General features: G+C 58.0%; 58 protein-coding genes and 1 tRNA gene (1 of these 59 only partly in view). 40 read left to right on the forward strand and 19 right to left on the reverse strand.

What is annotated here, in order from left to right; translation table 11 throughout:
- Window position 1: 1 nt before the first annotated feature.
- The 6 genes from mltB to ACTG3T_RS11005 all read left to right on the forward strand — a co-directional run bounded on the left by mltB (window position 2) and on the right by ACTG3T_RS11005 (window position 5,692).
- Window positions 2-886: a lytic murein transglycosylase B gene (gene mltB / locus ACTG3T_RS10980; protein ID WP_439102316.1), complete on the forward strand. Its 885-nt coding sequence runs from the start codon at window positions 2-4 to the stop codon at window positions 884-886.
- A complete protein-coding gene (locus ACTG3T_RS10985; RefSeq protein ID WP_439102317.1) occupies window positions 883-1,719 on the forward strand; it encodes a septal ring lytic transglycosylase RlpA family protein in 837 nt (278 codons plus the stop codon). Before mltB ends, ACTG3T_RS10985 begins: the two co-directional genes overlap by 4 nt.
- A 106-nt stretch (window positions 1,720-1,825) precedes the next feature.
- Window positions 1,826-3,031 carry a D-alanyl-D-alanine carboxypeptidase family protein gene (locus tag ACTG3T_RS10990; protein ID WP_439102318.1) on the forward strand — a complete coding sequence of 402 codons (1,206 nt, stop codon included), beginning with the start codon at window positions 1,826-1,828 and terminating at the stop codon, window positions 3,029-3,031.
- The gene (locus ACTG3T_RS10995) at window positions 3,024-3,320 is read left to right on the forward strand and encodes a YbeD family protein (RefSeq protein ID WP_439102319.1); all 297 of its coding nucleotides are present in this window, start codon (window positions 3,024-3,026) and stop codon (window positions 3,318-3,320) included. The genes ACTG3T_RS10990 and ACTG3T_RS10995 overlap by 8 nt, the downstream gene beginning before the upstream one ends.
- Entirely contained in the window at window positions 3,317-3,961 is a 645-nt protein-coding gene (lipB, locus tag ACTG3T_RS11000) for a lipoyl(octanoyl) transferase LipB (protein ID WP_439102320.1), read from the forward strand. Before ACTG3T_RS10995 ends, lipB begins: the two co-directional genes overlap by 4 nt.
- A 147-nt stretch (window positions 3,962-4,108) precedes the next feature.
- A complete protein-coding gene (locus ACTG3T_RS11005) occupies window positions 4,109-5,692 on the forward strand; it encodes a peptide chain release factor 3 (RefSeq protein ID WP_008293931.1) in 1,584 nt (527 codons plus the stop codon).
- A gap of 28 nt (window positions 5,693-5,720) precedes the next feature.
- On the opposite strand, the gene ACTG3T_RS11010 is transcribed toward ACTG3T_RS11005, so the two are convergent.
- Both ACTG3T_RS11010 and ACTG3T_RS11015 read right to left on the reverse strand, forming a co-directional pair.
- Window positions 5,721-6,203 carry a glutathione peroxidase gene (locus ACTG3T_RS11010; RefSeq protein WP_439102321.1) on the reverse strand — a complete coding sequence of 161 codons (483 nt, stop codon included), beginning with the start codon at window positions 6,201-6,203 and terminating at the stop codon, window positions 5,721-5,723.
- Window positions 6,204-6,305: 102 nt separating this feature from the next.
- Complete coding sequence (locus ACTG3T_RS11015; protein WP_439102322.1) at window positions 6,306-7,517, reverse strand: fatty acid desaturase; 1,212 nt, start codon at window positions 7,515-7,517, stop codon at window positions 6,306-6,308.
- Between the two features lie 78 nt (window positions 7,518-7,595).
- Here ACTG3T_RS11015 and ACTG3T_RS11020 point away from each other — a divergent pair, with 78 nt between their 5' ends.
- Window positions 7,596-8,948, forward strand: coding sequence for an MATE family efflux transporter (locus tag ACTG3T_RS11020; protein WP_439102323.1), 1,353 nt, complete (start codon window positions 7,596-7,598; stop codon window positions 8,946-8,948).
- Here ACTG3T_RS11020 and ACTG3T_RS11025 read toward each other — a convergent pair.
- The 5 genes from ACTG3T_RS11025 to ACTG3T_RS11045 form a co-directional block, all read right to left on the reverse strand.
- Window positions 8,881-9,753 (reverse strand): endonuclease/exonuclease/phosphatase family protein, encoded by an 873-nt coding sequence (locus ACTG3T_RS11025; RefSeq protein ID WP_439102324.1) that lies wholly within the window; start codon window positions 9,751-9,753, stop codon window positions 8,881-8,883. The genes ACTG3T_RS11020 and ACTG3T_RS11025 overlap by 68 nt on opposite strands.
- 19 nt (window positions 9,754-9,772) lie before the next feature.
- Window positions 9,773-11,119, reverse strand: coding sequence for a glutamine synthetase family protein (locus tag ACTG3T_RS11030; protein WP_439102325.1), 1,347 nt, complete (start codon window positions 11,117-11,119; stop codon window positions 9,773-9,775).
- Between the two features lie 94 nt (window positions 11,120-11,213).
- On the reverse strand, window positions 11,214-12,059 hold the full coding sequence (locus tag ACTG3T_RS11035) for a helix-turn-helix transcriptional regulator (RefSeq protein WP_439102326.1): 846 nt from the start codon (window positions 12,057-12,059) through the stop codon (window positions 11,214-11,216).
- Window positions 12,060-12,148: 89 nt separating this feature from the next.
- Window positions 12,149-12,754: a transglycosylase SLT domain-containing protein gene (locus tag ACTG3T_RS11040; RefSeq protein ID WP_439102327.1), complete on the reverse strand. Its 606-nt coding sequence runs from the start codon at window positions 12,752-12,754 to the stop codon at window positions 12,149-12,151.
- A 7-nt stretch (window positions 12,755-12,761) separates the two neighbouring features.
- Complete coding sequence (locus ACTG3T_RS11045) at window positions 12,762-14,477, reverse strand: proline--tRNA ligase (RefSeq protein ID WP_439102328.1); 1,716 nt, start codon at window positions 14,475-14,477, stop codon at window positions 12,762-12,764.
- 523 nt (window positions 14,478-15,000) lie between these two features.
- Here ACTG3T_RS11045 and ACTG3T_RS11050 point away from each other — a divergent pair.
- The 19 genes from ACTG3T_RS11050 (at window position 15,001) to ACTG3T_RS11140 (ending at window position 29,487) form a co-directional block, all read left to right on the forward strand.
- Window positions 15,001-15,423: an HU family DNA-binding protein gene (locus ACTG3T_RS11050; protein WP_439102329.1), complete on the forward strand. Its 423-nt coding sequence runs from the start codon at window positions 15,001-15,003 to the stop codon at window positions 15,421-15,423.
- Between the two features lie 297 nt (window positions 15,424-15,720).
- The gene (locus ACTG3T_RS11055; protein ID WP_439102330.1) at window positions 15,721-16,038 is read left to right on the forward strand and encodes an FmdB family zinc ribbon protein; all 318 of its coding nucleotides are present in this window, start codon (window positions 15,721-15,723) and stop codon (window positions 16,036-16,038) included.
- A gap of 89 nt (window positions 16,039-16,127) precedes the next feature.
- Window positions 16,128-17,909 carry an aspartate--tRNA ligase gene (gene aspS, locus ACTG3T_RS11060; RefSeq protein ID WP_439102331.1) on the forward strand — a complete coding sequence of 594 codons (1,782 nt, stop codon included), beginning with the start codon at window positions 16,128-16,130 and terminating at the stop codon, window positions 17,907-17,909.
- 68 nt (window positions 17,910-17,977) lie between these two features.
- Window positions 17,978-18,724, forward strand: coding sequence for a YebC/PmpR family DNA-binding transcriptional regulator (locus ACTG3T_RS11065; protein ID WP_439102332.1), 747 nt, complete (start codon window positions 17,978-17,980; stop codon window positions 18,722-18,724).
- Window positions 18,725-18,837: 113 nt separating this feature from the next.
- Entirely contained in the window at window positions 18,838-19,356 is a 519-nt protein-coding gene (ruvC, locus tag ACTG3T_RS11070; RefSeq protein ID WP_439102333.1) for a crossover junction endodeoxyribonuclease RuvC, read from the forward strand.
- 54 nt (window positions 19,357-19,410) lie between these two features.
- Window positions 19,411-20,019 (forward strand): Holliday junction branch migration protein RuvA, encoded by a 609-nt coding sequence (gene ruvA, locus ACTG3T_RS11075; RefSeq protein WP_439102334.1) that lies wholly within the window; start codon window positions 19,411-19,413, stop codon window positions 20,017-20,019.
- A gap of 29 nt (window positions 20,020-20,048) precedes the next feature.
- The gene (gene ruvB, locus ACTG3T_RS11080; RefSeq protein ID WP_439102335.1) at window positions 20,049-21,119 is read left to right on the forward strand and encodes a Holliday junction branch migration DNA helicase RuvB; all 1,071 of its coding nucleotides are present in this window, start codon (window positions 20,049-20,051) and stop codon (window positions 21,117-21,119) included.
- A 7-nt stretch (window positions 21,120-21,126) separates the two neighbouring features.
- Window positions 21,127-21,570, forward strand: coding sequence for a tol-pal system-associated acyl-CoA thioesterase (gene ybgC, locus ACTG3T_RS11085; RefSeq protein WP_439102336.1), 444 nt, complete (start codon window positions 21,127-21,129; stop codon window positions 21,568-21,570).
- A gap of 1 nt (window position 21,571) precedes the next feature.
- Window positions 21,572-22,282, forward strand: a complete 711-nt coding sequence (gene tolQ, locus ACTG3T_RS11090) for a protein TolQ (protein WP_439102337.1) — start codon at window positions 21,572-21,574, stop codon at window positions 22,280-22,282.
- The gene (tolR, locus tag ACTG3T_RS11095; protein WP_439102338.1) at window positions 22,282-22,701 is read left to right on the forward strand and encodes a protein TolR; all 420 of its coding nucleotides are present in this window, start codon (window positions 22,282-22,284) and stop codon (window positions 22,699-22,701) included. Before tolQ ends, tolR begins: the two co-directional genes overlap by 1 nt.
- Window positions 22,698-23,468 carry a TonB family protein gene (locus ACTG3T_RS11100; RefSeq protein ID WP_439102339.1) on the forward strand — a complete coding sequence of 257 codons (771 nt, stop codon included), beginning with the start codon at window positions 22,698-22,700 and terminating at the stop codon, window positions 23,466-23,468. The genes tolR and ACTG3T_RS11100 overlap by 4 nt, the downstream gene beginning before the upstream one ends.
- On the forward strand, window positions 23,468-24,754 hold the full coding sequence (tolB, locus tag ACTG3T_RS11105; RefSeq protein ID WP_439102340.1) for a Tol-Pal system beta propeller repeat protein TolB: 1,287 nt from the start codon (window positions 23,468-23,470) through the stop codon (window positions 24,752-24,754). Before ACTG3T_RS11100 ends, tolB begins: the two co-directional genes overlap by 1 nt.
- Before the next feature lie 55 nt (window positions 24,755-24,809).
- Entirely contained in the window at window positions 24,810-25,355 is a 546-nt protein-coding gene (gene pal, locus ACTG3T_RS11110) for a peptidoglycan-associated lipoprotein Pal (RefSeq protein ID WP_439102341.1), read from the forward strand.
- Between the two features lie 23 nt (window positions 25,356-25,378).
- On the forward strand, window positions 25,379-26,281 hold the full coding sequence (ybgF, locus tag ACTG3T_RS11115) for a tol-pal system protein YbgF (protein ID WP_439102342.1): 903 nt from the start codon (window positions 25,379-25,381) through the stop codon (window positions 26,279-26,281).
- A gap of 10 nt (window positions 26,282-26,291) precedes the next feature.
- A complete protein-coding gene (gene queE, locus ACTG3T_RS11120; protein WP_439102343.1) occupies window positions 26,292-26,972 on the forward strand; it encodes a 7-carboxy-7-deazaguanine synthase QueE in 681 nt (226 codons plus the stop codon).
- A 17-nt stretch (window positions 26,973-26,989) separates the two neighbouring features.
- Entirely contained in the window at window positions 26,990-27,670 is a 681-nt protein-coding gene (gene queC / locus ACTG3T_RS11125; RefSeq protein ID WP_439102344.1) for a 7-cyano-7-deazaguanine synthase QueC, read from the forward strand.
- Window positions 27,660-28,823, forward strand: a complete 1,164-nt coding sequence (locus ACTG3T_RS11130) for a dipeptidase (RefSeq protein ID WP_439102345.1) — start codon at window positions 27,660-27,662, stop codon at window positions 28,821-28,823. Before queC ends, ACTG3T_RS11130 begins: the two co-directional genes overlap by 11 nt.
- A gap of 57 nt (window positions 28,824-28,880) precedes the next feature.
- Entirely contained in the window at window positions 28,881-29,327 is a 447-nt protein-coding gene (locus ACTG3T_RS11135; RefSeq protein WP_439102346.1) for a Rid family hydrolase, read from the forward strand.
- Window positions 29,328-29,411: 84 nt separating this feature from the next.
- Window positions 29,412-29,487 (forward strand) — tRNA-Lys (locus ACTG3T_RS11140).
- Window positions 29,488-29,511: 24 nt separating this feature from the next.
- Here the strand turns inward: ACTG3T_RS11140 and ACTG3T_RS11145 are convergent.
- From ACTG3T_RS11145 to ACTG3T_RS11170, 6 genes are all read right to left on the reverse strand, one after another.
- The gene (locus ACTG3T_RS11145; protein ID WP_439102347.1) at window positions 29,512-30,069 is read right to left on the reverse strand and encodes a tyrosine-type recombinase/integrase; all 558 of its coding nucleotides are present in this window, start codon (window positions 30,067-30,069) and stop codon (window positions 29,512-29,514) included.
- Window positions 30,070-30,078: 9 nt separating this feature from the next.
- Window positions 30,079-30,606, reverse strand: coding sequence for a hypothetical protein (locus ACTG3T_RS11150; RefSeq protein WP_439102348.1), 528 nt, complete (start codon window positions 30,604-30,606; stop codon window positions 30,079-30,081).
- 208 nt (window positions 30,607-30,814) lie between these two features.
- Window positions 30,815-31,681 carry a phage integrase N-terminal domain-containing protein gene (locus tag ACTG3T_RS11155; RefSeq protein ID WP_439102349.1) on the reverse strand — a complete coding sequence of 289 codons (867 nt, stop codon included), beginning with the start codon at window positions 31,679-31,681 and terminating at the stop codon, window positions 30,815-30,817.
- Between the two features lie 714 nt (window positions 31,682-32,395).
- Window positions 32,396-33,181: a nucleotidyl transferase AbiEii/AbiGii toxin family protein gene (locus tag ACTG3T_RS11160; RefSeq protein ID WP_439102350.1), complete on the reverse strand. Its 786-nt coding sequence runs from the start codon at window positions 33,179-33,181 to the stop codon at window positions 32,396-32,398.
- Window positions 33,178-33,981, reverse strand: a complete 804-nt coding sequence (locus ACTG3T_RS11165; protein ID WP_439102351.1) for a type IV toxin-antitoxin system AbiEi family antitoxin — start codon at window positions 33,979-33,981, stop codon at window positions 33,178-33,180. Before ACTG3T_RS11165 ends, ACTG3T_RS11160 begins: the two co-directional genes overlap by 4 nt.
- Before the next feature lie 644 nt (window positions 33,982-34,625).
- Complete coding sequence (locus ACTG3T_RS11170; RefSeq protein WP_439102352.1) at window positions 34,626-35,684, reverse strand: LacI family DNA-binding transcriptional regulator; 1,059 nt, start codon at window positions 35,682-35,684, stop codon at window positions 34,626-34,628.
- Between the two features lie 193 nt (window positions 35,685-35,877).
- On the opposite strand from ACTG3T_RS11170, the gene ACTG3T_RS11175 reads away from it, so the two are divergent.
- The 7 genes from ACTG3T_RS11175 (at window position 35,878) to hepT (ending at window position 43,929) form a co-directional block, all read left to right on the forward strand.
- Window positions 35,878-38,439 (forward strand): TonB-dependent receptor domain-containing protein, encoded by a 2,562-nt coding sequence (locus ACTG3T_RS11175; RefSeq protein ID WP_439102353.1) that lies wholly within the window; start codon window positions 35,878-35,880, stop codon window positions 38,437-38,439.
- A gap of 84 nt (window positions 38,440-38,523) precedes the next feature.
- Window positions 38,524-40,014, forward strand: coding sequence for a sucrose phosphorylase (gene gtfA, locus ACTG3T_RS11180; RefSeq protein WP_439102354.1), 1,491 nt, complete (start codon window positions 38,524-38,526; stop codon window positions 40,012-40,014).
- Window positions 40,011-41,396 (forward strand): MFS transporter, encoded by a 1,386-nt coding sequence (locus ACTG3T_RS11185; RefSeq protein ID WP_439102355.1) that lies wholly within the window; start codon window positions 40,011-40,013, stop codon window positions 41,394-41,396. Before gtfA ends, ACTG3T_RS11185 begins: the two co-directional genes overlap by 4 nt.
- Window positions 41,393-42,349 carry a PfkB family carbohydrate kinase gene (locus ACTG3T_RS11190; RefSeq protein ID WP_439102356.1) on the forward strand — a complete coding sequence of 319 codons (957 nt, stop codon included), beginning with the start codon at window positions 41,393-41,395 and terminating at the stop codon, window positions 42,347-42,349. Before ACTG3T_RS11185 ends, ACTG3T_RS11190 begins: the two co-directional genes overlap by 4 nt.
- 179 nt (window positions 42,350-42,528) lie before the next feature.
- Entirely contained in the window at window positions 42,529-42,795 is a 267-nt protein-coding gene (locus ACTG3T_RS11195; RefSeq protein WP_439102357.1) for an IS1096 element passenger TnpR family protein, read from the forward strand.
- A 346-nt stretch (window positions 42,796-43,141) separates the two neighbouring features.
- Complete coding sequence (mntA, locus tag ACTG3T_RS11200) at window positions 43,142-43,528, forward strand: type VII toxin-antitoxin system MntA family adenylyltransferase antitoxin (protein ID WP_439102358.1); 387 nt, start codon at window positions 43,142-43,144, stop codon at window positions 43,526-43,528.
- Window positions 43,516-43,929 (forward strand): type VII toxin-antitoxin system HepT family RNase toxin, encoded by a 414-nt coding sequence (gene hepT, locus ACTG3T_RS11205; protein WP_439102359.1) that lies wholly within the window; start codon window positions 43,516-43,518, stop codon window positions 43,927-43,929. The genes mntA and hepT overlap by 13 nt, the downstream gene beginning before the upstream one ends.
- A 124-nt stretch (window positions 43,930-44,053) precedes the next feature.
- Here hepT and ACTG3T_RS11210 read toward each other — a convergent pair whose 3' ends face one another.
- The 3 genes from ACTG3T_RS11210 to ACTG3T_RS11220 all read right to left on the reverse strand — a co-directional run bounded on the left by ACTG3T_RS11210 (window position 44,054) and on the right by ACTG3T_RS11220 (window position 46,488).
- Complete coding sequence (locus ACTG3T_RS11210; RefSeq protein WP_439102360.1) at window positions 44,054-45,010, reverse strand: ornithine cyclodeaminase family protein; 957 nt, start codon at window positions 45,008-45,010, stop codon at window positions 44,054-44,056.
- Window positions 45,011-45,022: 12 nt separating this feature from the next.
- Window positions 45,023-45,457: a hypothetical protein gene (locus ACTG3T_RS11215; protein WP_439102361.1), complete on the reverse strand. Its 435-nt coding sequence runs from the start codon at window positions 45,455-45,457 to the stop codon at window positions 45,023-45,025.
- Window positions 45,458-45,546: 89 nt separating this feature from the next.
- Window positions 45,547-46,488 carry a 2-hydroxyacid dehydrogenase gene (locus ACTG3T_RS11220; protein ID WP_439102362.1) on the reverse strand — a complete coding sequence of 314 codons (942 nt, stop codon included), beginning with the start codon at window positions 46,486-46,488 and terminating at the stop codon, window positions 45,547-45,549.
- 212 nt (window positions 46,489-46,700) lie between these two features.
- Between ACTG3T_RS11220 and ACTG3T_RS11225 the strand changes: the two genes are divergently transcribed.
- Both ACTG3T_RS11225 and ACTG3T_RS11230 read left to right on the forward strand, forming a co-directional pair.
- Window positions 46,701-46,898 (forward strand): hypothetical protein, encoded by a 198-nt coding sequence (locus ACTG3T_RS11225; RefSeq protein WP_439102363.1) that lies wholly within the window; start codon window positions 46,701-46,703, stop codon window positions 46,896-46,898.
- Between the two features lie 175 nt (window positions 46,899-47,073).
- On the forward strand, window positions 47,074-48,129 hold the full coding sequence (locus ACTG3T_RS11230; RefSeq protein WP_439102364.1) for a helix-turn-helix domain-containing protein: 1,056 nt from the start codon (window positions 47,074-47,076) through the stop codon (window positions 48,127-48,129).
- 66 nt (window positions 48,130-48,195) lie between these two features.
- Here ACTG3T_RS11230 and ACTG3T_RS11235 read toward each other — a convergent pair whose 3' ends face one another.
- Together ACTG3T_RS11235 and ACTG3T_RS11240 are read right to left on the reverse strand one after the other, a co-directional pair.
- Entirely contained in the window at window positions 48,196-48,717 is a 522-nt protein-coding gene (locus tag ACTG3T_RS11235; RefSeq protein WP_439102365.1) for a TlpA family protein disulfide reductase, read from the reverse strand.
- 30 nt (window positions 48,718-48,747) lie between these two features.
- Window positions 48,748-49,533, reverse strand: coding sequence for a DUF4395 family protein (locus ACTG3T_RS11240; RefSeq protein ID WP_439102366.1), 786 nt, complete (start codon window positions 49,531-49,533; stop codon window positions 48,748-48,750).
- A gap of 254 nt (window positions 49,534-49,787) precedes the next feature.
- On the opposite strand from ACTG3T_RS11240, the gene ACTG3T_RS11245 reads away from it, so the two are divergent.
- The 5 genes from ACTG3T_RS11245 (at window position 49,788) to ACTG3T_RS11265 (ending at window position 54,734) form a co-directional block, all read left to right on the forward strand.
- Window positions 49,788-50,429, forward strand: a complete 642-nt coding sequence (locus ACTG3T_RS11245) for a c-type cytochrome (RefSeq protein WP_439102367.1) — start codon at window positions 49,788-49,790, stop codon at window positions 50,427-50,429.
- Window positions 50,426-51,814 (forward strand): cytochrome-c peroxidase, encoded by a 1,389-nt coding sequence (locus tag ACTG3T_RS11250; protein ID WP_439102368.1) that lies wholly within the window; start codon window positions 50,426-50,428, stop codon window positions 51,812-51,814. The genes ACTG3T_RS11245 and ACTG3T_RS11250 overlap by 4 nt, the downstream gene beginning before the upstream one ends.
- Window positions 51,811-53,364 carry a parallel beta-helix domain-containing protein gene (locus ACTG3T_RS11255; protein ID WP_439102369.1) on the forward strand — a complete coding sequence of 518 codons (1,554 nt, stop codon included), beginning with the start codon at window positions 51,811-51,813 and terminating at the stop codon, window positions 53,362-53,364. The genes ACTG3T_RS11250 and ACTG3T_RS11255 overlap by 4 nt, the downstream gene beginning before the upstream one ends.
- Window positions 53,365-53,492: 128 nt before the next feature.
- The gene (locus ACTG3T_RS11260) at window positions 53,493-54,005 is read left to right on the forward strand and encodes a VOC family protein (RefSeq protein WP_439102370.1); all 513 of its coding nucleotides are present in this window, start codon (window positions 53,493-53,495) and stop codon (window positions 54,003-54,005) included.
- A gap of 15 nt (window positions 54,006-54,020) precedes the next feature.
- Complete coding sequence (locus tag ACTG3T_RS11265) at window positions 54,021-54,734, forward strand: DNA-3-methyladenine glycosylase I (RefSeq protein ID WP_439102371.1); 714 nt, start codon at window positions 54,021-54,023, stop codon at window positions 54,732-54,734.
- Here the strand turns inward: ACTG3T_RS11265 and ACTG3T_RS11270 are convergent.
- Window positions 54,731-55,971: the 3' portion of an aspartate aminotransferase family protein gene (locus tag ACTG3T_RS11270; protein ID WP_439102372.1), read on the reverse strand. 124 nt of this gene lie beyond the right edge of the window; 1,241 of the gene's 1,365 nt are visible here — the last part of the coding sequence; its start codon lies beyond the right edge, outside the window — the gene reads right to left on this strand; its stop codon occupies window positions 54,731-54,733. The two genes, ACTG3T_RS11265 and ACTG3T_RS11270, sit on opposite strands and share 4 nt — an antisense overlap.

Below are 55,971 nucleotides of genomic sequence, written 5' to 3' on the forward strand. Positions count from 1 at the left end.
GATCGAGGAGATGGTGGCGGAGGAGGGCTTTTCCCGTGAGGAACTCCAGTCCCTTTTCGCGGCCGCCGAAAAACAACAGAGCATCCTTGATGCTATTTCGCGTCCCGCCGAAAAAACCAAACCCTGGTATGAATACCGCGCAATATTTCTCACGGAGCGCCGGGAACGCGAGGGCATCGCATTTTTCCAGGAGCATCGGGAGGCTCTTTCCCGGGCGCAGGCGGAGACGGGAGTACCCGCAGAGGTGATCGTCGCCATTATTGGCGTAGAAACCTACTACGGTCGCATCGCCGGCAGCTATGACGTTATCGACGCGCTAACGACCCTCGCCTTCGATTACCCCAAGCGTTCCACGTTTTTTACCAGTGAACTCAAGAACTTTTTGCTCCTGTCCCGGGAGCAGGGTATGGATCCTCTCAGTCTCAAGGGGTCCTACGCCGGTGCCATGGGCTACGGGCAGTTCATGCCAAGCAGCTATCGGGCCTATGCCATCGATTTTGACGGGGACGGGCAGGCGGACATCTGGAACAATCCCACCGATGCCATCGGCAGCGTGGCGAACTACCTGGCCAGACACGGCTGGCGTGCCGGTGAACCCGTGGTCAGTGCGGCAACCGCCGCGGACACTGTTCCCAAAGAGGCCTTTGACGGCGGCCTCAAGCCCAGGCAAACGGTGCAGGACTTTATTGCCCTGGGGCTGTCGCCCCAGCAGCAGCTCGACCCCGAGGCGAGCGCGACGGCGATGCGCTTTGAGCTCGCCGATGGCTATGAGTACTGGTTGGGCCTGCAAAACCTCTATGTCATTACCCGTTATAACCACTCTGCCATGTACGCCATGAGCGTGTTTTTGCTGAGCCAGCGCATTGCTGCGGGCGTACAGGCATGACGCGAAGGACCCGAAGTGCGCAAAAAACGCCACGAAGCTCTGGGGCGCTCAGCATCAAAGCGCTATTCTTTCTTATCTCATCCTCCTTGCTGCTGGGTTGCTCCGGCTCTGATCCCAAAGTGGCCTGGGAAGGCGATGGCGCCCCCGTGAGCAATCTTGAGCCCGGGGACGTTGCCGATGCGGTGCCTCGCCCGGACCCAATTCTCCGCGCGGGCAACACCTCGCCCTACAGCATTGATGGTGTGGAGTATCGCGTGTTGCCCAGTGCCGAGGGCTACCGCGAAAAAGGGATTGCCAGCTGGTACGGGACCAAGTTCCATGGCAATAAAACGGCCAACGGCGAGGTCTATGACCTGTACCTGCCCACCGCCGCTCACCGCAGTCTCCCTATTCCCAGCTATGCCACGGTGACCAATCTCTGGAATGGCCGGCAGGTGGTCGTGCGTATTAATGATCGCGGTCCCTTCCATCCTGACCGTCTCATTGATCTCAGTTACGCCGCCGCGGTGAAACTGGGCTTCGTCGACAAGGGCACGACCGAAGTGCTCGTGGAGACCATTGCCCTGGCCGGTGTCGATGACCGTCGCGACAGTGATACAGGGGCTTATCGTTATCTGCAGCTGGGCGCTTTTGCCAATCCCGCGACGGCGCAGGGGCTGCGGGACTCCGTGGCGGAAATGGTAAGCGTTCCCGTCAATGTCACCCCCGTGGATGCAGGAGGACAGCGTCTTCACCGGGTTCGCGTGGGGCCCGTGGCCGATGGCGAGGAGCTTCGCTATCTCCGCGACATGCTGATGACCCGGGGCAACTCTCCGGGCCTGGCGCTGCCATGAGCCATAACGCCCTGTGCCGTCTGCACAACCGGTTTCGCCACCGGGATTTTTCAGTCATGAGAGCTTGGGTTACCATGCCCCGCCTCCAAACCCTGATTTGAATTCTATGCCAAACACTTTACCTCGCCCCAGCGCCTCACCTTGCCCCCGCGCCATCACCGCGTGTCTGACCCTGCTGCTGGCTGCGTTTTCTGTGGCGGTATCTGCGCAGAATATTGTCCCGGCACCACCGGAGGTCGCAGCCCGCGCCTACCTCCTCGTGGATGCCAACAGCGGTGCGGTGCTCGTTGAGTCGAATGCTGATGAGCAGTTGCCCCCGGCCAGTCTCACCAAGCTCATGACCGCCTATGTGCTGGCGTCGGAGATTGAAGCGGGGCGCGTGAGTCGTGACGATCAGGTCACGGTGAGCCGCAACGCCTGGTCTCAAAATCCGGTCTTTAACGGTTCGTCCCTGATGTGGATCGAACCGCGGAAGCCCGTAACCATCGGCCAGCTGGAACAGGGCGTTGTGATCTCCTCGGGTAATGACGCCACCGTGGCCGTGGCGGAGCACATCGCAGGCAGCGAGGCGGCTTTTGCCGATTTGATGAACAAGCACGCGGCGGAGCTGGGCCTTCACGGCACCTATTTCGCCAATTCCCACGGCTTGCCCCATCCCCAGCATCTGACCACGGCCCGGGACCTGGCGACGCTGGCCAAGAACATCATTGCGCGCTTTCCCGAACACTACAAAGTCTATAGTCAGCGCGATTACACCTACAACGACATCAAGCAGTACAACCGCAACAAGCTTCTCGGCGAAGACCCCTCCGTTGATGGTTTGAAAACCGGCTATACCCGGGAGGCGGGTTATGGCCTCGTGGCGTCTGCAGAGCGCAACGGTATGCGGCTTATCTCTGTCGTGATGGGTACGGAGAGCACTCGGGCGCGGGCGCGGGAAACCCGCAGCCTGCTCAACTACGGCTTTCGCTTCTACGAGACCTCCCGTGTTCTCGAAGGCGGTGAGGAACTGGAGAAGCCGCGGGTCTGGAAGGGTGTGGCGGACTATGTGTCCGTGGGCATCGCTGACGACGTGGTGATGACCCTGCCCCGGGGCAAGCGCAATAACCTCGTGCGGGAACTGGTACTTATGGAGCCCATTTCCGCGCCCCTGGCCGTGGGCGATGCCCTGGGCGAATTAACGCTCACTCTGGACGGCGAAGTCCTTCAGCAGATTCCCCTCGTTGCTTTGGAGCCCGTGGAGGCCGCCGGATTCTTCGCGCGGATCTGGGACATGCTCCTCATGTGGTTGGCGCAGCTTTTCGGTGGCTGAGCTCATTACAGGATCGGGTGCTGACGGCGAAGAGCCCCCCAAGATAGAGTTTCCCTGTGACTACCCGGTGAAGGTCCTGGGTCGCAACGTGGAGGAGTTTCGTCCCCTGGTGCTCGAGATCTTTGAGCGCCATGCCCCGGGTTTCGACGAGACCACTATTACCGTGCGCGATAGTCGTAAAGGTAATTTTCTGTCTCTGACGGTTACCATCACTGCTACGGGTCCCGAACAGCTCGAGGCGCTTCATCAGGACCTTCGCGCCACGGGCCTCGTACAGATGGTGCTGTGAGCGCCGACAGCCCTTCGGAACTGCGCATTCGCCGTCTGGGAGAATGCGACTATCAGCAAACCCTCGATAAGATGCGCAGCTTTACGGATGCGCGCAGCAAAGAGACCCCCGACGAACTCTGGCTCCTGCAGCATCCCCGGGTATTTACCCAGGGGATCGCAGGAAAAGCGGAGCATCTCCTGGCTCCCGGCGATATTCCCGTGGTGCAGGTGGATCGCGGGGGGCAGGTGACCTATCACGGTCCCGGTCAGTGGGTCGTCTACCTCCTTGTGGATTTGCGCCGTCGACATCTTGGCGTCCGCGCCCTGGTGGATCTTATCGAACGGTCCATCGTGGAAACGCTGAATCGCTTCGGCATTGCATCGGCACCGGATCCCAAGGCTCCCGGCGTTTACGTAAAAGGGCAGAAAATAGCGTCGTTGGGCTTACGGGTGCGCCGCGGCTGCAGTTATCACGGTCTGTCTCTCAACGCCGATATGGATCTCCAGCCCTTCAAGCGCATCAACCCCTGCGGTTACGAGGGGCTTGAGGTCACTTCCCTGCGTTCGCTGCTGGGGGACGATTGCCCGCCCATGGAGACCATTGGCGAGGCCTTGCTTGACAGTCTCGAGGCCTCGCTCGAGCATCAAGGTCAGTTGTAGTTGCTGAGGTGCTGACATCACAGCCGCGATTAGTGAGCGCAGAGGCTATCCGTTAGAATGCGCCGCTCAGAGGCCGCCCTTGAGCAGGGGTGACCATGATCCGTGTAGCAACAGCCACTCAATTGAGTACCAATCAGGACGACCCGAATGCAGGATGGTGATTTTCTCCAACAAGTTGCGCAGCGCAGAACCTTTGCCATCATTTCTCACCCCGACGCCGGCAAAACCACCATCACCGAGAAACTGCTGCTTCTGGGTAGCGCCATCTCCGTTGCCGGCAGCGTCAAAGGTAAAAAAGGGCCTCACGCCACCTCCGACTGGATGAGCATGGAGCAGGAGCGGGGCATCTCCGTGACATCGTCGGTCATGCAGTTTCCCTATCATGACCGCATAGTGAATCTTCTGGACACCCCCGGTCACGAGGACTTCTCTGAGGACACCTATCGCACGCTCACGGCGGTGGATTCCGCCTTGATGGTTATTGACGGCGCCAAAGGTGTTGAGGACCGCACCATCAAGCTCATGAACGTCTGTCGCCTGAGAGATACGCCCATCATCAGCTTTGTGAACAAGCTCGACCGGCCGACCCGGGATCCTATCGAGCTCCTCGATGAGATTGAAGAGGTGCTGGGCATTGCCGCCGCGCCGGTGAACTGGCCCATGGGCATGGGGGAGCATTTTCTGGGGGTCTACAATCTGTACACCGATACCCTTCACTGCTTTGAGCGGGGCCACAACGCCGTGTTACCACCGGATAGGCGTATTCAGGGGCTTGATTCCGACGAGGCCCGGCAGTTACTCGGTGATGAATACGACGACTTTGTCGACGAGATCGAGTTGGTGAAGGGTGCCAGCCATGAATTTGAGCTGGAAAAGTTTCTCGCGGGCAAGCTTTCGCCGGTGTTTTTTGGCACGGCCCTGGGCAACTTCGGTGTACGGGAAATGCTCGATAACTTCGTGGAGTGGGCGCCCCCACCCCAGGGCAGGGGCAGCAACGAGCGTGAGGTGGCGGCGAGCGAGCGCAGTTTCAGCGGCTTTGTTTTCAAGATCCAGGCGAACATGGATCCACGGCATCGCGATCGCATCGCGTTTATGCGCGTCTGCTCGGGTCGCTACGAAAAAGGCATGAAGATGCGCCACGTGCGCATGGCAAAGGACATCAAGATAGCCGATGCGGTGACCTTCAAGGCCGGGGAGCGGGTACTGGTGGAGGAGGCTATCGCCGGCGACATTATCGGGCTACACAATCACGGCACGATTCAGATCGGCGACACCTTTACCGATGGTGAGGACCTGGGTTTTACCGGGATTCCCCATTTTGCGCCGGAGCTGTTTCGACGCATTCGACTGCGCGATCCCATGAAATCCAAGCAGCTGCAAAAGGGGCTGCAGCAGCTCTCCGAGGAGGGCTCCACCCAGGTGTTTGCGCCCATTAGTTCGACGGATCTCATCGTCGGGGCAGTGGGGCAGCTGCAGTTTGATGTGGTCGCCTACCGCCTGAAGGATGAGTACAAGGTCGAGGCCATGTACGAGCCCATCAACGTGTACACCGCGCGCTGGGTTTACTGCGATGACGAGCGCAAACTCGAGGAGTTTCGCAAGAAAGCGGCGGACCAGCTGTCCATAGATGGCGGCGGGTTTTTAAGTTATCTGGCGCCCACACGGGTCAATCTCGCCCTCATGGAAGAGCGCTGGCCGGATATTCAGTTCCGCGCAACGCGGGAGCACTGATCCCGGGCTTTAGTGCTGGCTATACTGGCTATAAAAGTGCCTTGATATCTGAGGCGATGGCCTCGGGCTTGGTGGTGGGCGCGTAGCGCTTTACCACCTGCCCCTCGCGATTAACCAGAAACTTGGTGAAGTTCCACTTGATGCGCTGACTGCCCAGGGCGCCGGGGGCGGCCTGTTTGAGGTGGGCAAAGAGGGGGTCGGCGTCACCGCCGTTCACATCGATCTTGCCAAACATGGGGAAACTCACGCCATAATTCAGCTGGCAGAACTCCTGGATTTCGTCATTACTGCCCGGGTCCTGGCTGCCGAACTGGTTGCAGGGAAAGCCGAGGATGCTAAAGCCCTCATCCTTGTACTGTTCATAAACTGATTCCAGTCCCGCGAACTGCGGTGTGAAGCCGCATTTCGATGCCGTATTAACAATCAACAGCACCTGGCCGCGATAGTCTTCCAGGGACTTTGCATTGCCCTGTTTGTCCTGGGGTGCAAAGCCGTATATACCATCGCTCATGGTGTGTCCTTTTGGTGATAACGCGTCCCCGGTATTCACCGGGGCTTTAACAACTTAGTCAGACACTATACGCAAGCGCCGCCGTCGTCGATCAAAGGGCGATCAGCTGGCAAGGAGCGGTGGCTGCCACTGGTTTATCAGTGCCTGGACGCGCTTTCTTTGCACCCGCAAAGAGAACTCCAGTTCCCGAAACTGACTGCGAAGCTTGGCCTGTTCCCAGCGATCCTGAAGCTGCTGGTAGCGCTCGGCCACAGCGCCTTCCAGCTGTTCGCGCTGACGCTCGTAGCGCGCCGACTGAAGCTGTTTCCACTGATTCACCGACTCCGTGAACAGCTGATACTCCCGTTCCAGAATCGCCGTGAGGGGGCTTTCTTCAAGCCCTGCCGCATAGTCCTGGGCGCGCTTGAACTGCATGTCCAGCAGAGCACGCTGGATACGGAAATCCGGCACGCGCTGAAGATCCTGCGCCAGTCCCACCCTGGCCAGCCCCGCGATCATCCACTTGGTGGGATCCCACTGATACCAGCGAATGCCGTTGCGGTAGTCGGTTTGAAAGATATGGTGGTAGTTGTGGTAGCCCTCACCGTAGGTGAGAAAGGCCAGAAATCCATTATCCCGGGCGCTGTTGTCTTCGGTATAGGGCCGCGTGCCCCAGAAATGCGCGAGGGAGTTGATGAAAAAAGTGACGTGATGATTGACCACCAGTCGCAGGAGTCCCACCAGCAATACCGTGCCCATAACGTCCCCGAGCGCCAGCCCCAGGAGAATGGGTACCCCCAGGTTCATAAACGTGGTGATAGCCACATAGTGTTTGTGTTGCCACATAACGATGGGATCGCGCATTAAATCCTGCGCATTGCTGAAATCCTCGCCATTGGTGGCATACTCTCGCAGCATCCAGCCCATGTGGCTGAACCACAGCCCACGGCCGGCAGAGTAGGGGTCCTCATCGTTATCGTCCACATGTCGATGGTGGCGACGGTGATCCGCGGCCCAGATCAGGATACTGTTTTGCAGCGCGCCACCGCCCCACAGAGCAAACCAGAGGCGAACGGTCCAATGGGCCTTGTACGCCTTGTGGGACCACAGCCGGTGGTAGCCGCCGGTAATGGAGAGGCCGTTGAGATATAAAAATACCACTGCCCAGATCCACTGGCCGGCGGTAAATCCCGCGTACATGCCCCAGAGCGGTACCAGGATTGCCGCCAGAATGGGGAACCCAATAAAAATTACCGCGTTCACCCGGATCAGCGGCGGCTTGGAAGGCGCCAGCGGTTTGGCGCCTGACGTTGCTTTAGGAGATTCTTCGTTCATTGTGTCGGATTCTGGTGTGCCAATCGTAATTTTAGCGGGATATGCGAGGGAAGTCTTGACCTTGAAAAGGCCATTTTCTTGAGCGGCCCTGTCTTCCTCAGCGGCTCCCCCATGCGCCATGTCCTGGTGATGACCGGAGCGTCCTCCGTCGGGCTAATCGCTATGTTCACCGTCGATGTCGTGGACATGTTTTTTATCACCCTGCTGGGGGAGCAGCGCCTTGTCGCCGCCGTCGGGTTCGCGGGCACGCTTCTCTTCTTCTTGCTTTCTCTCGGCATCGGTCTGCAAATAGCTCTGGGTGCACTGGTCGCCCGGGCGGAAGGCAATGGGGATCGCCCTCTGGCCGGACGTTATTGCAGTTCTGTGTTGTGGTTCAACGCGCTTACCGTGGGGCTGGTGGCGGGAGTTGCCTGGATCTGGCTGCCGGAGCTTCTGGCGCTTCTGGGAGCCTCCGGTGACACGCTGAACTATGCCCTGGCTTACAGTCGTATTCAGTTGCCCGCGGTGCCGCTTCTTGTGTTGGGTATGAGCCTGGCTGCAGGACTGCGCGCCGTGGGTGACGCGCGGCACAGTATGTTCGCTACCCTCGCCGGGGCTGGCGCCAATGCTGTGCTGGACCCTATTCTGATATTTTATTTTGGTCTGGGTATTGAGGGGGCCGCCTGGGCCTCCGTGGCTTCTCGCGTTGTGGTAGTGGGCTATGCGGGCTACGTGCTTTTTTTCAAACACCGCTTACCGAGCCGGGTATCACCGACGATGATTTTGGCAGATGCGCCGGCCATCATGGTGATAGCGGTGCCGGCGGTGCTCACTAATCTTGCAACGCCCGTGGGGAACAGCCTGCTGCTGCGCATGATGTCCCAGTTTGGCGACAGCGCCGTGGCGGCCACTGCGATCATGGGTCGGCTCGCCCCCTTGGCATTTGCGGTGGTGTTTGCGGTTTCCGGCGCCGTGGGCCCCATCGTGGGGCAGAACGCGGGAGCCGGCCGCTACGATCGGGTGCGCCAGACCTTACTGGACGCATCGAAGTTTGTGGTGATCTACGTCGCGGTTGCCTGGGTGCTGCTCTGGCTGGTCGCTGACCTGGTGATTGCTGCTTTTACCGCCAGTGAGCTGGCGGCAGACCTGCTGGAGTTCTACATCCACTTCCTGGTGGGAGCCTTTGCATTCAACGGCTTAATGTTCGTCGCTAATGCCAGTTTCAACAACCTGGGAAGAGCCTACCTCGCGACGCTATTCAATTACGCCAAGGTATTTCTGGGGGTGGTGCCTGCAGCGTATCTCGGCGCTTCACTCTATGGTGCCCGGGGACTGATGGCGGGTGAAGTACTCGGTGCCTCTCTGTTTGGCGTACTTGGCATGCTCAGCGCTCTGGCGCTGGTTGCGCGTCTGGAGCGCGACTATCCGCCCCTTCAGCCGGTAAATCCCTGACCAGCACCAGGCTGGCGGCAATGGCATGGTGATCCGAGCGCGTGGTCGGAAAAGCTCCCCTGGCCACCGCCTCCAGACCCCGTAAAAACAGGGTGTCCACCGCCGAGCCCACATGCCGGCTCCGCCAGTCCGGGGAAAAGTTGATTTCTCTGAGGCCCATTTCTCGGGACCAGCGGTAAAGCGCATCGGCTCGCCAGGGGTTCCAGTGATTGAAGTCTCCCGCCACGATCATCGGCCCCCGGTGGCTGCGGATCAGGGGACTCAGGGCTAGGAACTGCGCGCGGTAGTCGTCGATGGTAAGCGTAAAGTTAATGGCGTGCAGGTTGATCAGCAGTATTGAGGCCTCCTTAAAGGGCAGACGCAGGACGCTCACCGCTTTGGGTGTGCCAAGCCAGGGTTCATAAAACTGCAGCTCGCAGTCCACATCGGCGGGGAAGCGGCTGCGGATTTCTACGCCAGTAGCTTCTTCGCCCCGCTTGTAGCCGGGGCTGAAATAGCGATAGCGGGGTGAAGCATCGCCCGCTTTCAGGCCGCGCACCGATTCCTGAAGGAGCATCAGGTCGCTGTGACCCAGGTGACCCCGAAGCTCGTCCTCGGCGCCGGGCAGGTCAAACTTCATTATGTTCCAGCTGCGGATTCGCAGGGGTTCGGGCAGCGGGCTCGCAGCCACGCTGCTGGGGGTCTCAAGGGCCGCCGCGCAGGCGTCAACGGTCTGGTATTGCGAGGCGCCCTGGCTGACCGCACTAAAGAGCAGGACCCCAAGAAAAGCAATCGGGTAGCTAAGCGTCGAGGAGAGGCGGGTCATGACCCCAGTATAGCTCCAGCTACAGTTTTTCGACGTAGGCGTGATACTCGAGGCTGGTGATATGGCGCTGGAATTCCGCCAGTTCCTGAGCCTTGGTGAGGCCAAAATTGCGCTGCATTTCGGGGCCCAGAGCCGTGCTGATAAAGCTGGACTCTCCGAACAGGCGCAGGGCGTCCTGCATGTAAATAGGCAGTTCGTCAGGGTCCAGCTGGCTGTAGCCGTCACCGCTGATGGGCGCCTTGGGGGTGAGATTGCGCTCAATGCCGTCCAGCGCAGCAGCAAGGATCACCGCGAACACCAAGTAGGGATTGGCATCTGCGCCTGCCACGCGGTGTTCCAGGCGTCGGGCTTTGCTGCTGCCGGCGGGCACCCTCACGGCAACGGTGCGGTTCTCATAGCCCCAGTTGGGTGTGGTGGGCGCGTGACTGCCTTTCTGGAACCGCCGGTAGGCGTTGAAGCTGGGTGCAAAGATCGCAAAGGAGTCCGCCATGTGCTGCAGGCAGCCAGCGATGGCGTGGCGGAGTTTGGGAGTGCCGAATTCCGTGCCGTCGTCAAAGACGTTTTTTCCGTCGCGATCAATCACACTGCAGTGCACATGGAGGCCGTTGCCCGCTTCATCCGCAAAGGGTTTTGGCATAAAGCTCGCCACCAGGCCGTGCTGTTGGGCAATCTCCTTGATGGCGTGTTTCATCATAAGAATCTGACGGGCAGCAAGCACCGGGTTGTCCACATGCTGCATGTTGATTTCATACTGCGAGGGCGCGGACTCTTTCACCACGCCATCAAAAGGGAGGCTCTGCAGGTGGCAGGCGCGATGAATCTGCTCAAGCATGGCGTGGTTTTGTTGGAGCACGTCCAGGCCATAAAGATTGCCGCCAATAGGTTCGCCCCGATAGGGCTTCTCACCACTGTGACAGGGGTGTTTGCCGTCCCATTTAATGAGGCTGAATTCCAGCTCTGCCGCCACCACCGGGCGCCAGCCTCGTGCGTGGTAGCGGGCGACAACCCGCTTGAGCACCTGGCGGGGGTCGCCGAGGTAGGCTCCGCCGCCCGGGCGGAACATGGTGAGCATGAGCTGGCCGTGACGTTCCTTGGGGGACCAGGGTGTAGGGAGCAGGGAGCCCTCAACGGGCAGGCACACGCCATCCTCGTCACCGGTGGCAAACACCAGTTCTTCAACATCGCGACCCCAGATATCGAGAGCCAGGGCGGTCTTGGGGAACTTCAGTTCTCCTTTATAGACCTTGGCCAGCTTGTTTCTTGGCAGCCACTTACCCCTGAGAACGCCATTACTGTCCGGTATCAGCGCTTCAATCATCGAAATCCTGGGGTAGGCGCGCAGAAACCAGTCTACTTCCAGCGCCATAAAACTATTTTCCCGTGTTATAGGTCCCCAAAGCGCACTATTCCCACCTGTCGCGCATCCGGCAATGCCCCGCATTGGTCACGGTGGTCTCTGGTCAGGCGGGTCCCATGTAAATCTTGAGCGGATCGTCGCCTGCGGCCTCGCCCAGACAGGACATGGTGTTCAAAAACAGTGAGAACAGATCAGTCTGCGAGTTCACATCCAGCTTGCGGTAAATGCTCTTGCGATGGCGTCGCACCGTCTCCCGGGCGATGGACAGTCGATCGGCGGTGGTATCCGTACCGTAACCGCGCAGCATAAGTTCCAGCACACCTCTTTCTCGCGGGGACAGCATGGAGGTGCCAAAGGTTTTAAAAGCCAGGTCGATCTGGTGGTCTATGCCCGGTTGGATAAGGTTCTCCACCGCGAAGGCATCGAATTCACTGTGAATGCGCAACAGCTCGGAGATAGGGTCGGCGAGGGAGTAGAGCAGCTGAAACTCATCCTCCGTGAAAGCGCCCTGCTCGGGCAGACGCATCATCGACAGGTTAATGACGCTGCCACCCTGGAGCTGGGATAAAAAGATGGCTTCATCAACAGTGCCCGTGTCGGCGTAGTAATCGTTGTAGTAACTGGATGACTCCAGACGTCCCGCGGTAAGCCGGGACAGCAGATAAATACGATTCTTTGGTCGATTGATAGACGCCTGAAAGAAAGGGTCCTCGCGATAGGGGCCCTCAAGGTAAGCGTCGATTTGGGACGCAATAGCTGCGGCTGGTATCTCGTGGTAGAGCACACTTGGCGGCAGGTCGCGATGGTAAAGCCAGATTTGCGGATAGGCGATGGGGACCCGTTCACGCACCGAGTTGATAAGCGCCGGGAAAAATTCCTTGCGACCCAGGGCGCCCACGGCGCGGGCGAGGTCACGATTCCATTCACTCAGTAATGTCAGTGTGCTCATGTCAGCGGAGCCGCTCTGTGTGATGCACGAATAACGCCATGGTAAGAGACGAGACGAGTGTGTTGTGGGTACCTCGCCATGTCAAACATCTAGTCACTCCAGTCGAGCGCGCTGGTGCGCCAGTGTTCCCGCCAGGCGGTCTGTACCTTGTCACTGTAGGTGGTGCTGCCGCCGCTGCCATTGTAGGCCGCCAGGGCTTTGGGCAGCACACCGCCTTCCCGCTGCAGATAGAACTGCAGAATCCGGCAGCCATAATCCAGATTTGTGAGATTGTTGGTGAGATTGTCGCCGGGACGTCCAATCTCATCTTTCCAGAAGGGCATGACCTGCATAAGCCCCTGAGCGCCGACACGGGAGACGGCAAAGCGATCGAAGTGACTTTCCACCTCAATTACCGCCAGCACCAGCTCCGGTGCCAGGTCACTGCGGCTTGCTGCGGCATGGACCTGTCGCAGCAATTGGAGTCGTACGTCGGCGTCAGGTACATAGCGGGCGAGCCTGGCGCCCATGTCCACCAGCCACACTTCGGCGTCGAATCGGTCATCAAAGCTTTCGCTGGCTGCGATGTTGGCTTCGAGGAACTGCCGCAGCGCTTCCCGGTTTGCATCATCTGCCGTGGCCTCGCTCTGCGCTGAGGCTGCAGCCGCGACGCCCAGGAGCGTCGCTAGACAAAGGTAAAGCAGTGGCCGGGACAACGGGATTTCAGCTGCCCGATGTCAGTTGCGCGGCAATAAAGCCCATGGCGTCGGTCAGTGCTACGCGCTGGGACTCGACGTCGCGGCGCCCCTGATATTCGATCTCCCCTTCTGCCAGGGAGCGATCGCCGATGACGATGCGGTGGGGAATGCCCAGGAGCTCCATGTCGGCAAATTTGACGCCCGGGCGCTCGTTGCGATCATCCATCAGTACTTCGATGCCCTGTTCCTGACACTGCTTGTGTAGTGCTTCTGCGGCCTCGGCGACCGCGGCAGACTTATGCATATTGAGGGGAACGATGGCCAGCTGGAAAGGCGCCATGGCGCTGGGCCAGATGATGCCCCGGTCATCATGGTTCTGCTCGATGGCGGCGGCGACGATGCGACTCACACCAATGCCGTAGCAACCCATGCTGAGCGTTACACTACGACCGGTCTCATCCAGGACTTTGGCGTTCATGGCTTCGCTGTATTTGCTGCCCAGCTGGAAGATGTGGCCCACCTCGATACCGCGGCGTATCTGAAGATGACCTTTGCCGTCGGGGCTGGGGTCACCGGAGACCACGCTGCGTAGATCAGCGCTCTGGTAGTTACTGATATCCCTGTCCCAGTTTGCTCCCTCGTAATGTTCGCCGGTGCTGTTTGCGCCGCAGTAAAAGTCCGCGCACGCCGCTGCACTGAAGTCGGCAATAACCGGCATTGAGAGACCCACCGGGCCGATGGAGCCAAAACCGGCACCACAGGCCGCCTCGGCTTCTTCCTCCGTCGCCATGCGCAGTGGGGTGGCCACGAGCGGATGTTTCTCAGCCTTGACCGTGTTGAGTTCATGGTCGCCGCGGATCACCAGCGCCACAAGACCATTCTCGGCGCCCTCCACAAGGAGTGTCTTCACCGTATTTTCCGCCGCCACTTCAAGGGCGGTGCAGAGGTCAGTAATGGTTTTAACGCCGGGCGTTGCGACTTTATTGAGTGCCGTAGCGGGTGCTTTTCGCAGTTCCTGCTGGTCCACCGTCTCCGCTCTCTCAATATTCGCAGCGTAGTTACTGCCGTCGCTAAAGGCGATGGCATCTTCACCGGAGTCCGCGAGCACGTGGAACTCATGAGAGGTGTTCCCTCCGATACTGCCGCTGTCTGCCATGACGGGACGAAAATCCAGACCGAGACGTTCAAAGATGGTGGTGTACGCCCCGTGCATCACTTCATAGGTGGCTTCCAGCGAGGCCTCACTGGCATGAAAGGAGTAGGCATCCTTCATGACGAATTCCCGTGCCCGCATGACGCCAAAGCGCGGGCGAATCTCGTCGCGAACCTTATTCTGAATCTGATAGAGATTCAGGGGCAGCTGCTTATAGCTGTTGATCTCGTTGCGCACGATGTCGGTAATGACCTCTTCGTGAGTAGGCCCCAGACAGAAGTCCCGTTTGTGGCGATCCTGTATGCGCAGCAACTCCGGACCGTATTGTTCCCAGCGACCGGATTCTTCCCATAGCTCCGCGGGCTGGACCATGGACATGGCCAGTTCCAGGGCGCCCGCGGCATCCATTTCCTCGCGGACGACGCGCTCTACCTTGCGCAGCACCCTCAAGCCCATGGGCATCCAGGTGTAGAGTCCTGAGGACAGCTTGCGAATCAGTCCGGCGCGGAGCATAAGTCGGTGACTGATGATCTCTGCGTCCGCAGGGGTTTCTTTGTGCGTAGTGATCAGAAACTCGCTACTGCGCATGGGTATTTCCTTGTTCCCGTGATAGTGGTGAAGTGTAAGTCGCAAACGCTTGGCGGTACAGAAACGAATCGCAGGACTTTCGCGACAGGGAACATGGTTTTACCCGAAATACCTAAAAAAATAGGGTTTTTTTGCTATGCATTGCGATAAACGCTTGTATTACAGGGTCGAGTGATTTATACATGTCGTCGAGTTGTGATTTAACCTTTGTACGCAGTGCTTTGAGCTTCTTGTCAGGGACTGCCGCCGAAGAAAATCGTGGCTTGTATGCCCAGGTCATTAAATGGAGAAACGCGACGTTTTTTCTGACAAAGCTCCTACCCTGGTTCACGTGCTTGGTGCGCGTGCCTGGCCCACGGGCCCGGGGGTGTCGGTGATGGCAAGCAGTTGCAGTGCCTGTCAGCGATGTGTGCTAAGGCAGATGTGTGCTCAGGCAGATGTTTGTTCAGGTATCAGGACCCCGGCAGAAAACCGTCGTGCTATGAAACATAAAACCCTTAAACCGTAAGGAAGGTTCATAATCATGGCGACACGCAAAGCAGCAGCAAAGAAAGCACCGGCCAAGAAAAAAGCAGCAGCCAAAAAGGCGCCTGCTAAAAAAGCCGCAGCCCCCGTTAAAAAGCCAGCACCCGCGCTCAAAGAAAAAATGACCAAGACCCAGGTCATGGCCAGCATTGCAGACAGCACAGGCCTGACCAAGAAGCAGGTCGGCGATGTGATGACTGAGCTTGAGACACTCATCGAGCGCAGCATCAAAAAGCGGGCGGTAGGCGAGTTCACGCTGCCAGGTCTCATGAAAATCACTACGGTCAAAAAGCCGGCTGTCAAAGCGCGCAAGGGTATTAACCCCTTCACCGGTGAAGAGACTATGTTCAAGGCGAAGCCTGCAAGTGTTGCAGTGAAAGTTCGCCCACTGAAGAAAATGAAGGAGTTTGCTCAGTCCTGACAGTAGGATTGAGTCGGGCCGGTTAGGCGCCTTTGTGGAGGCGCCCCTCTTTCTTGAAGAGCGGCCTTGTGCATAGAACGACCGGGTCCGTCTGACGTTAAATCCACGCCAGGCGGGCCTTCGCCTCCCCGGTCCGCCGGTTTTAGGGTCGACCTATTTCCATTGGTTCGTTTCGCGAGCTGAGGTAGAATCCGCGCCGCTTTTTCAAATGCCTCTCGCCTGCGCGTTTTTGCAGGAAAAGGTCACAATGGCCTCATGCATCGGCGACGCGCCCATGCATAGGAAGGATTTACTACCATGCCCATATACGAATATCAGTGCACTGAATGCGGTGAGCTCCATGAAGCCCTGCGTAAGATCAGTGACCCACCGCTTACCGATTGCCCCGCCTGTGGCAAGCCAGCCTTGCGTAAAAAAGTCTCTGCCGCGGCGTTCAGGCTTGCTGGCAGTGGCTGGTATGAGACGGACTTCAAGAGCGGTAACAAGAAAAACCTTGCGGGCGACAGCGCCGATAGCGGTACCAAAGACGCTGGCAGCAAAGAGAGTTCCAAAAAAGATGCTGCCACCGAGAAGCCTGCCAAAGCGTCCGCGGGTGGCGATAGCTCCGCTGCCTGATTATCGCCGTTATGCCACCGCAGACTTGCAACCCCAATCGAATTAATCACCAACTAACCCCTAACTAATCCCTAACAACAGGAACCACCATGCGCAGCCATAACTGCGGCCTTCTTAGAAGTGCTGATATAGACGAGACCGTCACACTCTGTGGCTGGGTGGATCGACGCCGGGATCACGGTGGTGTAATTTTTCTGGATTTGCGCGATCGGGACGGCATCGTTCAGGTGGTTTTTGACCCCGACACCGAAGAGCATTTTGCCACCGCTGATCGCGTGCGCAGTGAGTATGTGCTGAAGGTCACCGGGCGGGTTCGGGCGCGGAGCGACGCTACGGTGAATCCGAGTATGCCCACCGGTGAGATCGAGGTGCTCGGCAAGGAAATCGAAGTGTTGAACACCGCCGCTACGCCGCCCTTTCAGCTCGATGAGCACACCGCCGTGGGCGAAGAGGTTCGCCTCCGTTATCGCTACATGGACCTGCGCCGCCCGGAAATGCAGCAGCGTCTGCGGCTGCGCTCTGAAGTGACTGACGCCGTGCGTCGTTTTCTTCATGAAGAGGGTTTCCTGGATATAGAAACGCCGATTCTCACGCGGGCTACCCCCGAGGGTGCCCGGGATTACCTGGTGCCCAGCCGAACGCACCCGGGGCAATTTTTTGCTCTGCCGCAGTCGCCGCAGCTCTTCAAGCAGCTGTTGATGGTGTCAGGCTTTGACCGCTACTACCAGATCGCCAAGTGCTTTCGCGATGAGGACTTGCGCGCAGATCGCCAGCCGGAATTCACCCAGATCGACATCGAAACCTCGTTTATGGACGAGGAGGGCATCATGGAGATCACCGAGCGCATGGTGCGCGGACTCTTCCAGTCTGTGCTGGATGTGGAGCTGCCCAGCTTTCCGCATATGACCTGGGCGGACGCCATGGAGCGCTATGGTTCTGACAAGCCCGATCTGCGTATTCCCCTGGAACTGGTATCCGTGGATGACTTGATGCAGCAGGTGGACTTCAAGGTCTTCCGTGGTCCAGCTGATGACCCCTTAGGTCGCGTGGCGGCCCTGAAGGTGCCCGGCGGCGCGTCAATCTCCCGCAAGGAGATCGACGATTACACCCGCTATGTGGGTAATTATGGCGCCCGTGGTTTGGCCTGGATCAAGGTCAATGATCTGGCTGCCGGCGTTGAGGGGCTGCAGTCGCCGATCCTGAAGTTCATGCCCGAGGACGTTGTGGCTTCCATGATGGAGCGCCTCGGCGTTGCCGATGGCGACATCGTTTTCTTCGGGGCGGACCGTGCCGGCATTGTGAATGAGGCGCTGGGAGCGCTGCGCATCAAGGTGGGCACCGACCAGGGGCTGGTCAGCGATGGCTGGGCACCCTTGTGGGTGGTTGATTTCCCTATGTTTGAAGAGGACGGCAACGGTGGCTGGACGCCGCTCCACCATCCCTTCACTGCACCGGCCTGCGACCTGGCGACCGTTCGCGAGCATCCCGGCGAGGCGCTGTCGAGGGCCTACGATATGGTACTCAACGGTACCGAGCTTGGTGGCGGCAGCGTGCGTATCCACAATCTCGAGACGCAGGAAGCGGTGTTCGACATTCTGGGTATTGACCCCGACGAGGCCCGGGAGAAGTTTGGCTTCCTCCTTGATGCTCTCAAGTATGGTGCGCCGCCCCACGGCGGACTGGCCTTTGGCCTGGATCGCATCGTGATGCTCATGAGCGGGGCAGCATCGATCCGCGACGTGATTGCCTTCCCCAAAACCCAGACCGCTGCCTGCGTGATGACTGAGGCTCCCGGTACCGTGGGCGCGGCGCAGCTCCGTGAGCTGCATGTCAGGGTACGGGAGCAGGAAAAGAAAGAGGGGGATAGCTGAGTCCCAAACGATTCGGTTTATCCCCTGCGCAAACGAAGCGCGCATAGAAGGAAAAGGGAGGATCGCTGATGGCAGGTCACAGTAAGTGGGCCAATATCAAACACCGCAAAGCCGCGCAGGATGCCAAACGCGGAAAAATGTTTACCAAACTTATTCGCGAGCTCGTGGTTGCGGCAAAGCAGGGCGGACCACTCCCCGAAGACAATCCCCGTTTGCGTGCTGCCGTGGACAAGGCTCTGGGTTCCAACATGACCCGCGACACCATCGATCGGGCTATTGCCCGGGGTGCGGGTAACAATGAAGCGGATGATGTTGAGGAGCTGACCTACGAGGGCTATGCCTCTGGCGGCGTTGCGGTGCTGGTTGAGGTGATGACAGACAACCGCAACCGCACTGTTGCCGAGGTGCGTCATGCTTTTAGCAAACGCGGTGGCAATCTTGGTACCGACGGATCCGTGGCGTATCTCTTTGAGCGCAAGGGACAGATCAGTTTTGCACCGGGGGCCGACGAAGAACAAATCATGGAAGCGGCTCTGGAGGCCGGCGCTGAAGATATAGAAGCCGCCGATGATGGCTCCATCGAGGTAACTACCGCCTGGGAAGATCTTTCAACGGTAAAAACCAGGCTGGAAGCATCCGGATTGGAGCCCGCGGAGAGCGAGGTGACCATGATCGCCTCCACCACAGTGCCCGTGGACGCCAGCGGCGCGGAGACGGTCATGGGGCTCATTGATGCTCTCGAAGAGCTGGATGACGTGCAGAACGTTTACTCCAACGTGGACATTCCTGACGAGGTTCTTGAGGCAATGTCCTGAAGTTCGTCCCCGGGTTTCGCGGCTGACGGACGTCCGGTCATGGCTGCGCTGGAAACCCTGTATATTTATACATATCATGCAGCTCAGGCACAGCGACCGGTTGGGCGCACGGCATGGCAATAATTCTTGGCATTGATCCCGGGTCCCAGAAAACGGGCTTCGGGGTTATCAGTACCCTGAACGGCAAAAACAGCTATATCACCAGCGGCGTTATCCGCCTGCCCAAAGGGGCATTGCCGGAGCGTCTGCGGATCATTGCCGAGAGCGTGGCGGAACTGGTGGAGCTTCACGGTCCCACGGAGTTGTCGGTAGAGCAGGTTTTTCTCGCCAAAAGTGCCGATGCGGCATTAAAGCTGGGTCAGGCTCGCGGCGCGGCCATCGTCCCCTGCGTGACTCGGGGGTTGGAGGTCAGCGAATATTCCGCGCGGCAGATCAAGCAGTCTGTGGTGGGTACGGGAGCCGCCGATAAGGTGCAGGTCCAGCATATGGTGAAAGCATTGCTGAAGCTTCCCGGTGCGCCCCAGGAGGATGCCGCGGATGCCCTGGCGGCAGCGCTATGCCACGCCCATACCCGGGAGGGGCTGGTTCGAGTGGCCGGTGCCACGGCTATCCGGCGCGGACGCCTGCGTTAGTGGGTGCAGCCCCGCAGCCATATACAGCGATAAAGCCATAAGAGGACGCCTTAGTTGATCGGTCGAATTTCAGGAACCTTACTGCACAAACAGCCGCCGGAGATACTGGTAGATGTCGGCGGTGTCGGTTACGAGTTGCAGGTGCCCATGACCACGCTGTTTCAACTGCCGGCGCTGGGGGAGCCAGTGACGCTTCTCACCCATCATGCGGTGCGCGAGGATGCGCAGACCCTCTATGGCTTTGTCAGCCCCCGGGACCGGGAGCTGTTCCGGCATTTGATCAAGGTCAATGGCGTCGGTCCCAAGCTCGCTCTGACCATTTTGTCGGGCATGGACGGCGAGCGCTTTGCGCGGGCGGTGCACGACGACGACCTCACCGCTTTGGTGGCCCTCCCGGGCGTCGGCAAAAAGACCGCCGAGCGATTGCTCATCGAAATGCGCGATCGCGTATCTGGCTGGCTTGATCAGGGGGCCGGCGAGTCCCCCACGGAGGGACAGTCACAGCCCGCATCAGATAAACTCGGTGATGCGGAGGGTGCTCTCGTGGCGCTGGGCTATAAGCCTGCCGAAGCAGCGCGACTGGTGGCGCGGGTAGACAGCGATGACATCACCGACAGTGAAGAATTGATACGTCTGGCGCTGCGCTCAACGGTTCGCGGCTAATAACACACAGCAGGCAGGGCAGCATTTCCATGATTGAGACAGACCGCCTTATTGCGCCGGAGCCCGTGGGCACCGTCGAGGATGCCCAGGATCGCGCTGTCCGACCCAAGGCCCTGGCGGAATACATTGGTCAGCCTGTGGCGCGGGAGCAGATGGAGATTTTTCTGGCCGCTGCCAAGGGTCGGGACGAGCCTCTGGACCACACCCTCATTTTTGGTCCGCCCGGTCTTGGCAAGACCACCCTGGCCAGCATTATCGCCAATGAAATGGGGGTGTCCCTGAAGACGACTTCAGGTCCGGTGCTGGAGAAAGCCGGTGACATTGCCGCGTTGATGACTAACCTCGAGCCCGGCGACGTGTTGTTTATCGATGAGATTCATCGTCTGAGTCCCTTTGTGGAGGAGATTCTCTATCCGGCCATGGAGGATTATCAGCTGGATATCATGATCGGGGAGGGGCCTGCTGCCCGGTCCATCAAACTGGACTTACCGCCCTTTACCCTGGTGGGCGCTACTACTCGTGCCGGTCTTCTCACGTCGCCCCTGCGGGATCGCTTTGGCATTGTGCAGAGGCTGGAGTTTTACGGGGTGGATGACCTCGCCGTGATTGTTGCAAGGTCCGCCCGCATTCTTGAGATACCCATGGATGAGGGAGGCGCACGGGAGATTGCCCGGCGCTCCCGGGGCACGCCGCGCATCGCCAACCGACTCCTCCGTCGGGTCCGCGACTATGCGGAAGTTAAAGGCGACGGCACGGTGAATGCCGACATCGCCGATCGCGCTCTGGACCTTTTAAGCGTGGACGCCAAGGGCTTTGATCATCTGGACCGGCGCCTGCTGCTGGCGATGATTGAGAAGTTTGACGGGGGCCCTGTGGGCGTGGACAGCCTCGCTGCAGCCATATCCGAAGAGCGCGGCACGATCGAAGACGTGCTGGAGCCTTTTTTGATTCAGCAGGGCTATATGATCAGAACGCCCCGGGGTCGCATGGTGACTCGTCTTGCCTATCAGCATTTTGGCGTGCCTATGCCCGGTGACGAGCGGGCGGTCCCGCAGCCGGGGGACAGCCAGGGGACGCTGCCTTTAGGTTCCGGCGAATGAGCGCCCAATGAACGATACGAGGGAATTTTCTCTGCCCCTGCGGGTCTACATCGAAGACACCGACGCGGGCGGCATTGTCTACTACGTGAACTATCTGAAATACATCGAACGGGCTCGCACGGAATTTATGCGGTCCCTGGACATGGACCGGGCGGCCATCTTCAACAATGAACTGATGTTTGTTGTCAGCGACGTGTCTGTCAGCTACCACCGTCCCGCGAAACTGGATGATGAGCTGGAAGCGACCGCCGCGCTGGCGTCCGTGGGCGGGGCCTCCTTAAAACTACGGCAATGTGTGCGCCGTGGGGCGGACCTCATTGCCGAGGCGGCGGTGTCCCTGGCCTGCGTCAGTCCCGAAACCCTGGCACCCCGTCGCATCCCCAAAGAGATGCTTGCTACACTGCGCGCCGCGTGTGACCCCCACAATCCCCACAATCCTCTCGGAGAATGACTTGGACGAACTAAGCCTGGTGGACCTGGTCATGGATGCCGGGGTTACCGTAAAACTGGTCATGGGACTGCTCATGGCCGCATCGGTCACCTCCTGGTACATGATTTTTCAGCGCTTCTTTTACTTCCGCAGCGCGGGAGAGGAAATGCTGGATTTTGAAGAGCACTTCTGGTCCGGCGTCGATCTTGCCCAGCTCTATCGCGAGGGCAATGAGCGCGCGGCCGACGGCGAAATCATCATCGGCGTCGAGGGTGTGTTCCGCGCCGGCTTCAAGGAATTCTCCCGTCTGGCCCAGCAGTCAGACATGGATGCCGAGGCCATGCTCGAAGGGGCCCGCCGGGCAATGCGCGTAGCCATGCTCCGGGAAGAAGAGCGTCTTGAGAAGCACCTTCCCTTTCTGGCCACCGTGGGTTCCACCAGTCCCTACGTGGGCCTTTTTGGTACCGTCTGGGGCATCATGAATTCCTTCCGCGGATTGGCCAATACCTCGCAGGCGACCCTGGCCACGGTGGCCCCGGGTATCTCCGAGGCCCTGGTGGCCACCGCCATGGGGTTGTTTGCTGCGATTCCTGCGGTCATGGCCTACAACCGCTTTGCCTCCAAGGTCGACGTCTATGGCAAGCGTTACGACACCTTCGTTGATGAGTTCTCGAGCATCCTCGGTCGTCAGGCCTATGCGCTGAAATCCCGGCAGCGGGAGAGCAGGCAGTAATGCGCCGACGCGCCCGCTTTCGGCCCATGGCCGAGATCAACGTCGTACCCTACATCGACGTGATGCTCGTGCTGCTGATCATTTTTATGGTCACGGCACCCATGCTCATGCAGGGCGTGAAGGTGGATCTTCCCCAGGCGAAAACCGAGCCGGTGGATAATCAGGATGCTGAGCCTCTCATCGTCTCCATCAATGCCCAGGGGCAGCTGTTTATGAACGTGGGTGGCCAGGAGGATCAGGTCCTCTCTCTGGCTACAGTACAGCAGCGCGTGGGCGCGGTGATCCGTCGCAGCCCGGACAAGCCGGTGCTGGTATGGGGCGATAAGGCGGTGGCCTACGGTGACGTCGTGGGGCTCATGGCGGCGCTGCAGGAGGCCGGCGCGCCGGGGGTGGGTCTGGTCACCGAGGACCCGCGGTGAACCGGGACTGGTACAGTCTGGGCCAACTCACCCTGCTGCCCGTTGCGGGCACACTGGCGCTGCATTTACTGCTGCTTGGGGCGATTCTGCTGCGTTTTCAGCCCGACAGCGACCCGCGAACCATCGAGGCGAGGGTGCTGCCGCCGACAGCGATCAATGCCACGCTTATTGACGCCTCTTCCCTCAAACCCAAAAAGCAGGTGCGCAAGCCGGCGCCAAAGCCGGTGGCAAAAACGACGCCCAAACCGGTGAAAAAGGCGCCTGCGAAAACCAGCACCGCTGCCAGTAGCAGTGCGCCCCCCAAGACCACGCCGAAGGCGGCGGCCAAGGTCAATAACAAGCCGGCTCCCGCACCAAAAGTCGAGGAGAAGCGCATCAGTGCCGAGGAGCTCGCAGCGATCAGCCGTCGGGAACTCGCTGACGCCATGGCCGCCGAAGACAACGCCCAGGTCGCGGTGACCGCCGAAGAGATGTCCACGAGCTATGCGGCACTGATTCGCGATACGGTAGTGAACTACTGGAGTCGTCCTCCCAGCGCCCGCAACGGCATGGAGGCCCTGCTGGCAATTCAGTTGGTGCCCACGGGAGAAATTGTGTCTGTGAGTGTGCTCCGCTCCAGTGGTAGTGTTGCCTTTGACCGCTCGGCCATCAACGCGGTGGAAAAAGCCGGGAGTTTCCCAGAGCTCAAAAACCTTCCCGGCCGGGAATTCGAAAAGACCTTTCGTCGCTTTCAACTTTTATTCAGACCCGAGGATTTGCGCTACTGATGTTCCGACCACTGTTTTTTCTGCTGCTACTGCTGCCAGCCATGGCCAATGCCCAGCTGGTTATCGAAATCACGCAGGGCGTGGATGATCCCACTCCCGTTGCCGTAGTGCCTTTTGCCTGGGAGGGGGCGGGGACCGCGCCGGCTGACATGGCGGAAGTGGTGCAGGAGGATTTTGAGCGCAGCGGACAGTTTTCACCCGTGGCGCGCGCTGACATGCTCGGGTTCCCCAGTCGTGAAGAAGAGGTGTTTTACCGGGACTGGCGGGCCATCGCCAGTGAGTACGTGCTCATCGGACGGGCGATGGGCGAGGGCGATCGGCTGTCTTTACGTTACGAGCTCTACGATGTGCTCCGCCAGACCCGCATCGCCGAGGGCACCGTCGCGGGACCGATGGGAGAGGCGCGCATGCTGGCTCACCGGGTGTCCGATGCCGTCTACGAAAAACTGACGGGTATTCCCGGGGCCTTTGCCACCCGTCTGATCTACGTCTCGGTTACCCGCAATCCCACCGGTAAAGACTATTATCGTCTGACGCTGGCCGACTCTGATGGTGCCCGGCCCATCGTGCTGCTGGAGTCCCGCGAGCCCATTATGTCTCCCAGCTGGTCTCCCGATGGCAAGCAGGTGGCCTACGTCTCCTTCGAGACCGGGCGCCCGGCTATTTTCCGGCAGGTGCTGGCTACCGGTGAGCGGGAGCAGTTGACTAATTTTCGGGGTCTGAACAGTTCTCCCGCCTGGTCCCCCGACGGCAACTCCATGGCCATGGTGCTTTCCAAGGATGGCAGTCCGGATATTTACCTCATGGATATGGCGAGCCGGCGCCTTACCCGGGTCACCCGGCACTACGCCATCGACACGGAGCCCAGTTGGATGCCCGACGGGCGCTCCTTCCTGTTTACCTCGGATCGTGGCGGACGACCGCAGATTTACCGGTATGACTTGCGCAGTGGATTGACGGAGCGGGTGACCTTTGAGGGCAGCTACAATGCCCGGGCACGGGTGGCTCAGGACGGTCGCAATGTGGTGCTCGTGCATCAGCGGGACGGCGAATACCAGATTGCCATTCACGACCTGGTGAGTAACCGTCTGCAGGTGCTCACAAATACGGATCTGGATGAAAGTCCAAGTATCGCACCCAATGGTTCCATGGTATTGTACGCAACCAAGTACGGTGATCGTGGCATTCTGTCCGCGGTCTCGGTGGATGGCGGCGTGAAGTTCCGTTTGCCCGCTCGCAGTGGCGATGTTCGCGAGCCGGCCTGGTCGCCGTATATGCAGTTCTAAAAGATGCAGTTCTAAAAGACGCAGGTATAAATATCATTTTTGAAGGAAGCACGTCATGAAGCAAATTCCCGTTGCCGGCAAGGCGCTAACACTGCTGTTCGCTGCGATGTTCCTCGTGGCATGTTCAGGCACCTCCACCAAGGAAGAAGAAGCGGCAGCCGCCGCAGCGGCCGCAGCCGCGGCTGAGCAAGCCGCAGCCGCCGACGCTGCCCGCGAAGCAGAGCGTCAGGCAGAGGCCGCCGCCGCTGAAGCACAGCGTGAGATGGAGCAGGCTGCCATGGCAGCAGGCACAGTGTTCTACTTTGAGTTCGACAGTGCGACACTGACTCCCGCGGCTCAGGCTGCTGTCGATGCGCACATCGCTTTGCTCAAAACCAACGATCGCAGCGTGCGTCTTGATGGCCACACTGATGAGCGTGGCACGCGGGACTACAACATGGCCCTGGGTGAGCGTCGCGCGAATGCCGTTCGTGATTACATGGTCGTCAATGGTGTTGCGAGCTACCGCATCGAGACCGTGAGCTACGGCGAAGAGCAGCCGGTAGCCTACGGCAGCGGCGAGAGCAGCTGGTCCCAGAACCGCCGCGTCGAGCTTAAGTAAGACGAGGCACTGGTGTTCTGACTATGCTTAAAGCACGACCGTACCATCGCATCGGGCTGACCTTTCTGGTCGGCCCGATCTCGTTTCTGGCTGTGGCTATCGCGGCTTCGGCGCAGGACTATATCGATGTCGAAGCGGAGCGACGGGCCCAGCCACAGTCCGGGCCATCGTCGTCCACGGCACCCGCAAGGAGCTATGGTGTGGGCACGGCGCCCTCGGCGGTGTCTCCCGCGAGCACTACGCGCTCCCTGCCGCCCCCTGCAGCGCCGGCCAGTGACAATATCGGTGGTCTGTTCAATCAGGTGCAGCAGCTTCAGCAGGAAGTGATGCGTCTTAACGGTCTTGTGGAGCAGCAGGCCTACGAGATTCGAACCCTCAAAGAGCAAAGCCTCGAGCGCTATATGGATATCGACCGGCGCCTGGCCTCCGGTGGTGGCGGGGGAGCGGGGGGTGTCAGTGGTGTTGCTTCCGGCAACGAGTCTGGCAACACGCAGACTTCAACGAGCGCCGGGGCTGTGAGTTCGGCCTCAGAGCTTGCGGAGCAGCCGGGTGAGGGTGAAGCCTATCGCGCTGCCTATGCTCTGGTGAGAGGCCAGGAGTTTGATCAGGCGGTCAGCGCTTTCAATGCGTTCCTTGAGCGATTTCCCGCAGGACGTTTTGCCCCCAATGCGCATTACTGGCTGGGAGAGCTTTATCTGGTGACCGATCCTGCGGACCCTGAGGCGTCGCGCCAGGCCTTTATGCTGCTGCTCAATCAGTATCCGACCAACGCCAAGATTCCCGATGCCTTGTACAAATTGGGTCGCGTGCACTTCATGAAGGGCAATCGCGACCGGTCCCGGGAGTTTTTGAATCGGGTGATTCGTGAGTATCCCGATAGCTCAGCGGCACGTTTGGCGGGCGATTTTCTCGACCAAAACCTCTAAGGCAGGTCCCATGGGTGCTGTGGCAACAGCGGAGGACGTGGTCGCTGCCGACACACTCCGCATCACTGAAATCTTTTACTCCCTTCAGGGCGAGGCTAGAACCGTTGGTCTGCCCACGGTGTTCGTGCGCCTCACCGGTTGCCCCCTGCGCTGCCTCTACTGCGACACAGAGTACGCCTTTCACGGCGGCGAGATCATGTCTCTTGAGCACATTACAACTCAGGTCGCCGCACACAGGCCCGCCTATGTCACTGTGACGGGAGGCGAGCCCCTCGCCCAACCCAACTGCCTGCCGCTCTTATCCACCCTCTGCGATCAGGGTTATGAGGTCTCCCTGGAAACCAGTGGCGCCATGTCCGTGGCAGAGGTCGATCCTCGCGTGGTGAAGGTGCTGGATTTAAAAACCCCGGCCTCCGGTGAGGTCGCCCGCAACGATTACGGCAATGTTCATTACCTGACAGCCAATGATCAGGTGAAGTTCGTCATCTGTGACCGCGGGGACTACGAGTGGGCACGATTCAAACTCGATGAATATGCGCTGGGCGATCGTGTTTCTGATGTGCTGTTTTCACCGAGCCACGAGCAACTTGCCCCCCGGGAGCTGGCGGAGTGGATTCTCGCGGATGGCTTGCAGGTACGCCTGCAGTTGCAGCTGCATAAATATCTTTGGGACGATGCGCCGGGGCATTGAGGTCAGAGCGCCATTTTATGAATTCTTCGAAAAAAGCGGTGGTTCTTGTCTCCGGTGGACTGGACTCTACAACGGTTCTGGCTCTGGCAAGAGAGCAGGGCTATGAGTGCTACTCCCTGAGCTTTGACTATGGCCAGCGTCACCGCGCCGAGCTTTTTGCCGCCGAGCGGGTGTCAAAAACCCTGGGCGATGTAGCGCACAAGGTCGTGCGTCTGAATCTGGACAGCATAGGAGGGTCGGCGCTCACCGATGACAACATTGCCGTACCTGAAGAGGCCAGTGAGGGCATACCGGTGACCTACGTGCCTGCCCGAAACACCGTGTTTTTGTCTATCGCTCTGGGATGGGCTGAGGTGCTCGGGGCGCAGGACATCTTCATCGGTGTGAACGCTGTGGACTATTCGGGATACCCCGATTGCCGACCCGCGTTTATCGATGCCTTCCAGCAATTGGCAAACGTCGCCACCCAGGTGGGGGTGGAGGGCGGTCGCTACGAGATCCACACTCCACTCATGGATCTGGGAAAAGATGACATCGTAAAGCTGGGCGCGCGCCTCGGCGTGGATTACTCGCAAACGGTCTCCTGCTATCAGGCCACCGATGACGGCCTCGCCTGCGGTGTCTGTGATGCCTGTAGACTGCGGCGCGAGGGTTTCGAAAACGCCGGTCTTGAGGACGTCACACGTTATGCCAGTTAACAGAAACTTTGCTTTGTCACGGCGCGCTCTGCTGCGTCGCTCCCTTGCTGTTGCCACCACGGCTGCACTACCGGGGCAGCTTTTTGCGCTGGAAGCGGAAACGATCTCCGTCAATCCCGAGTCCCTAGAGCGCGTTGCCGCGGTGTTTGCCGCCAACCCCATCGTCGACTTTCATACGCACATTGGTATCTGGCAAAACCGCGGCCTGGATAATGCTGATAAAGGTATACCACCGGTCAGCCCTGCGAAGTTCGCGAGCAATATTCAGGAATATCTCGATGCCGGGGTGAATTGCATCTATCTGGACGCTATCAGTGATATCGCGCGCACGCGGATCGGTATGCCCGGCAATAAAGATCGCGATTTTCAGGGCGATGAGGCCTGGGAAGAGTATGAGCGCCAATACGCGCTCATGATGGACTTTCTCGCCGACCACCCCATGAGCCCCGTGACGGACGCTGATTCTCTTGAGGCAATTAATGCCCGAGGAGAGTTAGGGGTCGTGCTGTCCACGGAAGGCGCTCATATGCTGGAATTGAAGCCAGCGCGTTTAAAGGTTCTTCATGAGCAAGGTCTGAGGCGCCTGCAGCCGATTCATTATGTGGCATCGACCCTGGGTGATAGTCAGACAGATCCCGAGCGCTACGGTGGACTGTCACCCCTGGGTCGTCAGGTGCTGGAGCAGGCCAGCGATATGGGCATGCTGCTGGACATGGCTCACGCCAGTCAAAAGGTGGTAGAGCAAACCGTTGCGCTGGTAGATCGTCCCCTGGCGCTGTCCCACACCATGGTCAAGTACAACTCCTCCCGCTTTGGCGACTACCGCAATACAAGAAGTCGATGGATCAGCCCGGAGCACGCGCGGCTCATCGCAGATACCGGAGGTGTAGTGGGTACCTTCCCTATTCAGGCGCCCTATGGCGTGACGTATCTGGACGAGTTTGTTGAGGCCCTGAAAGTGATGGTGGATACCGTGGGTATCGATCACGTCGCCTGGTCCACCGATCTGGGGGAGCCGGTGCGGCCCGCGTTTTTACAGAGCTACCTGCAGTTTCCCAGGCTGTGCGCGAAGTTGCTGGAGAGCGGATTCAGTGACAGCGATCTGGCGAAGTTTGCCGGGGGCAATGCCCTGCGGGTGCAGGCTGCGGCCTGAGCCCTCAGGGTAATTAATCGGCCATAGCGCCATCATTGTGAGTGCGGAGTGTTTGTTATGCGTTACTTGATGTTTGTTCCACTGCTTATGCTCACTGTCATGACAGGCGCGCGCGGGGCGGAAGTCAGCTTTCTCAATAGCAGCGGCTCCCTGGCGGCGGACCTGCCGTTCTCTGAGGCGGTGCGTGTGGGCGATACGGTCTACCTGGCGGGTCAGCTGGGTGCACTCCCCGGTGAGATGACCGTGGTGCCCGGCGGTATTGTTCCTGAGACTCGCCAGACCCTCGAAAACATCCGCAACACCCTCAAATCCCATGGGCTGGATATGAGCGATGTGGTGAAATGCACGGTAATGCTGGCTGATATCAGCGAGTGGGGCGCTTTTAACACCGTTTACGCTGAATTTTTCAGTAAACCCTTTCCTGCACGGAGCGCTTTTGGGGCCAACGGTCTGGCCTTGAACGCCCGGGTAGAGGTGGAGTGCATCGCGGCATTTTCGGACTAAACTCTCTACTCGAGTCCGTCCAAGAGAAGTTCTCCGAAAAACTTGAGTTTTTCTCTTAAATCCGTAATATGCGCCCTCCTTCCGGGGCCGTTAGCTCAGTCGGTAGAGCAGTTGGCTTTTAACCAATTGGTCGCTGGTTCGAACCCAGCACGGCCCACCATTTTCCTCTCTTTGTATCAACGACTTAGCGCGCTGCCGCGCTCAGCGTCCGGTGCTTCAGCACGACGAGTGCCGGAGTTTTGCCGGACTTTCCTTCGCACGCCCTGTTTGCCGCCTCGATAAGCTCCTCCAGCTCGGGTGCTGAGTAGTACGTGGTGATATCGCCGTTCTTGTGGCCAAGCAGTATTTTCCGGGTTTCCAATGGCACTCCTGCCGCGCGCAAGCGACGACCGAAGGTGTGTTTCAAGTCGTGTACCCGAATGGGCATGTCCAGCTTGCGCCGAACCGACTGCCAGCCATTGTTGTTGATGCTCCGCACCGGACGACCGTAGTAAGTGAAGACGCGTTCCGGGTGTTGCCCGCGCACGCATTCGATCACTGACTTAGCCACCCGATTCAATACCACCCACCGATCCTCCCGATTCTTAACTTTCTCTCCCGGTATAAGAAACACCGAGGTGCCCAATTCCGGCACGTCAATTTCCCAATCCCACCGCAAACTGCAGACTTCGCCATCCCGGCACCCGGTATTCACCTTGAATAAACATATCCTGCTCAGGTGATCCGGCAACGCTTTGAACAACTGGTACTGCTACTCCCAGCTGAGCGGGTAGGGGCGTCTGGCATCGTGCAGAGGCAGCAACTGAATCAGCGGCGCCGACTCCAGCCAGGTTAAACCGTGTTCATCGCGCCACAGGCGGGCACTCAGGTTTAGTACCCTGCGCACCGTTGCCAGTGCGCCGTTGACGGTCTTGTTTTTCTTACCCTCCTTCTGCCGTCGATTGATGTAGGCTTGCAGCGTTCCCATGTGGACCTGATAGAGCGGCAAATCGCCGATCTCCGGGTCCAGCTCCTTCAGATGGAAGGCATAGGTGTGGATAGTCGCTAAGTGCGTGTTTTCCTCGAGAAAGCGTGTGGCTGCCTCGCGAAAGATCCGCACCGGTCGTATGCCAAACACTGATGCCTGCCTAATCTGCTCAATCCGACGAGCTAGCATCAGCTCCGCCGTTCTGAGTTCACTCGTTCCAGTGCTTTCGTGAATGCGGTGGCCGAGGACCCGCTTGTCGATATGCCAGATCCCACCCCGTTTCCGTAGCCCGGAGCTTCGATTGCGTCCCATAAATCATCTCCTTGATTTAGTGCGGGACGCCCGTTGCGCCGCCTATACTGGTCCACCCATGCGTCCATTTCAAGGCGGTCGAAGGCGACGCCTTGCCGCCCAATGCGAAACTCGAGCAGGGTAGGGCGCACTTCCCGGTTGAAGCGGTTGCGGTCCATACCTAGATAGGAAGGGGCGTCTCGTAGTCGGATGAGACGGGGTTGTATCGTCATCTGCCCAGATACACCGCGGTAATCTGTTCTCTCACGTGCCCCAGCTCCCTGCTGATGGCCAGCCGTGCCTGTCGATCCGTCTCCTGCTGTGCCGGGGTCAACGCTTCTTTACCGGGGCCGCCTCCATGGGGCGACGGCCAGCCCGTGAGTTCCAGGTATCGTTGCTGCGCATAGGCATGGCGCAGGCCGTGCATTTTCGACAGGCCCGCATTCGCCGTATGACGCTCATAGATTCTCAGCTGCTCAATGTAGGATCGGCCCCGGGGGATCAAGGACCCCGTGCCCGCCAGGTGTTTGGCATGTTCCAGCAGGGCACGCTGCGCCTCGGTACGGATAGGAACCGTGCGCTCCCGCCTGCCCTTGGTCCAGCTGGCTTTCAGCTGCAGGTGCTCGCCCCGGTCCGCCCAGCGCGGCTGCAGCTTGATGGCTTCCTCTCGTCTGAGCCCGAATGCCCGCTGTAGGCGCAGACTCATGCGAACGTTCTCATCCCTGACTCGGGCGAGCTGTGCTTGTCCAAGGTCCCTTGCCTTGCTCTCACTGGTGACGAACTGGCGATCCGGGATTCCGTAGATCTCGTTGCTGCGCGCGACCACGCTGCGCTTGTTGATCTTTTCGGCCCACCAGCGCAGGCAGCTCATGCGGTTCTTGATGGTGCCCGGCGACAGGTTCTGCCCCAGCCATTGGTCGACCAGGGCCTGGACGTGCTTCTGTTTCAGCGACGTGGCTTTCAACTGCCGGAAGCCCAGTTCGTGTAACTGATTGGCTATGGCGCTCAACTGGCGCTCCCGGCCCACGCGGGTTTCGAAGCTGCCCTCGTGGCTGTACTTGCATAACATTTTCAGTTGGTAGTTCAGGTCTCGCATAGTGCTAAATCCATTCGGTGAGTGTTTCTGATCACCTGGCAATAAAAGCTGCGCAGGCCCGGCAAGCGGTACGATCACGGGACACCAACCCCGGTTGACCTGAATGTGTCTGGCCATAGACAGCACAGTGTGTTTTCTGGCGAAAACTGGCCCATGCAGACCAACGGTTACCCAGCCGCAGGCCGGGGTAGAACTTCCTCCTTTTGGATTGAGCAAAACGCACTGACCGTCAGTGTGTTTGCGGGGTTGAAGAAACTGCCAGATCGACGGGCTCGAGAGCCCGGCCATCAGCAGCGGCGATGGAGCAGATCCCGCGGGAAGCGGGAGAGAGTGGAAGGAGCGGTACCCAGTTGATGCGGTATCGCGATGGTTCGAAGATGGGCTCGGTCATGACTGACCTTTGCGTCAAAATAGCCCGGGTAGACGCTGTCGGCAGATTCCTATACAGCCGGAATTTGCCTACCCCATTCGCTTGCGCAAGGTGGGGTCGCCTTGCCACTTTTCCGCAGTGGCCGCGTTTAGTGGGTTCACTTTACGAACACCGAATGCGGCTGTCACAAAGAATTCGACCGACTGCGGGCGCGGTTTTTGGCTACTGACGGCGTGGTGCACGTGTGTAGGCGCCCACGTCACTACCTGCTGCGCTTGGCAGTGACTTGGGCTCTTACGATGATAGTACCTGTGCGATCGACTCCGACTGTGTCGCCTTCGGCGTTAGTCACAGAGCCGCGATATCAAAGCCCCATCGACTTTAGCCGACATAGCGGCAAGGTCCCATTCGTAGCTCGCTGCCAGCAGCGGGCCGATATCGCTGGCGAAGTTTTTGTCGTTCAGTTTGGCGGTTACGTTGGCCTGAAACTGCGTTTTGGTCACCGTGAACCCGCCGTGCTCCATGTACGCATAGAACGCCGCGACTATCTTCTTCGGGTCAGCGTCACCATGGTCGAGCGCAATCGCCAGGTCAAATAGATCACGTCCCTTTTTGCGCTGATACAGGGCGCGGAGCTTTGTGCCCAAAAGCTCATTTAATTCGTAGCTGAGTATTGAGCATGATCCCGTGTACCAACGGGAACTCACTTCAAACGGAACCTCTACGAATTCTTCTACAACGAAGTGCTCGCGAGTGTTGATTTCGACTTTTAGCCGAAGCGGTTGTCCATCCTCTGACTGAAACCGGTAGGTTAATGTCACCATGGCGTTGTTCTGTTTCCGCTTGGGTTCTCCAAGCCACGGGTCCAATACCTCCCTCAAGGCATCCATAACTGGACCTGCTGGCTCTGCAGTCACTTGAACAAGGTCAATATCTTCGGAGTATCTGGCGGCAGGCAGGTGGAGCTTGAACAGAGCCGTGCCGCCACGGAATGCCAGCGCATGGCGCAGTGTCTTGTGAGAGAAAATGTCAATCAGTGCACGGCTGATGACGAGGTCCTGTTCGACCTGGGCATCGTCAACCCACGGTGCTTTATCCCGCCATTCTGTGATGTAGTCACGTGGGATCATATGTCCGGCTCCAGGTCTGCATTTACAACAAGCTTCCATTCCCGCAAGCGCGGTCCAGCGTCCTTGTCGCCACCGGGCATGAGCTTCGTGTACTCCCGCGCGTGTTCACTGACATAGCCTTTGAGCCCCTGTGCAGCATTTTCGGCGCCTACCAGTTCTAGAATGTGGCCTAAACGCTGAATCCAGGTAATCGGGGCGGTGGTCGCTGCAGCTGCCAGTACCGAGGCATCGATTTCTTCGGCAAGTTCAGAAAGGATGGTGGCAACCTGATTTAACCCACCGACATGTTCGGGATATCCCACCAAGTCGATGGCCGTGGCTTCTGGCGAGGAGACCTTTAAAGCTCCACGTGAGGTGTTGAATGTTCGTACGGGCACGTAGTCAATGTTCTTGCGTGCGATGAACTTGACCCGGACTTTGCCGCAGCGTAGCGGCCCGCGGTTCTGTTGCACGAAGACCTGGAACTCCTGTGGGCGCTGATGGGCCGCGCCGTAGTACTGGGCGGCTGAAAGAAGCCCAGCGTAGTAGGTTAGTCCTTTGAGTTTCATGAGGTCGGGTATGAATTGCTCTGCGGGCAGGCAACCCAAAGAGCGGTATTCCGGCGGGATGATGACGTAAAACCCGCGGGCAGGTGTGGCAATCAGCCCCTGTTTGGTGAGCCGGTTGAGAGCAAGCTTGCTCGCTGACGGAGATACTTGAAGCGCCTCACGAGCTTCCGTTGAGGTGAAGCTATAGCGCCCCCTCGAGGCAAGAGTCGCGACAAGGTCTTTTGCCGCTAAAGGATTGTTATTCGGTATCACTCTCGCAAAGTATCTATAAATAATACTTTATGCAAGCAAAATCGTATTTTCGTCATAGACAACTGCTCGTTAGCTCGCAAAATATAGGCAGGTCATCACGCGACGGACTTAGTGTTAACGATGCCAAGTCTCCAAAACACAAGAGACCTTTGTCTGAATAAGCGAAAACGTGTCAAATGCGAATAAGAAAAATTCAAATTAGCAAATGGAGGCACTTGTTCGACAGGTGTCGGTTGGCCACGCATGCAGGTTATTGCCGGCGTCTGAGCAATATCCCGACCGGGAACACGTGGGAACTCCCCTTGCTGCGTTGAGCATGGACTCCCGTGCGGCGACCGTGTAGAGCACAATAACGCGTTCGGTCTGCGTTTTGGTCGCGCTTATCGACCAGCAAGAGGCAGCCTTTTAATACGCGGTGACGTCTGATTGAGCCAAGGCGTCCCATTTTCAGTGCGCTATCGTTTTGTCGCACGATTGAGCATCGCAGATACGACCGACATTCATGCTGACGCCTCTTATCTGTCTCAGGACTCCAGCCTAGGGGGTGGGCATACCTCGAGGCGCGCGGGCCGCGCGCTAGCCAGTTATGCGAAAAACAGTGGCACGCGTGGTGAACTGCTGAGCGCCGCAGCGCTATCCGGTCGCTACGGATTATCGGTGTCAGCCAGCCCTGCGGTGCTCTCTCGGATCACCAGTTCGGTACTCAGCATCGTGTCGACCGGGCGCTCGCCGTCGATCATTTTCAGCAAGGTATTCACCAGTTCCTCGCCCGCAGTGCTGATGCCCTGGCGCACGGTGGTCAGCGTTGGGCTGCTGTAGCTTGCAAGACCAATATCGTCGTAACCCGTCACCGCGATATCACCCGGGACGCTCAATCCCTGGCGCTGCGCAGCCGAAATTGTCGCGAGGGCGACCACATCCGAGATACACACCACGGCGTCGAAATCGCCGCGATCAGATAACAACGTCGTGATCGATTCGCGAGCCCGCTCCATGCTGAACGGTACTTCGAAGTGCAGCGAGGCGTCGTAGGCAACGCCACCCTCTGCAAGCGCCTCACGATAGCCTGCATAGCGCGCCGCATTTTCGGGGTTGGAGATGTTGCCAAAGAACGCGATCCGCCGACGTCCTGTCTCGATGAGATGGCAAGCGGCCTGCTTACCTCCGGCGAAGTTATCACCGCCAATCACAACGTAACGCTTGTCTGGCACCGGATGACCCCAGACGACGATGGGCCGGCCAGCGTCTGCGAGCAAGTTGAGTTGCTCGTGCTGGCGCTCCTGCCCGATAAAAATAACACCGTCCGATTGCAGCATTGCGCGGCTGTTGGCCAATTGCGCCGCATCAATCACAGGAGCGTGGGCAAGTAGCAGATCGTAGTCTCGGGCCGCCAGCGCATCTGCAATCGCGCCCAGCATGTCAAGGAAGAACAGATCCGACATATGCTGTTTGGATCGGATATCGAGCATGAAGACCACCGACACTACGCTGCTGCGTTTGAGGCGCAGGTCACGCGCTCGACGGTTGATTAGGTAGCCGTGCCTGGCGGCAAGTGACTGTATTTTTTCCCGCGTTGCGATGGCAATACGCGGGTTGTTATTCAGAGCCCGCGACGCAGTCGCGCGCGAAACTCCGGCTGCATCCGCGAGGTTTTGAAGCGTACGAATCGCCGGCGGTGAATCCGCGGCTGGGCGGTCCTTCATATCGTCACTTTTAAATCGGTCATATTGTTCAGCTCATTCATTGTTTAAAAAATTGTCCTAAGAACAATAGCTTACAACTAATGTAATCGATAGCAAATTTTTTCTTGCAATCGATTGCACACTGAGCTACTTTTCATGGGGTCAGCACACAGATGCCGATAACGCCAAATAAATCTAATTCGAGGCAATCGCCATGAAAAGTTTCAATGCTGCACGCTCAGCGTGCGTCCCATTTACCTTCGTATTGGCGGCCCTACCCGCTGCGCTCGCGCAGGCTCAGGGTCCCGGTGTACTCGAGGAAGTGATCGTTACCGGTGTGCCCTCGGGCGGCGCCACCAAGCTCGAGGCGAGCGTCTCGGTAAGCTCCGTAGGCAGCGAGGAGCTGATCGACCTCGCGCCGCGCTCGGCCGCCGAACTATTTCGGGCCTTGCCCGGTATTCGCGCCGAATCCTCTGGAGGCGGCGGTAACGCCAACCTCACCGTGCGCGGTATTCCGCTGGCCACGGGTGGCTCCAAGTACATGCAGATCCATGAGGACGGTCTCCCGGTTCTCGAGTACGGCGATATCAACTTTGGTAACACCGACAACTGGTTGCGTGCCGACTGGACGATCTCACGAATTGAAAGCATCCGTGGGGGCTCTGCATCGACATTCGCCAGTAACTCACCCGGCGGCATCATCAACATGATCAGCAAGACCGGCAAGGAAGAAGGCGGCAGCATCGGTGTGAGCATGGGGCTTGATTACGATGAGTTTCGCACTGATTTTGAATACGGTGGAGAGCTGACCGACTCGATTCACTATCACGTCGGTGGCTTCTTCCGCGATGGCGAGGGCGTGCGTGACACCGGATATAACGGTGAGAATGGCGGACAGCTCAAGGCGAACATCACCAAGGAGTTCGACGACGGATTCCTGCGCCTTTACGCCAAGCACCTGGACGATCGGGTTGCGACCTACCTGCCCTCACCGGTGCTGGTCGAAGGCGGCGGCTCCTACGGCTCGGTGCCCGGCTACGACGCAAGCTCAGAGAGCCTTCAGTCGCAGCAGACCAACAATTTCACTACCTTTGACCAGTTTGGAAATCCCGTCAGCCGTGCGCTGGCCGACGGCATTGAATCCAAGGTCACAGCGTTCGGTTTTGAGTTCGAGAAAGACCTGAATGACCAGCTCACCCTGCGCAACAAGTTTCGCCAGTCCGATATTTCGGGTGGGTTTATTGCACCGTTCACGGACGGTTTTGCCGGCGGTACCGCAAGCATTGCCGACAAGGGCGCTGAGCTTTGCAACACGGCAAGCGTTGGTGGTGTGGGACTGGACTGCTCCGGCGGGGTGACTGCACTCATCGACGGCCAGCCCGCCGATGGAAACCAGCTCGCATACACCAACCTGTTGTTTGATACAAAAATTCACGACCTGGGTCTGTTTGTAAACGACCTCTCGTTCAGTTGGGAAAATACCAACGGCCTGGCAATCTCGGGCGGTGTTTACTACTCAAAGCAGGCGATCCAAACCTCCTGGAACAGCTGGCAAACGCGGATGCAAACTCTGGATGGTTCGGACTCGCGCAACATTACTTACATTGCCAACGGCGCAGGTATAGATGCCGACGGGAATGCAGTAGACGTGATGCTCGCGGACAACGGCGCACTCACGCAGAGCTTCCTCGCCTGGAACTGGGATCTCGAGTACACCACCTTCGCGCCATACATCAATGTCGGCTTCGACGTGGGCGAGCGCATGCGCTTTGACGTAAGCGCGCGGCACGATGAGGTTGAGGCCCGTGGGCAGCGACTGGATGGCTGCTGCGGCGGCAACACGCCGATTGATCTCAACGGCAATGGCAGTGTCGGCCAGTTCGCGGTAGACGGGGGCATGATTACGCGGCTCGACAGCGATGCCCTGCTCGAAAATCCCGGTGCGACGTCCGCAGGCTTTATCGCCGGTGGCGTGCGTGTGCTCAACTCCAGCAACGCCGCAACGACCAACGTCGATTACGATGCCGACAACACCTCATTCTCCGTGGGCGGCACATTCCTTCTCACTGACACGTCATCGGTATTCGCGCGCTACAGCGACGGCGGACGCGCGGTGGCAGACCGTCTCACACAGGTTCCCGGGTCATTGCGACCAGATGGCAGCCTCAGCTCTACGACCGACGGGTTTGACAACGTCCAGCAGCTCGAGATTGGCTACAAGCACGTGGGTTCCAACTGGTCGGCGTTTGCAACGTTCTTCAACACGATTACTGAGGAAACGCAGGCAGAGTTGACCAGCGGCCTGACCTTCGTTCGCGAGTACGAAGCCAACGGCATCGAACTCGAAGGCGACATCGACATCACCGAGGGCTTTACCCTGCGTGGCAACGTGACCTGGACCGACGCCGAAATTACCGACGATGCCACCAACCCGGCGATCGTGGGCAACACACCACGCCGTCAGGCTGATCTCATCTATACGCTGATCCCCGAGTATCGAAACGCACGCCTCGCGACGGGTCTCGTGCTGCAGGGCTCAACCGATTATTACGTACAGGACAACAACGACCTGGAGCAGGAAGGTTACATCCTGGTGAATGCCTTCCTGAACTTCGACGTAACGCCGGATCTCACGGCCTACCTGAACGTGAACAACCTGACCGATGAGTTCGTGATCACGGAATCAGAGGAAGGGTCAGCAGCGGTTGGCAGCTTTATCCGTGCCCGTCCGCTCAACGGTCGCTCCGCAAATATCGGTATCACCTACCGGTTCTAGGGCTTGCTTACCGGGCGGCTCACTGTAATTGTGTGTTGTCCGGTTTTTTTGGCACCCTGACTACTCACTCAGCGGAGTATCAGCATGGTTTCGCTCATCACCTACGCCGATCGACTGGCGGGCGACCTCAGGCGCCTGCGCGAACTGCTTGACGGGGAGTTAAGCGGACTTTTCGGTGGTGTACATATCCTCCCGTTTTTCGACCCGATTGATGGCTTGGATGCGGGTTTTGATCCGATCGACCATCTCGCTGTCGACAAGCAACTTGGCAGCTGGGCCGATGTGTCTTCAATCGCGTCAACGCAGGCCGTGATGGCTGACATTATCGTCAATCACGTGTCCGCCGACTCGGCACAGTTTCAGGACGTGCTTGGCAATGGCGAGGAGTCGCCTTATTGGAAGCTCTTTCTGCGCAGGGCAGCGGTGTACGGCTCGCTTGACCCGGAGGTGGCGAGGGAGCAGATTCAGCGCATTTATCGGCCACGTCCGGGTGCTCCTTTCACGTCAAAAACGCTGGCGAGTGGGGTCGCGCATGACTTCTGGACAACTTTTAGCCCAAAGCAGCTCGATATCGACGTGGAGAGCAGTGAGGGACAGCAATACCTGAAGTCTATTCTCAGTACCTTCGCCGCGGCAGGAATAAAGGACGTGCGACTGGATGCAGCCGGCTACGCGATCAAGCGTGCAGGCACGTCATGTTTCATGCTGCCCGAAACCTTTGAGTTCATCGCCTACCTAACGGCCGAAGCGCGCGCACTGGGTATGGAGACGCTGGTTGAAATCCATGCGAACTTCCAGGTCCAGTGTGAGATCGCAGAACGCGTGGGACGCGTTTACGACTTTGCCTTGCCACCGCTGGTTCTGCACAGTCTGTACACGAATGACGCGGAAGCGCTCAAGCACTGGTTGCGTATCGCGCCGCGTAACTGCGTGACCGTGCTCGATACGCACGACGGTATCGGCATTATCGATGTTGGTAGATCCGGACAGCGCCCGGGTCTTTTGCAGGATGACGAAATCCACAATCTCGTGGAGTCCATCCACGCCAAGACCGGTGGCAAAAGCCGGCAAGCGAGTGGAAACGCCGCGTCCAACCTGGATATCTACCAGGTCAATTCCACTTACTACGATGCGCTCGGCGGCAGCGACATGGATTATCTCATCGCTCGCGCTATCCAGTTTTTTGCGCCCGGCACACCGCAGATCTATTACGTCGGACTTCTGGCCGGTGAGAACGACCTCGACCTCGTTAGCCAGACCGGCACGGGGCGGGACATCAACCGCCACTATTACAGTCCCGACGAATTAAAAACCGCCATCGGGATGCCGGTCGTGCAGGAACTGTTTGCGCTGATTCGCCTGCGTAATACGCTGCCGGTGTTTGAGGGGAAATTCAGAGTGGAAGACTCAGCGCCTGCGCAGCTGGTTCTGAGCTGGTCTCAGGAAGATAATCACGCCAGCCTTGCAGTGGACCTGATTGAGCGCAACGCCACGATCAGCGGTGCGCTGAATGGTGCCCCCTTTCATCACACTGTGGGCGCTATGACCCGGGACACAGGGCGCAGCACGCAATGAGCGCGGCCACAGATACTGCGCCGCTGTCATTCCGGGAAAAGGTCGGTTATGGCCTCGGCGACATGGCCTCAAACTTCTATATGGGGTTCTTCGGGCTCTTTCTGCTTTACTACTACACCGACGTGTTCGGAATCAGCCCCGCTGCTGCGGCGACGATGCTGCTGGTCACCAAGGTGGTCGACGCGATCAGCGACCCGGCCATGGGACTCATCGCCGATCGCACCTATACACGCTGGGGCAAGTATCGACCGTACCTGCTGTGTGTCGCAGTGCCCTACGCGGCGCTGGGCTACCTGCTGTTTTTAGGGCCGGAGCTTTCGAACACTGGCAAGTTGGTCTACGCCTACATTACCTACACGTTGATCATGCTCGCCTATACGGCTATCAACGTGCCCTACTCGGCGCTGCTGGCGGTTATATCCCCCGTGGCCGAGGAGCGTACCAAGGCGACGCAATTCCGTTTTGTGTTTGCGTCCCTTGGCACCCTCTGCGTAGGCGCCTTTGCCACGCCGCTGGTCAACCTGTTGGGGGGCGGCGACGAGGTGCTTGGATTCCGTCTGACCATCGTTTTGTTTGCCGTTCTTTCGGTACTGATATTCTGGATAACCTTTGCTACCACGCGGGAGCGCGTGCAGCCGCCGCGCCACGACTCAAGTATCAGCGAGGACTTCTCGGCGCTACTCAAAAACGTCTCATGGATTGTGCTGACGCTCACGGGCATCCTGATCGTTGTCGGTCTGATTGCCCGATTCGCCTCTATCGTCTACTACATCAAATATTACGTGGGCGACAACGGTGAACCTCTCTTCCTGATATTCGACAAGACCGCGGTGCTGACCTCCTGCGGTCTGATCGGACAGCTTATAGGTGCGCTGCTCACGCCGTGGCTGACGGGCCGCTTTGAGAAGCACAGGCTCGTATCCGCGATGAGCGTACTGCACGCAGCATTGCTGGCGCTTTGCTACCTTCTGCCCCCCGAGGCTTTCTGGCTGGTTACCCTGGTGCACAGCGCCGGCATAATGACCTTCGGCGTGACCATTACGCTGCTGTTCTCGATGTATACCGACTGCGCTGAATACGGCGAGTGGCTGACCGGCAAGAACACCGCGGGGTTGACAGTGTCGGCTTCGATGTTTTCGCTGAAGTTCGGCTCTGCGGTCGGCGGAGCATTGCCTGGTTTCATGCTCGCGTGGTTCGGCTTTACCGCGAACGCCGCGCAGTCCGAGCAGGCTATCAACGGCATACGCATGATGTTCAACGTAGTGCCCGCAGTTTACTTTCTCGCCGGTGGCGCACTGATGATGTTTTATCAGATTGATCGCGTCACCCTGCGTCGTGTGGAGCGGGAGCTGTACGGGCGGCGAGAGGAGGCGATGGCATGAGCGTTGCGGTGCTGGGTGAGGCACTGATTGATCTGATTATTGGCGACGATGGAGCTTATCGACCACACCTGGGCGGCTCGCCCTACAACGTCGCAATCGGCCTCGCCCGGCAGGGCGTAGATGTCTCCTACCTTGCCGCATTATCGGATGACAGTTTTGGTGATGAGCTTTGTGCATCGCTTCAACGTGAGGGTGTAAGGTTGCCCCTGCAACGCCGTTCGCTCTGGCCGACCTCGCTGGCACTGGTCACCGTAAATGAGCGGGGACAACCGTCCTATCGGCTTTACCGTGAAGGTATTGCCGACAAAGACACCACGCTTGAGGAGGTCATCGCGCACCTACCCCCAGACCTGCAGGTTTTCCACACGGGATCGCTCGCGATCACGCCGAGTCAGCTACCAAAAATCACAGCGCTGTTCGATCTGCTCAGGGAGCGCGGTGTCCGTATCAGTATCGATATCAACATCCGCCTGCGCGCGAGCATTGATCAGCAAAAGTACCTCAGCGGTGTGCGCGGTTTGCTGGCCCGCGCGGACATTGTGAAAGCGAGCGATGAGGACATTGATGCGTTTGCCCTGAGCGAGAACCTGCGCGACGCCGCACAACAGCTCCACGAGGAAATGCGGGGCGGCTTGCTGGTGCTCACCGAGGGTGATGGAGGCGCCGTGCTGTATGGCGCACCCGGCGTTGCTGCACCTATTGAGAAGCGCGCTTATCCCGTTGCCAAGGTCAGCGACACCGTGGGAGCGGGCGATACCTTCCATTCGGCATTTCTGGCCAACCTGTATCGCGCGGGTGAACTTGGTGCAGACCCCGGCCCGGACACGACCGCCATGCTTGCAGAAGCGCTGGACTTCGCATGCGCTGCCGCAGCCATCAACGTCTCACGCGCGGGCTGTTCGCCGCCAATGCTCGCTGAAGTTTCCAGTTTCATGGCGGCAACGCAGCGCTGATCCCGAAAGGAATCTACACAGCGCCACAGACCTGGGCTAAAAATAAATCCCGTATATTCAGTTTAGTGCCGCCCGCGGGCCATGCAATGATCCGCGAGATGACTGGTCGTAATGAGTTGAAAGAATAAATGCAATGACGCATCAACGACGCGACCTGCTCAAAATCCGGGTAGAACTAATTGGCATTTCTCCACCACTCTGGCGAGAAACCCTGGTGCCAGCGCTATCCTAAATGCATTGCCGGCGAGCGGGCTTGCCCTCTAGAGGATTGTGGTGGTGTCCATGGTTACAGGGCACTATTAGCAATCCTGTTTGACACCGCAGACCCTGAACATGACTCGATGCGTCAATGGATCCCAAAGGGCTGGGGGCCGGAGTTGTTCAAGCCGGAAAATGTACGTTTCGATAATCCGCTCAAACGGTGGGAGAAGGCCTTCTCGGAGTAGGACAGTTAGTCGTAATCCAACAGTTCGATACTGCCGGACTTTTGCCGGAATCAGTCCTGCTTTGTTGTGCATTTCGGTGCAACTTGCAACGGGCGTCACCGATAAAAGTCAATTTAAATCAATCACATGGAAATTGGCGGGCCGACTTTTAACCAATTGGTCGCTGGTTCGAACCCAGCACGGCCCACCATTTTCCTCTCTTTGTACCAACGACTGGCTCTACCCACTTAACGGGGGATGCACCGGTTTTCACTAAACTCGGTTGATAATGCCATCCCAACCGTAATGGGTTAAGACTCTCAGTCGATAATCAGTCCCATAGATACTGCTGAGTTACAATGCCCGAATGAACACAATCGATAAAACTTTAGCGCGGATACTCTCTAAGGATGGTGAGTTCAAATTGGTTATGCTTTTTGGCTCACAAGCGACGGGCGATGCTGACGCCGCTAGCGACATTGACCTGGCGTTGTTGGCAGATAGGCCGATATCATCGAGCCGCAAGTTGGAACTGATTGAGCTAATTGGCGCGGAGTTCGGACTCCCGGTGGACATCGTTGATTTATATGACGCGGCTGAACCCGTTCTTGGACAGGTGTTGAAAGGTAAGCGGCTGCTTGGAGACAATCCAAGCTATGCAAGATTACTCACAAAACACCTGATCAATGAAGCGGACTTTGTGCCCTTGCAGCAACGAACCTTGGCCGAGAGACGAGCGGCATGGATCCACTGATACTTGCACAGAAAATAGAGTCACTGCGCCGCTGTATAAAGCGAGTGGCGGAAAAAACGCCCACAGATGTTGATCAACTCATCGAAGATCCTGACATTCAGGATATTCTGGTTCTCAACATTTCCAGCGCCGTGCAACTCTGCGTGGACATAGGGAGCCATATCATTAGTGAAACCGAAGAGCCTGCTCCCGCAACAATGGGCGACGTTTTCACAACGCTTACCAAGCTTGGGGCGATTACAGCAGCGACCGGCGAAGTCATGAGAAGTGCTGTCGGCTTTAGAAATGTCGCGGTGCATAACTATGACACGATTAACTGGGAAATTGTTTTCGCAATCTGCCAAAAATCTTTGCCGGATTTTCGTCGGTTCGTGGAAGAGGTGACCAGCTACTCCTTGTGATGAAGCTGGCCTGCCGAGTCTTGCTGGAATCAGTTATTCGTTGATTGTATAGCGAGCCGAGGCTCCTAGGCTGGCGGCCGTGCCTGGACTGCGGGCAGCGACGATCAATAGGGCCTTGGATGCCTTATCGACGTTCCTGCAGTCGCCTGTAGACGCTTACTGCTGCAAACAGGTCCTGGGAGGTGACTCCCAGGGAGCTGTACACCGTCACCTGATGGTCATCCGTTCGGCCCGTAATATCGCCTGCTGCTAACTGGCCGATTTCGCCGATGATATGTCCTTCATCAATCACACCCTCGCTGATGGGGGTCATGATGTTTCCACCCTCGTTGCGGGTCGACTCCATGGAATCGATATACAGCTGTGATCGTTGAATCAGCGTGCTATCGGCTTCCCGGGTGTTGAGACTGTGGGAGCCCACCAGGTTGATGTGTGTGCCGGGCGCGACCCAGTCGCCGAACAGGATCGGATCGGCTGAGCCAGTGACTGTACATAAAATGTCACAAGCGGCAGCCTGCACTGGATCACTGACGGCATGTATCGCAAGACCAGTTCTAGCGGCTTCTTTCTCAACGAAGGCCTCGGTGTTTGCGCCATTCCTGCCCCACACAAGGATTTTCTCAATGGGCCGTACAGCGCATACGGCATCGATGTGGGTGCGGGCCTGCAAGCCGCAGCCGTAGATGCCGAGAGATGTGGAGGACTCCCGGGCCAGCAGGTCCGTGGCAAGACCTGATGCCGCCGCGGTCCTCAGCCCGGTGACCGAGGTGCCGTCGATGATGGCTACGGGTTCGCCGGTGTCATAATCAAACAGGGTGATTAGTCCCTGTATTGCAGGTTTACCCTTTGACGGGTTGTCGCTGTGCAGAGTGATTAGCTTGGTGCCGTAGAATCCCAGCTCCTTCGCGGAACCTGGCATAAACAGCATGGCGTGGCCATCGCCCACGGGAATGGACTGTCGCGGCGGTATCTCCAGTCTTCCAACGGAGGTGGCCATCATGGCGTCGCGCATCACCTGGATGCAGTCAGCCATGGGCAGTAGTTCTTCCACCTGAGAAGCGTCGATCAGTGTTAATGCCATGGGCTTACCTGCTTATTCGATGCCTAGCTCACCGATCACTGCCGCGATCAGAATGGCCAGGAAAATGGCGCCGATAGCGATCACCGCAAACTGAAAGGCCATGGCCGCACCACCGAGTATCACGCCACCGACGGCGACTCTTGTGGGTTCACGCATGGCGTAGCTCACCACACCCAGTATGAACCCCAACCCCGCCAGAAGGCCCGTCGCCATGGTGGTGACTCTGTCCAGATCCCAGGATCTCTCGGGTGCAACCTGTTCCAGTTCCTCTCCCTTGAGTGCCGCGATGGTGGCGTTTTTGATCGCTACCGCTTTTTCGGCGACCGTGGTCTCGATGGGTGGCTGCGGCGATAGAGAGCCCGCCCAGAAATGCATAACCGCGAGGAGCAGCGCTGTAGCACCAAAAACAATGCCAAAAATGCCGATGATAGGTCGCTGTCTGTCCATTCATTGCCTCACTGGGCCCAAAGCTTCGTTCGATTTCTAAACTACAGTTAACGTCGGCCCGGGAGCAAGATAAACAAATGCGTTCATAATCAGGGCGTGCAGGGGTCTAACACCTTGCCCGATTGCAGGAATGTCTGAACGTTGGCGAATGCTCTTCCCACCATGGCTCTGCGACACTCTCCCGTCGCGCTGCCTATGTGCGGCAAGAGAGTGACGTTGGGTAGCTCCAGGAGTTCGGGAGTCACCGAGGGCTCAAATTCGAATACATCCAGTCCGGCACCCGCCAGCTGCCCCGCCTGTAGAGCGACAACTAACGCGGCTTCGTCCACAAGAGGCCCGCGGCCCGTGTTAATGAGTATGGCCTCGGACTTCATTCGCTTGAGTGAGTTCGCGTTGAGGATGTGCCGTGTGTCTTCGGTGAGGGGGCAGTTGAGAGAGACAATGTCGGATTCGTTCAGGAGACGATCCAGTGATTCGCACCAGGCTGCGCCCGTTGCCTCCTCGGCATCGCTGTTTCGCCGCGGTCCGTGATAGCTCACGTCCATGGCAAAGCCCTGCGCTCGACGAGCCACAGCCTGACCGATGGCACCAAAGCCTATGATGCCGAGCTTTGCGCCATGGACACGTCGCCCCATGAGAGACGCGCCGCCAGCCCAGTCATCGGCGCGCAGGGCGCGCTCCGCTTCGCCGACGCGACGGCAGGTAGCCAGCAGCAGGGCGAAGGTGAGGTCCGCCGTATCTTCTGTCACCACCGGTGTATTGCTGACCAGGATGCCTTTGTTCTGGGCCGCAACGAGATCCACGTTGTCCGTGCCCACGCCGAGATTGGTGATAAGGCCCAGGGAGTCCGGAAAGCTCGCGATCAATTCTGCGGACACCGGATCTACTGCCGTGCCCAACCAGACAGTGGCACCTTCAAGACTTTCTGAGGGCGCGCTGGCGTCGAAGACACGTACTTCGCCCAGGGTGCTGAGGGGGTCGTTGATGCCGGCGGGGAACTCACGCGCTGTAACGATGATGGGTGCGGACATGCTCAATGCTTCCTTTTATGCTTTGCGCAAAGATTACCCCACGCGCCGGATCAAGGCTGTCATATCAGTGACAATCAGCGCAGTGCGAAACTTCGACACAAAGGAAACACTGCAAAAATTCAATCGATCTGACGCCCGGGGCGCTGCGTATCTTTGGTAATAACAACAACCGCGCCGACTTGTTTCGCGGTCAGCAACATGAGAGATCAGACATGAAAACCCGAACTCAGCAGCTCATTGAAAACGTTCTCAACGATAATTCTCGCCGCACCGACAATTCATTGCGGGCCAAAGCGCTCCGTCGGGCCATGTCAGGAGCCACTCCGCGCACCATGACCCCCTGGGAATGGGAAGAGTGGTATGCCGCCAATGGTGAAAAGATCGATCTCTCGGCGAAAGACGACGACTAGTTCGCCACTCTCGTCCAAGGGCCACGGGTCAAGGGTCAACGCATTTGGGGCGTCCGATAACGAAGGTAGTTGAGTTGTCTGTCTGAGTGTCAGGCAGCGCGTCCATGAGTGCTCGTCGTATCGCATACCTCCGGCTGACGTCTTGTTATGATGCGCTTCCGACAGAAGGACGTTCATGCCAGACCTACTCATCGGCGCTATCGGCTTTAGCCTTTCCCAGGTGTTCCTGTGTTTGCTGCTGTTGGCGCGCCAACCGCGGTGGGGGACCAGTGAGAAGCTTTTTGCACTTTTCATGCTGGCCATCGTGGGCTACCTACTGACCCCGGTACTGCGAAATACACCTCTTTCGCTCCTCGCGAGCACGCTCCAGACCGCAACCCCCGGTCTTTTCTGGCTGCTGAGTCTCAGCATTTTTGATGATCGATTTCGTATGCGGGCCTGGCAGCTATCCCTAGTGAAATTCACAATATTTATGCCTTTGCTGGGCGCGCTGCTGTCAGTGAATGAATGGGGATGGCTATTCATGGGTCTGCCCCAGTTGCTGGAGTTTGTGATTTTGGCACTCACCCTGTGGGTGATCGTGCGGCATTGGCGAACGGATCTGGTGGAGACTCGTCGCCGACTGCGCTTGTGGTTTGTGGGCGTAAACGGCAGTTATCTCTTCATCCTGATATTGTCCCGGGAGGTGCTGTTTACCGGTGCGCCCTGGCTGTACATCCTCGAGTATGTGCCCCCTGCGGCACTCCTGTTGGCCGTCAATGGGGCGCTGCTTCAATACCGCCCCGGGGTGCTTTTTGCGACGAAAGAGCCGGAGGTGCTGTCCGAGTATGTCAGTCCGGTTGCAAATCCTTCCGCCGATATTTCCGTAGATACGGAACTAGCCAAACGGCTGCAAAAATTTATGGAAGATGAGGGCGTTTGGCGGGAGATGGGTCTTAGCATTGGCGCACTGGCTCAGAAGCTGGAGGTTCCCGAGTACCGCTTGCGGCGCACCATCAACGGCGCTCTCGGGCATCGTAACTTCAGTGATTTTTTGAACAGCTATCGCATTCGCGAGACGGCGAAAAGGCTGTCGAACCCTCGGGAAGATCATCTGCCGGTGCTGACCATCGCCATGGATGCCGGTTTTCGGTCACTAAGCTCTTTTAATAAATCGTTTAGAGAGATGCAGGGCCAGACGCCGACGGCCTGGCGAAAAGCGCACCGGCAAGCCCTTGAAGAGGCCTGCTAGGGGTTTTGCAGGCAGGTCAACAAATCGATGATCGAGGTGAGATCTGTACAGGTGAAGGCTCTGGCTTCAGCGAAGGCGCAGGCCTATCGCTGTGAGTGCACCCATGGCCCGTCCGGTGACGCGGAAGTCGCTATCGAGCGTGTAGTAGGTCGGGTACCCCTGAACGCTGAAGAGGTTTCGCGTGGCCTCGGTACCCAAAAGAACCCTTTGACTGAGTCCGGTGTCCTCGACGAATTCTCGCACGGCATCGGTACTGGCATAGTCCAGTGCAATAACGATGAGCTGAGTGGTGTCAGGGTCCACTACTTTCAAGTGGCCGACGGTGGCGCGGCAGATTCCGCACCAGGGGGCAAAGAAGTAGATGAGGGTTTCCCGCCGGGGGTCTGGCGCCACCGATAGCGTGGCCTTGTCCAAACTCTTAAGTGAAAACGGCGGAATATTTGTTGAACCATCGGGGGGTAGCATTTCCCGGGTCTGCCAGGTCAGTACCCCGTAGAACAGGGAGGCAAAAAAAAGTGACTCGACGGCTCTGCGCCGCCATTTTCGACGTGGCGACGGTTTCTCCTGATCCCTTTCAGCGTCTGCCATGGCGTGCCAGCCCTCCTGCCGGTGACCCGGTCATGCCTCATCCCGCAAGCTTTTGGCCACGGCCGAAGCACGGGATTGGCCACCCAGGTCATAGACTGAGGTGAGACCTGCAGCGCGGAGTTTTTCCGTGGCTAGCTGACTGCGAGCTCCACTTGCGCAGTAGAGAAGGTGAACGCCATCTTTTAGCCCCTCGCAGTGCTGTTCAATGTGTTCAGCGGGTAGATTTTTTGCCCCGGGCAGCGCATCCCGTGCAAATTCATTGGCGCTGCGTACATCAACTAGCTGGGCGCCATCGCAAAGCAGCGTTTCGGCCTGATCAAGAGTGATGGGCGCGTTCCATTTTCCCAACAGGCGCATAAGCCCCTCGTACATCCAGGACAGAACGCAGAAATGGGTGAAGATTACGATTGCCTGAAGTACCAGGAGCGCCGCACCGACGCCCAGTGCCGCGCCAGGGAGGTTAGCGGTGAACAGCAGGGCTGCGACAAAGTTCATCACGCCGGCAGCAAGACAGGCCAGGCGTCGCTGAAAGGGGTTTTCCGGAAGCGGTACTGCTTTTATGAAATGGCGCACGGCATGGTTGTAAAGGAGATCCATAGGGTGCGCAGCCGGGGCGAGAAATGCCCAGATGCCAAGTATCGAGACCGCAAACAGCACCATGGGTTGGGCGGTAAAAAGACCGTAGGCGGTGATGGCGGAGCATACGAAGGGGGTGAATCTCAGGCCCCACTCCAGCTGCTTGAGCTGGTCAGGGCTGTATTCCTGATATCCCTGTTGAAACAGGCCCCGTTGCTGAAAGGTCATCTTCTCAGTCATGGTCAATCAATCCCCGGATGATATTAGATTTTCTTAATATACTACCGATGGGCTCGCCAGGGCTAATCCTCACGGAAACCGCTCAGTGGCTACCGTATCTCGCTAAAATTGGCGTTTCGGTGCTGTTTTTTGAAAAAACAGTGCCGAAATGCTGACGGATTTCTGAAATCAGGAAGATTTGCCCGTCAAAAAGACGACAATGGCCGTTCTTTCGGATAATGAGTCCGCGTTTTACTGCGGCAGAGATAAAAACAATGACGCACAGCCGAGCTGTTGTCCGGACGGTAGTCGCCGTCCTGGGCCTGTTTAATGCCTCTTTTTCGCCCACCCCGTTGGCTGCTGACATTGCCGCGGGAGAGGCGCTGTACGCGTCCTGCGTTACCTGCCACGGCGCCGATGGCGCTGGCGTCGCGGCCATGAATGCCCCCGCTCTGGCAGGACAGGATGGCGACTATTTGAAGCGTCAGCTTAGCAATTTCAAGGCCGGTATCCGTGGCAACGACCCCCGGGACCTCCTTGGCAAGCAAATGCAGGGCATGGCGGCGATCCTCGCGGATGAGGCAGCGGTGGCCAATGTGGTTGCCTATATAGAGAGCTTTCCCTCCGCAGCGCCGACTGCCGCTATTGAGCATGACCAACGCAATGGTGAGGTGCAGTACAACGCGTCCTGTGGCGCCTGCCATGGTCCGGGCGGCAAGGGAAATCCGAGCATGAATGCGCCGCGTTTGGCGGGCCTCGATGCCGACTACCTCCGCAGACAGTATGAGAATTTTGCTGCCGGTGTTCGTGGCTCCCACGAAGATGACCGCCTTGGCAGGCAGATGCAAATGATGGCGACTATGTTGAGCACAGAAAAAGATCTCAACGACGTTATCGGGTACCTGCTGTCGCAATGATTGTCGTAGTAAGCAAATCTGTGTACAAAAGCCTCCTGGCAGGTACGGGCATGACAGTGCTCCTGGGCTTGGCGGTTATGAATTCCAGTTCAAACGAACGGGTTTCCTTAACTGCTCCGGCCAATGTTGAGGCTTCAGTTATTACCGTTGCTGTGGAGCCGTTTGAATCAGCCGCGGAGCGCGGAGCGGATCCTCAGCAAGAGGCGATCACACTCAGCGACCATTGCCCACCGAGCTTTGAGAAGACCGACTCCGGGGTCTGTGAGCTTCGCAACATGTATCAGTTCTACGACTCCCTGCAAAATCAGGGAGTCGGTGGCACGCAAACAGCGTTACCAGCGCATCGGGATGGCTTTCGTGCTGAGCAAATAGATCTTGGTCGCTATCTCTTCTTTGATCCCGCGCTGTCCGGGGACGGCTCAACGTCTTGTGCCAGCTGTCACCATCCTGAGCTGGGGTTTAGTGATGGCCGTGCGAGGGCTGTGGGTGTTGCGGGTCACGAAGTTAAGCGATCTTCGCCCACGCTCTGGAATGTGGCCTTTCTAAAAAATCTGTTTTGGGATGCCCGAGCGGACAGTCTAGAAGAGCAGGCCCAGGGGCCGCTGTACTCTCCCGAAGAGATGGGTAATAACCCTGCGCAGCTACTCGCGACACTTCATGGCAGCGAAGAGTACCGTCGATTGTTTCGGCAGGCTTTCCCTCAGGGAGAACTGGACGAGATCAGTCTGCAGCAGGTTTATATTGCTTTGGCAGCATTCCAGACGTCGCTGATTTCCTTAAATAGTCCCTATGACCGCTATGCCCATGGCTATCACGATGCGCTCACGGACAAGGAGATCGAGGGGATGAACGTGTTTCGTTCTTTTGTAGCACGGTGCGCTGAGTGTCATACGCCACCTCTTTTTACCAATCAGCAGGTGGCGGTGATCGGCTCTCCCGAGCCCGAAGGTCTGCCCCTTGATGTGGGCGCCGAGGCTGTCTGGAATGCCCCCAAGATGAAGGGCGGCTTTAAAGTGCCCACGCTGCGAAACATCGGCAAAACCGCACCCTACATGCACTCCGGTCGCTTCGAAACGCTAAGAGAGACCGTGGAGTTTTATACCGGGGGGCGAGGCCATGCCGTGCCGGACGGCGTCGATATGCATATCCACTGGCACATCTGGGAGCCGAACCTCAGCGATGAAGAACTCGACCGGCTGGTGGATTTTTTGGACGCCCTGACCGACGAAAGTTTTACACCGGTGATTCCCCCTCGGGTTCCCTCCGGATTACCACCTATTGGCATATCGCCGCTGAAAGACACTAAGCAAAGGTCGCAAACCGCTAGGACCATCGTCCACAGCTCGCGCGATCACCTAGAACAATCCCCGGGAGCATCATCATGAATACAGGAAAAATAGTTGCCGTCCTATTAATAGCCGCCGCCTTTATAGGGGGGCTGCAGTTAGGCAAAAAAACCGGTGGAGCAGCGCCGGTGATCACCAGCGCAGGCAGCGGTGCTACCTATGGTGGCAGCACGGCCGGGGTCGCTAGCGCTGAAGACGTGGCGGCTGCCAGGGAATTTGTGGTCCAGGGTAGCAGTAAGTTTGTTGCCGGGCCGCCCATGTCAGACGTGATCGTGACTGTAAATGATGGTGAGTCGATTCAAGAGGCGGTCATCGCGGCCGAGCCAGGCACCACTATCCACGTTATGCCGGGCACCTACAGCGAAACGGTGTACATCGACAAAGACGGTATTCGCCTTATCGGTATCGTGGAAGGTTCTGAGCGGGCAACGCTCGATGGGGAAGGTACGCTCAACGACGCGATCCTCTTTTCCGGCAATAACATCGTTGTGGAAGGCTTCTTGATCACCAAGTACAAAGGCAACGCGATCATGAGCCAGGCGGGGAACAACTTCGAAATTCGCGACAACATTATCGTCGACACCGGTGTCTACGGAATCTTTCCTCAGCTGGGTACCAATGGGGTTGTTGAGCACAACGTGGTTTCCGGTATTGAAGACGCGGCTATCTACGTGGGTATGAGTGACAACATTCACGTCGCCTACAACGAGGTTTTTGACAGTGTCGCGGGTATCGAGATTGAGAATAGCCGCCACGCCATTGTCGAGAGTAATTTCGTGTACAACAACACAGGAGGGGTGCTGGCCTTTATTACGCCCGGACTGCCTATCAAGACGACCTACGACGTCATCATCCGCAACAATTGGATTTCGGATAACAACACACCGAACTTCGGTGCACCGGGTTCCACCGTAGGCGGCATTCCCGCCGGCACCGGCATCATGATCATGGCCGCGGACGATGTGGTGATCGAAGGCAACATCATCACTAACAATAAAACCGTGGGCATCATGACCGTGGATCACAATACGGCGGCAGAGCTGACTAATGTGACGGTTGATCCCGAAGCCGACCCAAATTCTGATCGACTCATGATCCTCAACAACACCATGCATAACAATGGCTACGAGACTATTCCGGAGATCAAAGGTCTTATGCTCGCTGATCTGAAGACCGGGAATCCTGACATTTTTGCCATTGGACCGAGCAATGAGAGCTGCATCATCAATCGTCATCGTTATGTCCATTCGGGTATTGATGACTTTGCCGAGTGCGATTTCACCAATACGACGAGTATTGGCAACTATCTGATGCCACCCGTAGAGCCGCGCGTCATTGAGCCGGGCGAGCGCGGCAAGATTGCTTACCTGGGGATTTGCGCGGGATGCCACACCTATGAAGGTCGCATGATCGGGCCGCCGGTGAAGATCATTCAGGCGCTTTACATGGAAAACCCCCACGGCCTCGCGGAGTATATTGCAGCGCCGGTGAAGAAGCGCGAGGACTATCCGGAAATGCCCAAGCAGGATTATCTGGATGAAGAGACTCGTCTGGCAGTGGCTGAGTACATGCTGTCAGTGACGCGCTAATACCTTCGATACTCGGTTTTGGCGATCTCTGATTTGAATGTTGCCGGAAAAAAGGCCTTTGGCGCAATGTCGTGAGGCTTTGCTTAACTTTTAAGTGATAATGGGGCTCGAGCTCTAAGGTTCGGGTCTTGTTTCACGGAGAAGTTAGTAATGGCCATAAAAGATCCTGGGGACACATCAACATTAATGTGAGTGATCTTGATGCCTCCATCGCGTTTTATCAGAAACTCGGTTTCAGCACGTTTCTTCCAGCTATCCCCTATTTGAACCTAGGCCTGGAGCAGGAAAATACGGTGGATGAGGCGAGTGCGAGGGCTCTTGGTTTGCCGGCGGCGCCCCGGGGCCGCGCCTGCATCATGCAGCTGGATGATGGTTTCCCCAAGCTCGATCTCACGGAGTTCGTGGATCTTGATCAGCGGGAACCACTGGAGAACAAGGATCTGGGCGTGGTGCGCCTATGCCTGGTCACAGAAGACCTGGCAGCGGATTATCAGGCACTGACCGCAGACGGCGTGTCATTCTTGTCACCCCCGCAATCCTGCTATGAGCGCCTGGCGGATGTTGCGACCTGCATTGACCCCGACGGTACGCGCATTGAGCTGCTCCAGGTCCATCTCGAGCGCTGGGGTGCGTTTCTTTAGAGCGGAGCGTTCCATATGCCGAAGCAATTAAATCCCCTGAGCTTTGAAGTTATTTATGGTCTTGCCTGCGAACGCAAGGGCGGGCCGGCGGCTGTTGATGCTTTGTTGCCAAAGCCTTCGAGCAAGACAAAGTTACGCAAGCTATCCAGTGACCGATACCTGGCCGAGTTCACACGCAAGGTTTTTCAGTCGGGTTTTGTCTGGCGAGTGGTTAACCAGAAATGGGGTAGCTTCGAAGAGGTTTTCTGGGGGTTCGATGTTGAACGTCTATTGATGATGCCCGATGACATGCTGGAGCGAAAAGCCAAAGATCCCGCCATCATTCGCAATTTTACCAAGGTAAAGACGGTACGGGAAAACGCCGTGATGATTGCCGAGACAGAGCGTCGTGAGGGCATAAATTTTGGGAGGTTTGTTGCCGACTGGCCGTCCGAAGACATCATTGGCCTGTGGCAATACCTGAAAAAACACGGCCATCGCCTGGGCGGCAACACCGGGCCCTACGCGCTGCGAGCGCTGGGCGTCGACAGCTTCCTTCTCACTCAGGACGTAGAGGGCTTCCTCCGCAATCGCGGCGTGATCGACGGCGGAGTCAGCAGTAAAAAATCTCTTCAGGCCACCCAGGACTTTTTCAACGAGCTTCAATCTCAGTCGGGTCGATCTCTATCAGCCCTGAGTCGTATTGTTTCTTACAGCTATGGACAAAACGTCGTCGGTATTCAGCGCTAAGCGGTTTCTTTCACCGCTTCCCCCAGGGCCGTGCACAGCTGCTCTATTTCCTGATCCTGAATAACAAAGGGCAGACCAAGCTGAATCGTGTCGCCGCCGTAGCGAACGTAGAAGCCCTTCTCCCACATGCGCATGCCCACTTCGAAGGGACGCAGGGTGGGATCGCCGTGCTTTGCCTCCAGGGTGAGGGCGGCGGCGAAGCCATAGTTTCGGATATCAGCGATGCCCGATATTCCGCGAAGCGCATGCATGCCTTGCTCCAGAAGCGGCGCTTTTTCTGCGACGCGGGCGGGTAGTGATTCCTGCTCCAGAACGTCGAGGGTTGCGAGGGCAGCCGCGCAGGCAACGGGATGTGCCGAATAGGTGTAACCGTGGAAGAACTCCAGCAGATGCTCCGGTGCGTCTTGCTGCATAAAGGTGTCGTAGATTTCCTTGCGGGCAATCACGGCACCCATGGGAATCGCACCATTAGTTATCTGTTTGGCAGTGTTAAGAATATCCGGCACGACACCGAAGGCGTCGGCCCCGGTCATGGCACCACAGCGGCCAAAGGCGGTGATCACTTCGTCAAAAATCAACAGAATGTTGTGCTCGGTGCATATGTCCCGCAGGCGCTGTAGATAGCCTACCGGTGGCGGCAGCACACCCGCTGATCCTGCCATGGGTTCTACAATAACAGCGGCGATATTGCTGGCATCGTGGAGGGTAATCATTTCCAGGAGCTGATCCGCCAGCTGCGCACCATGCTCAGGCATGCCCCGCTGAAAACGGTTTTCAGGAATCATGGTATGGGACAGGTGATCGGCCTCCAGACCCTGACCGAACATTTTGCGGTTTGCAGCAATGCCGCCGACGGAGATGCCGCCGAAGTTCACGCCGTGATAGCCCTTGATGCGGCCAATGAGACGCGTTTTGCTCGGCTGTCCTTTGAGTCGCCAGTAGGCCCGTGCCATCTTCAGAGAGGTGTCCGCGGATTCCGAGCCCGAGCCTGTAAAAAACACGTAGTCCAGATCTTCAGGCATGAGCGTGCGAAGACGCTCGGCGAGCTGGAAGGACTTGGGCTGGGCAAACTGAAAAGCGGGGGAGTAGTCCAGGGTGCGCAGCTGCTGATTGACGGCGTCGGCGATCTCGGGGCGGTTATGACCGAGACCCGAGGTCCACAACCCCGAGAGGCCATCCATAATGCGACGACCTTTATCGTCAATGTAATAGATGCCATCGGCGGCAACGATGATGC

It is taken from the genome of Congregibacter sp., from assembly GCF_965660375.1.
Taxonomy (GTDB): domain Bacteria; phylum Pseudomonadota; class Gammaproteobacteria; order Pseudomonadales; family Halieaceae; genus Congregibacter.

Excerpts from the sequence above, each read along its gene's own strand:
- ACTG3T_RS10985 (WP_439102317.1), top strand. The coding sequence starts at position 883 with ATGACGCGAAGGACCCGAAGTGCGCAAAAAACGCCACGAAGCTCTGGG.
- ACTG3T_RS10990 (WP_439102318.1), top strand. The coding sequence starts at position 1,826 with ATGCCAAACACTTTACCTCGCCCCAGCGCCTCACCTTGCCCCCGCGCC.
- ACTG3T_RS11005 (WP_008293931.1), top strand. The coding sequence starts at position 4,109 with ATGCAGGATGGTGATTTTCTCCAACAAGTTGCGCAGCGCAGAACCTTT.
- ACTG3T_RS11010 (WP_439102321.1), bottom strand. The coding sequence starts at position 6,203 with ATGAGCGATGGTATATACGGCTTTGCACCCCAGGACAAACAGGGCAAT.
- ACTG3T_RS11015 (WP_439102322.1), bottom strand. The coding sequence starts at position 7,517 with ATGAACGAAGAATCTCCTAAAGCAACGTCAGGCGCCAAACCGCTGGCG.
- ACTG3T_RS11025 (WP_439102324.1), bottom strand. The coding sequence starts at position 9,753 with ATGACCCGCCTCTCCTCGACGCTTAGCTACCCGATTGCTTTTCTTGGG.
- ACTG3T_RS11030 (WP_439102325.1), bottom strand. The coding sequence starts at position 11,119 with ATGGCGCTGGAAGTAGACTGGTTTCTGCGCGCCTACCCCAGGATTTCG.
- ACTG3T_RS11035 (WP_439102326.1), bottom strand. The coding sequence starts at position 12,059 with ATGAGCACACTGACATTACTGAGTGAATGGAATCGTGACCTCGCCCGC.
- ACTG3T_RS11045 (WP_439102328.1), bottom strand. The coding sequence starts at position 14,477 with ATGCGCAGTAGCGAGTTTCTGATCACTACGCACAAAGAAACCCCTGCG.
- ACTG3T_RS11050 (WP_439102329.1), top strand. The coding sequence starts at position 15,001 with ATGGCGACACGCAAAGCAGCAGCAAAGAAAGCACCGGCCAAGAAAAAA.
- ACTG3T_RS11055 (WP_439102330.1), top strand. The coding sequence starts at position 15,721 with ATGCCCATATACGAATATCAGTGCACTGAATGCGGTGAGCTCCATGAA.
- aspS (WP_439102331.1), top strand. The coding sequence starts at position 16,128 with ATGCGCAGCCATAACTGCGGCCTTCTTAGAAGTGCTGATATAGACGAG.
- ACTG3T_RS11065 (WP_439102332.1), top strand. The coding sequence starts at position 17,978 with ATGGCAGGTCACAGTAAGTGGGCCAATATCAAACACCGCAAAGCCGCG.
- ruvC (WP_439102333.1), top strand. The coding sequence starts at position 18,838 with ATGGCAATAATTCTTGGCATTGATCCCGGGTCCCAGAAAACGGGCTTC.
- ruvB (WP_439102335.1), top strand. The coding sequence starts at position 20,049 with ATGATTGAGACAGACCGCCTTATTGCGCCGGAGCCCGTGGGCACCGTC.
- ybgC (WP_439102336.1), top strand. The coding sequence starts at position 21,127 with ATGAACGATACGAGGGAATTTTCTCTGCCCCTGCGGGTCTACATCGAA.
- tolR (WP_439102338.1), top strand. The coding sequence starts at position 22,282 with ATGCGCCGACGCGCCCGCTTTCGGCCCATGGCCGAGATCAACGTCGTA.
- tolB (WP_439102340.1), top strand. The coding sequence starts at position 23,468 with ATGTTCCGACCACTGTTTTTTCTGCTGCTACTGCTGCCAGCCATGGCC.
- pal (WP_439102341.1), top strand. The coding sequence starts at position 24,810 with ATGAAGCAAATTCCCGTTGCCGGCAAGGCGCTAACACTGCTGTTCGCT.
- ybgF (WP_439102342.1), top strand. The coding sequence starts at position 25,379 with ATGCTTAAAGCACGACCGTACCATCGCATCGGGCTGACCTTTCTGGTC.
- queE (WP_439102343.1), top strand. The coding sequence starts at position 26,292 with ATGGGTGCTGTGGCAACAGCGGAGGACGTGGTCGCTGCCGACACACTC.
- queC (WP_439102344.1), top strand. The coding sequence starts at position 26,990 with ATGAATTCTTCGAAAAAAGCGGTGGTTCTTGTCTCCGGTGGACTGGAC.
- ACTG3T_RS11130 (WP_439102345.1), top strand. The coding sequence starts at position 27,660 with ATGCCAGTTAACAGAAACTTTGCTTTGTCACGGCGCGCTCTGCTGCGT.
- ACTG3T_RS11135 (WP_439102346.1), top strand. The coding sequence starts at position 28,881 with ATGCGTTACTTGATGTTTGTTCCACTGCTTATGCTCACTGTCATGACA.
- ACTG3T_RS11150 (WP_439102348.1), bottom strand. The coding sequence starts at position 30,606 with ATGGGACGCAATCGAAGCTCCGGGCTACGGAAACGGGGTGGGATCTGG.
- ACTG3T_RS11155 (WP_439102349.1), bottom strand. The coding sequence starts at position 31,681 with ATGCGAGACCTGAACTACCAACTGAAAATGTTATGCAAGTACAGCCAC.
- ACTG3T_RS11160 (WP_439102350.1), bottom strand. The coding sequence starts at position 33,181 with ATGATCCCACGTGACTACATCACAGAATGGCGGGATAAAGCACCGTGG.
- ACTG3T_RS11170 (WP_439102352.1), bottom strand. The coding sequence starts at position 35,684 with ATGAAGGACCGCCCAGCCGCGGATTCACCGCCGGCGATTCGTACGCTT.
- ACTG3T_RS11175 (WP_439102353.1), top strand. The coding sequence starts at position 35,878 with ATGAAAAGTTTCAATGCTGCACGCTCAGCGTGCGTCCCATTTACCTTC.
- gtfA (WP_439102354.1), top strand. The coding sequence starts at position 38,524 with ATGGTTTCGCTCATCACCTACGCCGATCGACTGGCGGGCGACCTCAGG.
- ACTG3T_RS11185 (WP_439102355.1), top strand. The coding sequence starts at position 40,011 with ATGAGCGCGGCCACAGATACTGCGCCGCTGTCATTCCGGGAAAAGGTC.
- ACTG3T_RS11190 (WP_439102356.1), top strand. The coding sequence starts at position 41,393 with ATGAGCGTTGCGGTGCTGGGTGAGGCACTGATTGATCTGATTATTGGC.
- mntA (WP_439102358.1), top strand. The coding sequence starts at position 43,142 with ATGAACACAATCGATAAAACTTTAGCGCGGATACTCTCTAAGGATGGT.
- hepT (WP_439102359.1), top strand. The coding sequence starts at position 43,516 with ATGGATCCACTGATACTTGCACAGAAAATAGAGTCACTGCGCCGCTGT.
- ACTG3T_RS11210 (WP_439102360.1), bottom strand. The coding sequence starts at position 45,010 with ATGGCATTAACACTGATCGACGCTTCTCAGGTGGAAGAACTACTGCCC.
- ACTG3T_RS11215 (WP_439102361.1), bottom strand. The coding sequence starts at position 45,457 with ATGGACAGACAGCGACCTATCATCGGCATTTTTGGCATTGTTTTTGGT.
- ACTG3T_RS11220 (WP_439102362.1), bottom strand. The coding sequence starts at position 46,488 with ATGTCCGCACCCATCATCGTTACAGCGCGTGAGTTCCCCGCCGGCATC.
- ACTG3T_RS11225 (WP_439102363.1), top strand. The coding sequence starts at position 46,701 with ATGAAAACCCGAACTCAGCAGCTCATTGAAAACGTTCTCAACGATAAT.
- ACTG3T_RS11230 (WP_439102364.1), top strand. The coding sequence starts at position 47,074 with ATGCCAGACCTACTCATCGGCGCTATCGGCTTTAGCCTTTCCCAGGTG.
- ACTG3T_RS11235 (WP_439102365.1), bottom strand. The coding sequence starts at position 48,717 with ATGGCAGACGCTGAAAGGGATCAGGAGAAACCGTCGCCACGTCGAAAA.
- ACTG3T_RS11240 (WP_439102366.1), bottom strand. The coding sequence starts at position 49,533 with ATGACTGAGAAGATGACCTTTCAGCAACGGGGCCTGTTTCAACAGGGA.
- ACTG3T_RS11245 (WP_439102367.1), top strand. The coding sequence starts at position 49,788 with ATGACGCACAGCCGAGCTGTTGTCCGGACGGTAGTCGCCGTCCTGGGC.
- ACTG3T_RS11250 (WP_439102368.1), top strand. The coding sequence starts at position 50,426 with ATGATTGTCGTAGTAAGCAAATCTGTGTACAAAAGCCTCCTGGCAGGT.
- ACTG3T_RS11255 (WP_439102369.1), top strand. The coding sequence starts at position 51,811 with ATGAATACAGGAAAAATAGTTGCCGTCCTATTAATAGCCGCCGCCTTT.
- ACTG3T_RS11265 (WP_439102371.1), top strand. The coding sequence starts at position 54,021 with ATGCCGAAGCAATTAAATCCCCTGAGCTTTGAAGTTATTTATGGTCTT.